This is a genomic window from Streptococcus sp. IsoGale022 (genome assembly GCF_031142805.1).
Taxonomy (GTDB): domain Bacteria; phylum Bacillota; class Bacilli; order Lactobacillales; family Streptococcaceae; genus Streptococcus; species Streptococcus sanguinis_A.
This window is the reverse complement of the sequence record NZ_JAKZJI010000020.1, coordinates 1-56,467: the sequence shown is the minus strand read 5'-3', so window position 1 is coordinate 56,467 and position 56,467 is coordinate 1. Positions and strand designations below refer to the sequence as shown.

Annotated in this window: 51 protein-coding genes, 1 pseudogene and 1 riboswitch; of the genes and pseudogenes, 3 read left to right on the top strand and 49 right to left on the bottom strand. The window is 44.9% G+C overall.

Features of this window, described 5'->3' with window-relative positions:
• Positions 1-85: 85 nt before the first annotated feature.
• The 8 genes from gatB to RG608_RS10000 form a co-directional block, all read right to left on the bottom strand.
• Complete coding sequence (gene gatB / locus RG608_RS10035; RefSeq protein ID WP_308946936.1) at positions 86-1,519, bottom strand: Asp-tRNA(Asn)/Glu-tRNA(Gln) amidotransferase subunit GatB; 1,434 nt, start codon at positions 1,517-1,519, stop codon at positions 86-88.
• Complete coding sequence (gene gatA, locus RG608_RS10030; RefSeq protein WP_308946935.1) at positions 1,519-2,985, bottom strand: Asp-tRNA(Asn)/Glu-tRNA(Gln) amidotransferase subunit GatA; 1,467 nt, start codon at positions 2,983-2,985, stop codon at positions 1,519-1,521. The genes gatB and gatA overlap by 1 nt, the downstream gene beginning before the upstream one ends.
• Positions 2,985-3,287, bottom strand: coding sequence for an Asp-tRNA(Asn)/Glu-tRNA(Gln) amidotransferase subunit GatC (gene gatC, locus RG608_RS10025; protein ID WP_308946934.1), 303 nt, complete (start codon positions 3,285-3,287; stop codon positions 2,985-2,987). Before gatC ends, gatA begins: the two co-directional genes overlap by 1 nt.
• 203 nt (positions 3,288-3,490) lie before the next feature.
• A complete protein-coding gene (gene aspS / locus RG608_RS10020; protein ID WP_308946933.1) occupies positions 3,491-5,227 on the bottom strand; it encodes an aspartate--tRNA ligase in 1,737 nt (578 codons plus the stop codon).
• Positions 5,228-5,538: 311 nt separating this feature from the next.
• Positions 5,539-6,096, bottom strand: a complete 558-nt coding sequence (locus RG608_RS10015) for a cysteine hydrolase family protein (RefSeq protein ID WP_268687285.1) — start codon at positions 6,094-6,096, stop codon at positions 5,539-5,541.
• Positions 6,096-6,884, bottom strand: coding sequence for a GTP-sensing pleiotropic transcriptional regulator CodY (gene codY, locus RG608_RS10010; protein WP_002903941.1), 789 nt, complete (start codon positions 6,882-6,884; stop codon positions 6,096-6,098). The genes RG608_RS10015 and codY overlap by 1 nt, the downstream gene beginning before the upstream one ends.
• A gap of 201 nt (positions 6,885-7,085) precedes the next feature.
• Positions 7,086-9,671, bottom strand: a complete 2,586-nt coding sequence (locus tag RG608_RS10005; protein WP_374989837.1) for an SEC10/PgrA surface exclusion domain-containing protein — start codon at positions 9,669-9,671, stop codon at positions 7,086-7,088.
• 321 nt (positions 9,672-9,992) lie between these two features.
• Positions 9,993-11,207 carry a pyridoxal phosphate-dependent aminotransferase gene (locus RG608_RS10000; RefSeq protein ID WP_032908228.1) on the bottom strand — a complete coding sequence of 405 codons (1,215 nt, stop codon included), beginning with the start codon at positions 11,205-11,207 and terminating at the stop codon, positions 9,993-9,995.
• A gap of 343 nt (positions 11,208-11,550) precedes the next feature.
• On the opposite strand from RG608_RS10000, the gene RG608_RS09995 reads away from it, so the two are divergent.
• The gene (locus RG608_RS09995; protein WP_268687283.1) at positions 11,551-12,003 is read left to right on the top strand and encodes a universal stress protein; all 453 of its coding nucleotides are present in this window, start codon (positions 11,551-11,553) and stop codon (positions 12,001-12,003) included.
• A gap of 21 nt (positions 12,004-12,024) precedes the next feature.
• Here RG608_RS09995 and RG608_RS09990 read toward each other — a convergent pair whose 3' ends face one another.
• Positions 12,025-13,416 (bottom strand): Cof-type HAD-IIB family hydrolase, encoded by a 1,392-nt coding sequence (locus tag RG608_RS09990; RefSeq protein ID WP_308946938.1) that lies wholly within the window; start codon positions 13,414-13,416, stop codon positions 12,025-12,027.
• A 180-nt stretch (positions 13,417-13,596) separates the two neighbouring features.
• Between RG608_RS09990 and RG608_RS09985 the strand changes: the two genes are divergently transcribed.
• The gene (locus RG608_RS09985; protein ID WP_268687281.1) at positions 13,597-14,559 is read left to right on the top strand and encodes an asparaginase; all 963 of its coding nucleotides are present in this window, start codon (positions 13,597-13,599) and stop codon (positions 14,557-14,559) included.
• 708 nt (positions 14,560-15,267) lie between these two features.
• Here the strand turns inward: RG608_RS09985 and recG are convergent.
• The 40 genes and pseudogenes from recG to RG608_RS09785 all read right to left on the bottom strand — a co-directional run bounded on the left by recG (position 15,268) and on the right by RG608_RS09785 (position 55,117).
• Positions 15,268-17,283 carry an ATP-dependent DNA helicase RecG gene (gene recG, locus RG608_RS09980; protein WP_268687280.1) on the bottom strand — a complete coding sequence of 672 codons (2,016 nt, stop codon included), beginning with the start codon at positions 17,281-17,283 and terminating at the stop codon, positions 15,268-15,270.
• Between the two features lie 104 nt (positions 17,284-17,387).
• Entirely contained in the window at positions 17,388-18,494 is a 1,107-nt protein-coding gene (gene alr, locus RG608_RS09975) for an alanine racemase (protein WP_308946937.1), read from the bottom strand.
• Positions 18,484-18,846 carry a holo-ACP synthase gene (gene acpS / locus RG608_RS09970; RefSeq protein ID WP_268687278.1) on the bottom strand — a complete coding sequence of 121 codons (363 nt, stop codon included), beginning with the start codon at positions 18,844-18,846 and terminating at the stop codon, positions 18,484-18,486. Before acpS ends, alr begins: the two co-directional genes overlap by 11 nt.
• A 107-nt stretch (positions 18,847-18,953) precedes the next feature.
• Positions 18,954-19,985, bottom strand: coding sequence for a 3-deoxy-7-phosphoheptulonate synthase (locus RG608_RS09965; RefSeq protein WP_268687277.1), 1,032 nt, complete (start codon positions 19,983-19,985; stop codon positions 18,954-18,956).
• A 1-nt stretch (position 19,986) separates the two neighbouring features.
• A complete protein-coding gene (locus tag RG608_RS09960) occupies positions 19,987-21,018 on the bottom strand; it encodes a 3-deoxy-7-phosphoheptulonate synthase (RefSeq protein ID WP_268687276.1) in 1,032 nt (343 codons plus the stop codon).
• A 20-nt stretch (positions 21,019-21,038) separates the two neighbouring features.
• A complete protein-coding gene (gene secA / locus RG608_RS09955) occupies positions 21,039-23,558 on the bottom strand; it encodes a preprotein translocase subunit SecA (RefSeq protein ID WP_268687275.1) in 2,520 nt (839 codons plus the stop codon).
• 275 nt (positions 23,559-23,833) lie between these two features.
• A complete protein-coding gene (locus tag RG608_RS09950; RefSeq protein ID WP_268687274.1) occupies positions 23,834-25,033 on the bottom strand; it encodes an acetate/propionate family kinase in 1,200 nt (399 codons plus the stop codon).
• Between the two features lie 134 nt (positions 25,034-25,167).
• On the bottom strand, positions 25,168-25,881 hold the full coding sequence (locus RG608_RS09945) for an MIP/aquaporin family protein (protein ID WP_002907132.1): 714 nt from the start codon (positions 25,879-25,881) through the stop codon (positions 25,168-25,170).
• 167 nt (positions 25,882-26,048) lie between these two features.
• A complete protein-coding gene (locus RG608_RS09940) occupies positions 26,049-26,603 on the bottom strand; it encodes a heme-binding protein (protein ID WP_011836577.1) in 555 nt (184 codons plus the stop codon).
• Between the two features lie 58 nt (positions 26,604-26,661).
• Positions 26,662-27,042 (bottom strand): glycerol dehydratase reactivase beta/small subunit family protein, encoded by a 381-nt coding sequence (locus RG608_RS09935; protein ID WP_308946931.1) that lies wholly within the window; start codon positions 27,040-27,042, stop codon positions 26,662-26,664.
• Entirely contained in the window at positions 27,023-28,879 is a 1,857-nt protein-coding gene (locus tag RG608_RS09930; RefSeq protein ID WP_308946929.1) for a diol dehydratase reactivase subunit alpha, read from the bottom strand. The genes RG608_RS09935 and RG608_RS09930 overlap by 20 nt, the downstream gene beginning before the upstream one ends.
• A 98-nt stretch (positions 28,880-28,977) precedes the next feature.
• Complete coding sequence (locus RG608_RS09925) at positions 28,978-29,493, bottom strand: diol dehydratase small subunit (RefSeq protein ID WP_002903911.1); 516 nt, start codon at positions 29,491-29,493, stop codon at positions 28,978-28,980.
• A 30-nt stretch (positions 29,494-29,523) separates the two neighbouring features.
• Positions 29,524-30,192 carry a propanediol/glycerol family dehydratase medium subunit gene (locus RG608_RS09920; protein ID WP_268687271.1) on the bottom strand — a complete coding sequence of 223 codons (669 nt, stop codon included), beginning with the start codon at positions 30,190-30,192 and terminating at the stop codon, positions 29,524-29,526.
• Positions 30,193-30,203: 11 nt separating this feature from the next.
• Positions 30,204-31,865, bottom strand: coding sequence for a propanediol/glycerol family dehydratase large subunit (locus RG608_RS09915; RefSeq protein WP_125352178.1), 1,662 nt, complete (start codon positions 31,863-31,865; stop codon positions 30,204-30,206).
• 21 nt (positions 31,866-31,886) lie between these two features.
• Positions 31,887-32,618, bottom strand: a complete 732-nt coding sequence (gene pduB / locus RG608_RS09910) for a propanediol utilization microcompartment protein PduB (protein ID WP_260425614.1) — start codon at positions 32,616-32,618, stop codon at positions 31,887-31,889.
• A gap of 413 nt (positions 32,619-33,031) precedes the next feature.
• Positions 33,032-33,481: a cupin domain-containing protein gene (locus RG608_RS09905; protein WP_268687270.1), complete on the bottom strand. Its 450-nt coding sequence runs from the start codon at positions 33,479-33,481 to the stop codon at positions 33,032-33,034.
• 17 nt (positions 33,482-33,498) lie between these two features.
• On the bottom strand, positions 33,499-34,593 hold the full coding sequence (locus tag RG608_RS09900; RefSeq protein ID WP_268687269.1) for an ethanolamine utilization protein EutH: 1,095 nt from the start codon (positions 34,591-34,593) through the stop codon (positions 33,499-33,501).
• A 16-nt stretch (positions 34,594-34,609) separates the two neighbouring features.
• Positions 34,610-34,891 carry a EutN/CcmL family microcompartment protein gene (locus RG608_RS09895; protein ID WP_002896356.1) on the bottom strand — a complete coding sequence of 94 codons (282 nt, stop codon included), beginning with the start codon at positions 34,889-34,891 and terminating at the stop codon, positions 34,610-34,612.
• Between the two features lie 14 nt (positions 34,892-34,905).
• Positions 34,906-35,553: an ethanolamine utilization protein gene (locus RG608_RS09890; protein WP_308946928.1), complete on the bottom strand. Its 648-nt coding sequence runs from the start codon at positions 35,551-35,553 to the stop codon at positions 34,906-34,908.
• Between the two features lie 31 nt (positions 35,554-35,584).
• Positions 35,585-36,211 carry an ethanolamine utilization phosphate acetyltransferase EutD gene (eutD, locus tag RG608_RS09885; protein WP_268687268.1) on the bottom strand — a complete coding sequence of 209 codons (627 nt, stop codon included), beginning with the start codon at positions 36,209-36,211 and terminating at the stop codon, positions 35,585-35,587.
• A 23-nt stretch (positions 36,212-36,234) separates the two neighbouring features.
• Positions 36,235-36,876 carry a hypothetical protein gene (locus RG608_RS09880; RefSeq protein WP_002896366.1) on the bottom strand — a complete coding sequence of 214 codons (642 nt, stop codon included), beginning with the start codon at positions 36,874-36,876 and terminating at the stop codon, positions 36,235-36,237.
• 196 nt (positions 36,877-37,072) lie between these two features.
• Entirely contained in the window at positions 37,073-37,348 is a 276-nt protein-coding gene (pduA, locus tag RG608_RS09875) for a propanediol utilization microcompartment protein PduA (RefSeq protein WP_002896373.1), read from the bottom strand.
• 55 nt (positions 37,349-37,403) lie between these two features.
• The gene (gene pduA, locus RG608_RS09870; RefSeq protein WP_002898203.1) at positions 37,404-37,685 is read right to left on the bottom strand and encodes a propanediol utilization microcompartment protein PduA; all 282 of its coding nucleotides are present in this window, start codon (positions 37,683-37,685) and stop codon (positions 37,404-37,406) included.
• A 34-nt stretch (positions 37,686-37,719) separates the two neighbouring features.
• A complete protein-coding gene (locus RG608_RS09865; protein ID WP_308946926.1) occupies positions 37,720-39,198 on the bottom strand; it encodes an acetaldehyde dehydrogenase (acetylating) in 1,479 nt (492 codons plus the stop codon).
• A 6-nt stretch (positions 39,199-39,204) separates the two neighbouring features.
• Positions 39,205-39,768 carry a BMC domain-containing protein gene (locus RG608_RS09860; RefSeq protein WP_002903904.1) on the bottom strand — a complete coding sequence of 188 codons (564 nt, stop codon included), beginning with the start codon at positions 39,766-39,768 and terminating at the stop codon, positions 39,205-39,207.
• Between the two features lie 15 nt (positions 39,769-39,783).
• A complete protein-coding gene (gene eutL, locus RG608_RS09855) occupies positions 39,784-40,437 on the bottom strand; it encodes an ethanolamine utilization microcompartment protein EutL (RefSeq protein WP_032913438.1) in 654 nt (217 codons plus the stop codon).
• A 15-nt stretch (positions 40,438-40,452) separates the two neighbouring features.
• The gene (eutC, locus tag RG608_RS09850; protein ID WP_268687267.1) at positions 40,453-41,373 is read right to left on the bottom strand and encodes an ethanolamine ammonia-lyase subunit EutC; all 921 of its coding nucleotides are present in this window, start codon (positions 41,371-41,373) and stop codon (positions 40,453-40,455) included.
• A gap of 16 nt (positions 41,374-41,389) precedes the next feature.
• Positions 41,390-42,760, bottom strand: a complete 1,371-nt coding sequence (locus tag RG608_RS09845; protein WP_002929454.1) for an ethanolamine ammonia-lyase subunit EutB — start codon at positions 42,758-42,760, stop codon at positions 41,390-41,392.
• Between the two features lie 31 nt (positions 42,761-42,791).
• The gene (gene eutA, locus RG608_RS09840; RefSeq protein ID WP_004188103.1) at positions 42,792-44,225 is read right to left on the bottom strand and encodes an ethanolamine ammonia-lyase reactivating factor EutA; all 1,434 of its coding nucleotides are present in this window, start codon (positions 44,223-44,225) and stop codon (positions 42,792-42,794) included.
• Positions 44,226-44,339: 114 nt separating this feature from the next.
• Positions 44,340-45,777 (bottom strand): annotated as a pseudogene (locus RG608_RS09835) (histidine kinase N-terminal domain-containing protein).
• The gene (locus tag RG608_RS09830; RefSeq protein WP_268687265.1) at positions 45,777-46,352 is read right to left on the bottom strand and encodes an ANTAR domain-containing response regulator; all 576 of its coding nucleotides are present in this window, start codon (positions 46,350-46,352) and stop codon (positions 45,777-45,779) included. The pseudogene RG608_RS09835 and the gene RG608_RS09830 overlap by 1 nt, the downstream one beginning before the upstream one ends.
• A gap of 24 nt (positions 46,353-46,376) precedes the next feature.
• Positions 46,377-46,721, bottom strand: a complete 345-nt coding sequence (locus tag RG608_RS09825) for a BMC domain-containing protein (protein ID WP_002898216.1) — start codon at positions 46,719-46,721, stop codon at positions 46,377-46,379.
• Between the two features lie 96 nt (positions 46,722-46,817).
• Positions 46,818-47,960 (bottom strand): 1-propanol dehydrogenase PduQ, encoded by a 1,143-nt coding sequence (locus RG608_RS09820; RefSeq protein ID WP_268687264.1) that lies wholly within the window; start codon positions 47,958-47,960, stop codon positions 46,818-46,820.
• A gap of 309 nt (positions 47,961-48,269) precedes the next feature.
• A riboswitch (adenosylcobalamin (AdoCbl) riboswitch) is annotated at positions 48,270-48,418 on the top strand.
• Between the two features lie 260 nt (positions 48,419-48,678).
• Positions 48,679-49,278 (bottom strand): cob(I)yrinic acid a,c-diamide adenosyltransferase, encoded by a 600-nt coding sequence (locus tag RG608_RS09815; protein WP_268687263.1) that lies wholly within the window; start codon positions 49,276-49,278, stop codon positions 48,679-48,681.
• A gap of 12 nt (positions 49,279-49,290) precedes the next feature.
• Positions 49,291-50,358, bottom strand: a complete 1,068-nt coding sequence (cobT, locus tag RG608_RS09810) for a nicotinate-nucleotide--dimethylbenzimidazole phosphoribosyltransferase (RefSeq protein ID WP_268687262.1) — start codon at positions 50,356-50,358, stop codon at positions 49,291-49,293.
• 1 nt (position 50,359) lies between these two features.
• Complete coding sequence (locus tag RG608_RS09805; protein ID WP_308946925.1) at positions 50,360-51,226, bottom strand: kinase; 867 nt, start codon at positions 51,224-51,226, stop codon at positions 50,360-50,362.
• A complete protein-coding gene (gene cobD, locus RG608_RS09800; RefSeq protein WP_308946924.1) occupies positions 51,219-52,313 on the bottom strand; it encodes a threonine-phosphate decarboxylase CobD in 1,095 nt (364 codons plus the stop codon). The genes RG608_RS09805 and cobD overlap by 8 nt, the downstream gene beginning before the upstream one ends.
• A 64-nt stretch (positions 52,314-52,377) precedes the next feature.
• The gene (locus RG608_RS09795; protein ID WP_080555538.1) at positions 52,378-52,812 is read right to left on the bottom strand and encodes a EutP/PduV family microcompartment system protein; all 435 of its coding nucleotides are present in this window, start codon (positions 52,810-52,812) and stop codon (positions 52,378-52,380) included.
• Between the two features lie 39 nt (positions 52,813-52,851).
• Positions 52,852-54,168 carry a haloacid dehalogenase-like hydrolase gene (locus RG608_RS09790; RefSeq protein WP_308946923.1) on the bottom strand — a complete coding sequence of 439 codons (1,317 nt, stop codon included), beginning with the start codon at positions 54,166-54,168 and terminating at the stop codon, positions 52,852-52,854.
• A 307-nt stretch (positions 54,169-54,475) separates the two neighbouring features.
• Positions 54,476-55,117 (bottom strand): lantibiotic ABC transporter permease, encoded by a 642-nt coding sequence (locus tag RG608_RS09785; RefSeq protein ID WP_268687258.1) that lies wholly within the window; start codon positions 55,115-55,117, stop codon positions 54,476-54,478.
• A 189-nt stretch (positions 55,118-55,306) separates the two neighbouring features.
• On the opposite strand from RG608_RS09785, the gene queG reads away from it, so the two are divergent.
• Positions 55,307-56,458, top strand: coding sequence for a tRNA epoxyqueuosine(34) reductase QueG (queG, locus tag RG608_RS09780; RefSeq protein ID WP_268687257.1), 1,152 nt, complete (start codon positions 55,307-55,309; stop codon positions 56,456-56,458).
• The last annotated feature ends 9 nt before the right edge of the window (positions 56,459-56,467 follow it).

Genomic DNA, 56,467 nt, shown 5'->3' with positions numbered 1-56,467 from the left:
GTGCAGTACAGAACTAAATCCTTTCACTAATATTTTTTGTCTAACTTTTTGGGGTCAGTACACTTGACTGGTTTTCTACTTATTTCTACAATTTCTCCAACTCTTCATTGAGCAGTTTTTGTGCTACTTGTGGGTTGGCTTGCCCCTTAGTGGCCTTCATCAATTGACCGATCAGGGATTTAGCTGCATTCTTATTGCCGCCCTTATAGTCATTGATCGCTTTTTCATTGTTTGCAAATACTTCTTGGATGATTGGAAGAAGCTTGGCAGGGTCTGAGATTTGAATCAGACCTGCTTTCTGCACATACTCTTTAGCAGAGCCGCCATTTTTGGCCAAATGGACAAAGACCTTCTTAGCAATCTTAGAGGAAATCGTTCCGTCTGCAATCAGAGCAATCATCTCAGTCAGGTTCTCAGGTGTCAGCTCAATTTCAGAGATGGTCTTTACTTCGGCATTGAGATATTGCGCCACTTCTCCTTGGAGCCAGTTAGAGACAGCCTTAGCATCACCACCTGCGGCAACAGCTGCTTCAAAGAAGTCTGACACAGCCTTCGTCGCTGTCAGTTGTTTGGCATCGTAGTCAGACAGACCGTAGTCGCCCACATACTTGGCACGGCGTTCTTTTGGAAAGGCTGGCAGGCTACTGCGCACTTGCTCAATCCAATCATCTTCAATCTCAAAGATAGGCAGATCAGGCTCTGGGAAATAACGGTAGTCAGCCGATCCTTCCTTAACCCGCATGAGCAGGGTTTCGCCAGTCGCTTCATCATAACGACGGGTTTCCTGACGGATTTGACCGCCGCTGCGTAGGATTTCAGCCTGGCGTTTTTCCTCAAATGCTAGACCCTTGCGGACAAAGTTGAAGGAGTTGAGGTTTTTCAGCTCAGTCTTGGTACCAAATTCTTCCTGACCGTAAGGACGGATGGAAATATTAGCGTCAACCCGCATGGAGCCCTCTTCCATCTTGACATCAGAAATGCCCGTGTACTGGATGATTTCCTTGAGGGCAGTCAGATAGGCATAAGCTTCTTCTGGACTGCGCATATCTGCTTCCGATACAATCTCAATCAGCGGCACCCCTTGGCGGTTGAGGTCCACATAAGAGTAGCCATCGCTGCCATGGGTATTCTTTCCGGCATCTTCTTCCAAGTGAGCCCGCTCGATACGGATTTTTTTGGTCGTGCCATCTTCTAGCTCAATCTCAATCCAGCCATTGTAGCCAATCGGCTCATCAAACTGAGAAATCTGATAGGCTTTGGGATTGTCCGGATAGAAGTAATTCTTGCGGTCAAAGTGCATCTTCTGGTGAATATCCATGTTCAAGGCCAGAGCAGCCTTGATACCATAGTCAATAACACCTTTATTCATAACAGGCAGGACACCTGGGAAGGACCAGTCAATGATATTGGTGTTGGCATTTGGATCTTCACCAAAGTGAGCTGGAGCCGGTGAGAAAATTTTTGAATTGGTCTTCAATTCAACATGGACTTCCAGTCCGATAACTGTTTCAAAGTTCATTATTTTTCACCTCCAAAGATAACTGGCTGCTGTTTGTGATAGTCAGTCGTCGCTTCAAATGCTGCGGCTGCCTGATAGATGGTCGCTTCATCGAAGTGGTTACCAATCAGCTGCAGGCCGACAGGAAGACCGTCTGCAAAGCCAGCTGGGATTGAAATGCCCGGCAGGCCAGCCAGATTGACTGGAATGGTCAAAAGGTCAGCCAGATACATAGCCACTGGATCTTGGTTTTGACTGCCCAAGTCATAAGCAACAGTTGGTGCAGTTGGACCTAAAATCAAGTCATATTTCTCAAAAACCTTAGCAAAATCCTGCATAATCAAGGTCCGAACCTGACCAGCTTTCTTGAAGTAGGCATCGTAGTAGCCAGATGACAAACTGAAAGTTCCCAGCATGATCCGACGTTTCACCTCGTCACCAAAGCCTTCGCTACGAGATTTGACATAGACATCTTCTAGATTTTCAATGCCTTCTGCGCGATAGCCATAGCGAATACCGTCAAAACGCTGCAGGTTAGAGCTGGCTTCAGAAGAAGCAATAATATAGTAGACTGCCACGCCGTACTTGCTGTGAGGCAGGCTAACTTCTTCAACGATGGCTCCTAGACTTTCCAAGTGCTTCGCCGCTGCTAAAATAGTTTCCTTGACCTTGCTGTCAATTCCCTCACCCATGTATTCCTTAGGCAGGGCAATCTTCATCCCCTTAATGTCTTTGCCAATCTTGCTGGTAAAGTCTGGCACTGCCTCTTGTGATGATGTAGAGTCCTTAGGATCATTACCAGAAATAACATTCAGAAGCTGAGCATTTTCTTTAACAGTCTGTGAGAAAGGTCCTATCTGGTCTAAAGAAGAACCAAAGGCAATAAGACCAAAACGAGAAACCCGTCCGTAGGTTGGCTTGAGGCCGACTACACCGTTAAAGGAAGCCGGCTGACGAATGGAACCACCCGTATCTGAACCCAGTGACAGACGGACCTGACCAGAGGCAACAGCTGTTGCTGAACCACCAGATGATCCACCAGGAACCTTGCTGCTGTCCCAAGCATTCTTAGTCGTCTTAAAGTAGGAGTTTTCGCTGGATCCACCCATGGCAAACTCGTCCATGTTGGTCTTCCCGACGATAATCATGTCCTTACCGTAGAGCCTCTCCACGCTGGTCGCATCGAAAATCGGCTTGTAGTTGTAGAGGATCTTGGAAGCAGCCGTTGTCAAAATTCCCTTGGTTGAGATATTGTCCTTAACCGCCAGCGGAATTCCGCTCATAAAATTGTCAGCATCAATACCCTTAGCATCCAGAGCCGCAGCCTGAGCTAAAGCTTCCTCTTCGCTGACAGTAATGAAGCTGTCTACAGCTGCTTCACGTTCTTTGATGTCTGCCAAAGTTGCCTGAGTTAACTCTACCGCAGAAATTTCTTTCTTGACCAGCAAGTCGTGCAGTTCTTCAATGGTCTTGTGATTAAAAGTCATTAGGCATCTCCTCCGTCATCTAGGATGGCAGGCACTTTGATGTAGCCCCGCTCTTTTTCAGGTACATTTTGGAAAAGCTCTTCCCGGTTCCAGCCTGGCTGAGCCACATCTTCTCGCATATAGTTGATATTGGCAGCTACATTAGAAGTGAAAGGCACACCCTCCGTGTCCACTTCATTGAGCAATTCGATCATGTCAACAATCTTGGTTAATGTCGTCGCAAACTCAGCAGTTTCTTCTGGCGAAAAAGCCAGTTTTGACAGCTTAGCAACGTGACTTACTTCTTCTTGAGTAATCTTCATCTCTGATTCCTTTCATAAGATATGTGAGCTTTAGCGACTGAAAATAACAATTTCTAGATGACATCTTTATTTCCAAGCTTCAGCTCACCTTTACTTTGACAAGCTTGGGACGCTGATTTATTTGACATCCGCTAGCTCTTTTCTTCAGCTTCTTCCTGCTATTCTTCAGGAATTCGCATCATTTCATTTTACCATATTTCAGGCTAATTCTTCAATTCCAAATGCAGTTCTTTAAGCTGTCTTTGATCCACCAAACTTGGGCTTTCCAGCATAGGATCAAAGCCAGTACCATTTTTTGGAAAAGCGATGACTTGGCGGATATTTTCTTCCCCAGCCAAAATCATAACCAAGCGATCTAAGCCCAGAGCCAAGCCGCCGTGCGGTGGGAAGCCGTACTCTAAGGCTTCTAGGAAGAAACCAAAGTCCCGCTCATAGTCTTCCCGGCTCATGCCCAACAGCTCAAACATCGCTTCCTGAGCCTTCCGATTATGAATCCGCAGACTCCCTCCGCCAATCTCATAGCCGTTTAAGACGATGTCGTAAGCGTGGCTGCGAAATTGGTCTGGCTCTTGTCCATCTTCAAAGATTCCCTGTGTGAAAGGATGGTGCATGGCTTGATAGCGGTTTTGGTCTTCATTCCACTCCAGCAGCGGCCAATCCACAACCCAAAGAAAATGAAGCAGACTCGGGTCAATCAAATCTAAAGCTTTTGCGACTTCTATGCGTAGATGTCCCAAAGCTTCCTGAGCCTGACGCTTCTTAGCCATGACTAGCAGGATGAGATCTCCCTCCTTGGCCTCAAAACGCGCCAGCAACTCCTGACTCTCAGCCTCAAAGGTACTAGCCAAATCACCAACTAACTGGCCATTTTCAACCTTTAGACTGGCAAAACGACTGCAGCCAAATTCCTTCATTTCCTGATAGTAGTGACTCAGCTGTTTCTTGCTAAAAGCACTAGCCGCATCTGGAATACAGATTCCCATCACTTCCTCTTGATTATCCAAGGCTTTCTTGATGAGAAGAGAGTCATTGGACTGGCACAAATCCGTCAGATTCTTCAACTCTAAACCAAAGCGTGTATCTGGCTTATCAGAACCAAAGCGGCTCATAGCCTCTTCATAGCTGATAGTTGGAAAATCTTCTGTCAACTCTAAACCATGAGTTTTCTTGACGACAGCCTTGAGCATAGCTTCAACCAGAGCTCGGATTTCTTCTTCGCTGGCAAAACTCAGCTCTAAGTCCACCTGGGTAAACTCTGGCTGGCGATCGCCCCGCAGATCTTCGTCACGGAAGCAACGAACAATCTGATAATAGCGCTCGAGACCAGCTCCCATCAGTAACTGCTTGAGCATCTGCGGGCTCTGAGGCAGCGCATAGAATTGATTTTTAAAGACCCGACTAGGCACCAAGAAGTCTCTAGCCCCTTCAGGAGTTGACTTGGTCAGATAAGGCGTCTCCACTTCCAAAAAGTCCAAACTGTTCAAATATTCCCGAATGGTTGAGGTGACCTGGTGACGTAGTTTGAGGTTATGTGTCATCTTCTCACGGCGCAAGTCCAGGTAGCGGTATTTCTGACGCATGTCTTCCCCTGTATGGGCATGCTGATCTAGCTCAAAAGGCAATGCCTTGCTGCTAGCAATGACTTCAATTTTCTCAGCTCTAAGCTCAACCTGACCAGACTTGATAGCCTTGTTAACAAAGCGCTCTTCCCGCTGAACCACTTGCCCTGTCACTTCAATGACATCCTCTTTGCCAATGTCTTCCAGTTTAGCAAAATCTTCAATCTCACCGCCGACGAAGACCTGAAGCAAGCCCTCGCGGTCCCGCAATTCAATAAAGGCTAGTTTGCCGTGATTGCGGATATTGGCCACCCAGCCAGTTGCGGTCATGGTCTGTCCGACCTGCTCTAAACCATAGTTTCCGATAAAAATTTCTTTCATGTTCTTTCCCTCTCAAATCAATTTGTAGCTCCGCCCTGTTGTTCAGGATATTAGCAACATTTCCTCATCGTCTTCACCTGACCTACTGCAAAATAAAAAGCTTTCGTCTCTAAAACAGACGAAAGCCGTGGTACCACTGTTATTCGCTGCCCTAAAAGGCAGCCTCCGAGCTCGTAACGTGAGCGACGTTTGTGCTTGATCACACAAAAGATTACGAAACATGTTCTTCGGTTTTTGCTTTCTTGGTGCTGCTCTCAGCTATCAGCACTCTCTGTGCAAGTCAGCAAGCCTACTCTGCTTCTCTTTTACTCTTAAATTGTATCTATTATAGTCGAACCCAGAACATTTTGCAAGTGGTTTAAGGCAAATTTGTGATTTTCCTCTGACAGAGAAGCTACAGCTGGCTCTACCACCTGAATCTGATAACCAAGATTATAGGCATCAATCGCTGTATGCAAGACGCAAATATCCGTCAAGACTCCTGTCAAAATGACCGTATCTACCTTTCTTTCTCGCAGGCGGATATCTAAATCCGTACCAGAAAAGGCAGAATAATGGCGCTTATCCATCCAAAAGACCCGCGAGTCTGCTTGATGCTTGTCATAAAAATCAGCCAAAGGGCCATAAAGATTGCGACCGCTGGTCCCTTTGATATTGTGAGGCGGAAACAGCTTGCTTTCTGGGTGAAAGGCATCATTCTCATCATGGGCATCAATAGCAAAGAAGATATAATCTCCTCGGTCAAAAGCTGCCTCCGTCACTTGAGCAATGGCTTCAGAAATTACCTGAGCTGGCGCTCCTGCTGTCAGCTTGCCCTCATCTGCGACAAAATCAATTGTATAATCAATGGAAATCAGTGCTTTTGGCATTAGTAGTCCCTCTTTTTAATTTCATCAAAGACATCGGGAATCAGTACTTTCAGATAAGTTCCTTTCATCCCCAGCGAACGGCTTTCAATAATCCCAGCACTTTCCAGCTTACGCAAGGCATTGACAATCACTGAGCGGGTAATCCCAATGCGATCAGCAATGACAGACGCTGTCAGCTGGCCTTCATTGCCATTGAGCTCGCCCAGAATAGCTGAAACAGCCCTCAGTTCTGAATAAGACAGGGTATTGACTGCCATGGTCACTGCCGTCCGGCGGCGGATATTTTTCTCATCCTCTTCCCGCTGGAAGTTAAGCAGCTGGATACCAACCACTGTGCTGGCAATCTCAATCAAAATCAGATCATCGTCCGCAAATTCCTTGTCATTGCGCCAGATAATCAGTGAGCCTAGACGAATCCCTGAAACATGGATAGGGGCAATGGTTGTCAACCCATCCGGAAACTCATCCTTGGTCTCCACTGGGAAAATCGTCAAATCATGTGCAACTGGCAGATTAGCCTCTGTTTCATAGACCAGATTGGCTTCGTGAACGTATTCCTCTGGGAAATTCTTATCCTGGAAAAAAGCTTCCACTCGGTCATTATTGGTCTTATAGCGCATGAAATAACCTAAAAGACGGCCCTTGCTATTGATAATGCAGGCATTGCAGTGGATAATATCAGCCAACTGGCGCGTAATAGCATTGTAGGGTAGCTCTTCCTGCATCTGCTCCTCCGAGCGCTTCAAAATTGACGTAATTTTTCGTGTTTTTTCTAGTAAATTGGCCATGTTTTTACCTCGTATTTATTGGTTTCATTGTATCATAAATGTAGTGAATTTTCAATAATTATCTGAAAATTTTTTATTGAAAAACAATTACATACAATTCGATAAAATAAAGAATTTTTCAAGTATATGACTTGATATATCAAGCCATATTAAACAAAAAACAGTCAAATATTTGACTGTTTTTGATTGATTTTGTTCTTTCTAATCAAGAGAACGTTTCTTGTAGAACAATTTCATAGCCATGAGGAGAAGCATTTGGCCTGCTAGAAGAAGCCAAGAAGAGTTTTCTCCTGTCTTAGGTAAGACAGGACCTGAAGCAACTGCCTGTTTATGGTTTACAGGGCTAGCACTTCCAGCAGTTCCAGTCGTTCCAAGAGCTGTATGCTGAGGAGCTCTTGCTTGTCCAGTAAGCGATGAGCGAGCGAAGCGCTCCTCTGTATGAGCCAAAACAGACTGGTAATAGCGAATATCTTCTTCCTTATTTTGTTCAGCATAAGTTTGAGCTAGCAAGTCGTATGTAGCCTTAGCTTGTGCTTGAACTGCAGTTAAAACTGCTACTTTTGCTTCTTGATCTGTTTGAGCTGTAAGAGCCGCTTGGTAAGCTGCCTGAGCTGCGGCTAGCTTGCTTTTAGCTTGTTCCAAGTTTTCTTCTGCATTTTCAAGATTTGACAATGACTCTTTAGCTGTTTGCAAGGCTGCTTCAGCATCTGTAACAGCTTTTTCAAGGTTAGTCTTTCTTTCTTTGACTGCATTCAAAGCTGCTTCTAGCTGAGCCAACTTATCTGATTCAGTTTTTAGAGCTTCTTGAGCTGCGGCAACTTTTGCTTGAACAGCAGTCAGAGCTGCTTGAGCCTGAGTTAATTTGTCCGCTTTAGTCTTGTCATCCAAGTTTGAGTTTTGCAGGGCCGCTTGTGCTGCTGCCAAAGCTGCTTGATCAGCTACCAACTTCTCTTGAGCTGCGGCAAGAGCTGCTTGAGCCTGAGCAGTTGCTGACTCACCTGCTTGAGCTTGCGCCTGAGCCAGTTGCTGGTTGGCTTGCTCTAAAGCTGCAGCTCTCCGATTATAAGTAGACTGGGCAACTCCCTTAGATGCCAGAGCCAGTTGATTGGCCTTGAAGGCAGCATCATAGGCTGTTTGAGCCTTGGCTACTTCCTGCGGATCTACTTTTGCTGTTGGAGCTTTTCCTGTAATAGGGCTGGCATTGAAGTTCTTTTTGCTAGCATATTTGACTTGATCTTCTGACACCATGGTGAAATGAGCCATAGTGATGTCGCCTTCCATTGAGAAATCAACTCCTAGATAATTTTTCTGGCGACCAGTATTGAGACCAGAGATTGATGTAGCATGCAGCCATTCGTAGCCATTGAACATGAATTCAACAACAGAATCATAGACCCGTCGCTTCATTTCAGCCACACTCATCTGATTAGCATTTTCTCTCCAGATGTAGGCGTTTTCATAGTACTGGAGACCTTTACTCTCCTGCTCAGCACTTGTGGTCATCAAACCATATTCACGCGCTACTCGGTTAATTCCTCGAGCGTCGTGATGGTATTTCTCCATCAAGTCCCAGTTCCAGTTGTCTTTGCGGTATTCTGTTGCTACTTTATCAGCGAAATCAATTGAAGATGGTGTCACAACTACTTCACCTGTTCCCATCTGAGCACGCAGCTGGTTGATGAGTTCTGAAGCAAACTGTGAAAGTTCCTGACGAACATTCTGTGGAATATTGTTGGTATCAATCAAAGCTTTGCTATCTGTAGGATCTGCTACGTAACGATTGAGAGCCTTAGCACTAGCATTCAGTGCAGCTAGTCTCTTTTGAATCTCATTAGTTTTTTGCTCTGATAAATTCGGTGCAATTAGCTCTCTCAAGGCTGCAATGTATTCCAGAGTCATTGACACACGGTTTTTATTGCTAGAAGCTTCAGTAGTAATCGTTCCAGCTTGAGCCTTTTTCAAAGCCTGTTGAGCTTGGTTCAAGTCTGACTGGGTCTTCTCAGCTGCAGCAGTTTTATCCTGCAAGTTCTTCTGAGCAGCATCACGAGCCGTCTTAGCCTGAGTCTGGTTAGTCTGAGATTTTGTTACCTCAGCCTGCTTCTGACTGTCAGTCTGGCGAGCTGTAGCTACTTTTGATTGAGCTGTTTCAACAGCAGACTGGTCAGCTGCCACCTTATCTTGGGCTGCTTTCACATTCTTTTCTGCCTTAGCTGTAGCTTCACCGCTTAGGTTAGCCTGAGCTTCCTTCACATCATTTTGAGCTTTAGCAAGGCGTCCTTCTTGAGTTTTCGCTTGCTCTTGAGCTTCTTTAGTCTTAGCTGCCTGAGCATCGCGCTCAGCTTGAGCCGTCTTGGTTGCTTGGTCAGCTTTAGCCAGTTCTGACTTGTTGCTGTCCACTTGAGCTTTTTGATTGCTCTCTTCTTGCTTAGCTGTTTCAATAGCTTCCGGACCAGCTTTATCAGCTGCCTCCTGTGCCCGGTTAGCTTCAGCTTGTGCTTGCTCGACCTGACTTTGAGCCGCAGCAGTATTTGCCTGAGCTTGAGCCAAATCAGCTTTCCCTTGTGCAACATTGCTGTCGGCTTCTTGTACAAGAGCCTGAGCAGCGTCTACCTGTTCTTTCGAAACAGATTCATCCTTCTGTGTGTTTTCTGCCTGTGGTTGGCTTTGACTAACGGGCGCATCAGAATAAGACTGATTATCAACTAATTGATCAGCCTGAACTCCTTCTGCGAGCACCAAAGACAATGCCGCTGCACTGACAGAAAAAGCACTAAGTGTCTTTTTCATTGTCAATATAATCTCCTCCACTTTTTCATCATTGTTTAAAACATTGACAAACACATTCTATCACGTTTGTCTTCAAGAAGGAAGACGCTAACACATTTTTTTAAGCATTTTTGGACAGATGCATAAAAAATGTTGGACAAAATCCTAAAAAATGTCGGTAAAACCGCCTATAATTTTTACCAATCGATCTCAAATTCGGTTTTCAGAGCATCTTAATTTTTTTATTTTTGCAATTCAAAGATAGCCATCAAACTAAAAAATATGTAGGATAGATAAGAAAAAGACCGGAATATTTTCCAGCCTTTTTATAACATCCGCTTATTAACGGCGATATTGGCGCAAGAAGCGCGTCATTTTTTCTTGGATTTGAGCTAGCTCATCTACTCGAGGCAGATAAACGATGCGGAAATGATCTGGGTCCTTCCAGTTAAAGCCTCGTCCATGGACGAGAAGGACTTTTTCTTGCTTGAGGAAATTGAGCACAAACTGCTCATCATCGTCGATGCGATACATGTTCCGGTCAATTTTCGGGAAAATATAGAGACCAGCTTTAGGCTTAACAGCTGACAGCCCCGGGATGTCCTGAATAGCCTGATAGATGAAATTACGCTGTTCATAGATACGACCACCTGGCAAGAGCAGTTCATCCACAGATTGATGACCGCCAAGTGAGGTTTGGACGACTTGTTGAGCCAAGACATTGGAGCACAGGCGCATGTTGGAGAGCATATTCAGCCCTTCAATATAGCCCTTAACATGATGCTTAGGCCCAGATAGTACCATCCAGCCAACACGGAAGCCTGCAATGCGGTGCGACTTAGAAAGACCATTCATACTGACACAGAAGATATCAGGAGCCAGACTAGCCACAGACGTATGGACATTGCCATCCATCACCATGCGGTCATAGATTTCATCTGCAAAAATAATGAGATTATTTTGGCGAGCAATTTCTACAATTTCCAGAAGAAGTTCCTTAGGATAAAGTGCCCCCGTTGGATTGTTAGGGTTGATGATAATGATAGCCTTGGTATTAGATGTGATTTTTGACTTGATATCGTCAATATCTGGATACCATTCTGCCTGCTCATCACAGACATAGTGAACAGCATTCCCACCAGCCAGACTGACTGCAGCCGTCCAGAGCGGGTAATCTGGCATCGGTACCAGCACCTCGTCACCGTCATCAAGCAGTCCTTGCATGGACATGACAATCAGCTCGCTGACGCCATTTCCCAGATAAATGTCATCAATATCTACATTAGGAAAATTCTTAAGCTGGCAATACTGCATAATGGCTTTACGGGCTGAAAAAATTCCCTTGGAGTCAGAGTAGCCCTCACTGTCACGCGCATTCATAATCAAGTCATGAATGACCTCATCTGGAGCGGTAAAACCAAATTCAGCCGGATTCCCTGTATTGAGGCGGAGAATCTTTTCACCATTGGCCCGCATGCGCATAGCTTCATCCAAAACTGGACCGCGAATATCATAGGCAACATGTTCCAGCTTGCTGGACTTGTCAAATTCTTTCATTCTTATTTTTCCTCTATTCATCAGAATGTTATCATTATACCACCAGAAAAAGCGATTGACAACAAAAAATAAACTCACTTTTCATGTAATTAAAAAGAGAATCATAGGATACAAAGCGCCATTCTCCTTCTAATTCCTCAAAGTAACGGACTCTTTCTCAGCTTGCAATTTTCTGACAGCATTTCCATTTTATCTTTACTTTTTTTCTGAAAAGGGTTACAATAGAAACAAGAAAATAGTTGCAAATCACTCGGACGTTATGGACTGATTGATTTTTGGTCAGCCCAATCATTCTGTGAATGATGCGACGTCCTTTGCCGACCATTTTAGAGGAGGTAGCTCTATGACTCAGAAATATGAAAACATTATGGTTGCTGTGGACGGTTCTTACGAATCCGAACTAGCCTTTGAAAAGGGCGTTAACGTAGCTCTCCGAAACGGCTCTCGTCTCACCATCGCCCATGTCATTGATACCCGAGCTTTGCAAAGTGTCTCAACCTTTGATGCAGATGTCTATGAGGACTTGCAGGAAGATGCCAAAAAGCTGACAGCAGAGCTAAAAGAAAAGGCTCAAAAATCCGGTATCAAGTATGTTGACATTGTCATTGAGATGGGCAATCCCAAGACTCTCTTGGCTACAGATATCCCAGAAGAGCACAAGGTAGATCTGATCATGGTTGGTGCTACCGGCCTCAATGCCTTTGAACGGCTTCTAGTCGGATCGTCCTCCGAATACATCCTGCGCCACGCCAAGGTTGACTTGCTGGTGGTCAGAGACCCAGAAAAAACTTTATAAAAACTAGAGCAGACATCTGCTCTAGTTTTCTTCTTTCTGCTCTATGGTACGCTGGTAGGCCTGAATCTGTCGTTCTAGTTCTTCTTTGATAGCTCCTTCGGGAGCGTATTTTTCTTCCCAATCATCTGGTTTAAGAATTTTATGGGTGACGGGGTCAAAGTGAGCCTTCCCGTCTGGGAAAATTTTGCCCATATTAGCCCGATGGACAATATCGAACAGCTGCTCTGGATCCACTCCCATCAGGACAAAACTGCCATAAGTAAAGTAAAGAGTATCAATCAAGGCATCTACCTGACCAACCAGAGAAACCTCAGCCTGACTCTTGGAGCAAACCTTGTCGGCAGCCTTGTCAAGCGCCTGATGAAGGTAAGCTACAGAGCTATCAAAATCTTCCTCTGAGTTACTAGCTGCCCGCAGAAACTCGACCAGCTCTTCCAGCTTGAAGCCTGCCCGATAGCGAGCGTCCTGAGGCGACCAAGCAATCGGCTCTTCTTGAGTACTTTCATCCATGACACTATGGAACTCTTTAACCTTATTAAAGTGATGGTCACTGCTGGTAAAGACCTTTTCCCTCGCTAGGATACCAAAATGCTCCAGAGCCTTGTGAATCCCATCCTGACTATTGCTGGTGGTTGTGTGCTTGGCCACTTCCTTGACCGAGCTGGTTCCATTTCCCATAGCAATAGAGAGACCAACTCCTGATAGCATTTCCAAGTCATTGTCAGAGTCACCGAAGGCCATGACCTGATGAATGTCAAAGCCATATTCCTTTCCAACTCGGCGAATCCCCTCTAGCTTAGACGTGTCTTTATTGATAATATCCACCGCATAGGGGCTGCTGCGGGTAAATTTCAAATCAGGGAAGTCTGCTTCAATCTTACGGCTTTCTTCTGGACTGGCCAAAATCAAAGCTTGGTAAATCGGCTCCTGAATCAGCTGCAGGAGATCCTTTTCATGCTGGGGCAGCGCCTTGCTGATGACCTTATTAAATCCATGACTGACTGTTCGCGCCATTCTCTTAGGGATGAAGCGGCTAGTCCACTGGGAGAAAGGGCTCATGCCGAAGGACATAATCTTGGAGCCCAGCATAGCCTCAGCCGTCCCCAAAGAAATTTCTTTCCGATGCTTCTTAGCATAGGCGATTAAATCCCGTAAACTCTGCTTGTCAATGGGACTGGCAGAAATTACCCTGTCTCTTGAAAAAATATACTGGCCATTGTAGGTCACAGCAAAGTCTAAGTCCAATTGCTCCATAAAAGGTTTGACAAAGAACGGACCGCGGCCGGTTGCCAAACCGACCAATATTCCTTGCTCCTTTAAACTATGAATAGCCTTTTCTGTAGATTTCAAAACCGTTCGACTGTCATTGACCAGTGTCCCATCAATATCAAAAAAGACGGCCTTTACTTCCATTGATTTTCTCATTCTTTCCTTTTATGATACAATAAATTATAACACAAAAATGACATACAATCACATGAATTGCAGAAAAGAAAAGCTGGAGTAATATCTATGCAACAGGATTGAAAACTCTATGAAAACAGAATGTAAGTTTTTAGATCTGCATCATAACTACAAGGAGAAAAAGGATTTATGACAAAGAAAATCTTGGTCCTGCACACAGGAGGAACCATTTCCATGCAGGCTGACGGCTCTGGGGCTGTTGTCACCAACGCTGATAACCCTATGAACCATGTGACAGTTCCGCTTGAAGGGATTGAGACAGAAGTCATTGACTTTTTTAATATTCCCAGTCCTCATATCACACCCCAGCACATGCTCAAACTTTACCAAAAAATCAAAGCCAGTGCTGACCAATTTGACGGGGTGGTCATTACTCATGGGACAGACACTTTAGAAGAGACGGCTTACTTTCTGGATACTATGCAGCTGCCGAAGATTCCGGTCGTTCTGACCGGGGCTATGCGCAGTTCCAATGAGCTGGGGAGCGATGGAGTCTATAACTACCTGACAGCCCTGCGGGTGGCTAGTGATGAAAAAGCCAGTGATAAAGGCGTGCTTGTCGTTATGAATGACGAGGCACATGCTGCCAAGTATGTGACCAAGACCCACACGACCAATGTCAGCACCTTCCAGACGCCGACTCACGGACCGCTTGGCTTGATTATGAAACAAGAGATTCTCTATTTTAAGACAGCAGAGCCTCGGGTCCGCTTTGACTTGAACAGCATTTCTGGTCTAGTGCCCATCATTCCAGCTTATGCGGGCATGAAGACTGAACTGCTGGACATGCTGGATTTAGACAAGATAGACGGCCTCATCATAGAGGCATTCGGTGCTGGCAATCTTCCTAAAGAAGTGGCGGACAAACTGGCTGATATGATAGCAGTCGGACTGCCAATCGCTCTGGTCTCTCGCTGCTTTAACGGGATTGCTGAGCCAGTCTATGCTTATGAAGGAGGCGGCGTTCAGCTGCACCAGGCTGGTATCTTCTTCGTCAAAGAACTCAATGCCCAAAAAGCCAGAATCAAACTGCTCATCGCCCTGAATGCTGGACTAAAAGGCCAAGAACTTCGGGATTATATGGAAGGCTGAAAAAATCCCTATTTATTTTCTTTAAATCAAAAAGTGCTAAGTTTGCTTAGCACTTTTTTGACTCTTTCATATTCTAACACTGGGAAAACTTCATTGAATCGCTGGACTTAGAAGATTACCTCAAACAGAGACTCTAGAATTTCAAAAATATAATCACTTACCATAGGTCACCACCATTTTCTGAGCTGGCTTAAATGTCTTCGGATAGTGGACTTTGATTGTAACTTTCATAGCTTTTACCTCGTTTATCATTAATTCTTTAAGAGCAAAAACGAAACTCTTGGCGCGTTTGACCTCAAGTCTGGTCCCTAATCTTTTTGTTCTTACTTGGATATAAGGATACAGCCCTCAACTTAAGAATCTCTTATAGATTTCTTAGGGAAAGCTTATAGTCAAAGAAGTCCAGCAATTTCTATCTACTAATTGAAACGAACAAGTCTTTTCTGCCACATACAAAAAAACTTCACCGATTGGGTGAAGATTGTGATTTGTTAGGAGATTGTTGATGAAAAAATTCTAATTTATTCTTATTTTTTGAGTGGCTCATACCTCGCAAGTCTTCTAGTCTTCAAGCTTTGGTTACAGAATTTTAAGTAATGTTTACATTGTCATTGGTCCTACCTCTTTCTTTGATTTGACAATAGTATAATCCCTCAAACTTAAAGCCTACTTATAAATAACTTGCAGGAAACTTAATCAAAAGAACTCTTAATCTAGGTAATCTCGCTTGCCTAAATGAAGAGCAATCAAGTGCCAACTAGGTTCTGTCCGCCAGTTCGGATCAGCAGTAATCTGGCTGGCAACCTTTCTGGCTTCTTCTAAAATCGGATAATCTTCCACGATGTCTGCCACTTGAAACTCAGGAATACCAGACTGCCGAGTGCCAAAGATTTCTCCGGAACCTCGCATTTTCAAATCCTCCTCAGCCAGCAGGAAACCATCGGTCGTCTCAGTCATGATTTTCATGCGGCGCTTGCCCGACTCCGTCTTAGGATTGGCAACAAGGACGGCATAAGACTGCTTGTTCCCTCGGCCGACACGGCCTCTCAGCTGATGAAGCTGGCTGAGTCCGAAGCGGTCCGCATCCATGATGACCATCACCGTAGCATTGGGGACGTTGACTCCGACCTCAATGACCGTGGTAGAGACCAGAATATCAGTCCGTCCTTCCTTGAAGTCCTGCATAATAACCTCTTTTTCCTCGCTCTTCATCTTGCCATGAAGCAGAGCCACTTGGGCCTGCTGACCAAAATAGGCTGTCAGTTCTTCTTCTAGGGCAATGGCATTCTTAAGATCCAGCGCCTCAGATTCCTCAATCAAGGGAGAAATAAAGTAGACCTGAGCACCCTTGTGGAGCTCTTTTTTTAGCCAGTCTAGGACGACTTCCAGCTGCTCATGCTTGACCCAGCGGGTGACGATAGGCTTGCGTCCCGCCGGCATCTGGTCAATAATGGACACATCCATATCACCAAAAGCTGTAATAGCAAGGGTTCTGGGAATAGGCGTCGCCGTCATCATGAGGACATCAGGATTGTCTCCCTTTTCCCGTAAAATCCGGCGTTGCTCCACCCCAAAGCGATGCTGCTCGTCAATAATGACCAAGCCCAACGCATGGTAACGGACTCCTTCCTGAATCAGGGCATGGGTTCCGACAATCATGTCCACCTGACCTTTTTCAATCGCTACCAAGGTTTCCCGGCGTTCAGCCGCTTTCATTCCCCCAGTAAGTAGGGCTAATTTCAGTTCTGGAAATAGCTGGGTTAGGCTGTCAAAATGCTGCTCAGCCAAAATTTCTGTTGGAACCATCAGAGCGGACTGAAAGCCAGCTGTATAAACAGCATACATAGCCAGACCAGCGACTACTGTCTTTCCGCTTCCCACATCCCCCTGCAGCAGGCGATTCATGTGTCCAGGCGACCGCAAATCCTGCAAAATCTGTGTCAGACTGCGCTCCTGAGCCGAAGTCAGCTCAAAAGGCAAGCTCTGCTTTTTCTCGGCCACAGCATCCGACTGCCAATCAATCTTCAATCCATTGCTGACAGCCTTGGTTTCTCTCTTTAAGACCTGCAGCTGCATCTGGAAATAAAAGAGTTCTTCAAATTTAACCCGCCGAAGAGCCTGCTTGTAGTCCGCAAAGTCCTTAGGAAAATGCATAGCCCTTACAGACTCAACTCTGCTCACTAGCTGGTAGCGTTCCAGCAGGGGCTGGGGCAGATTTTCCTCTAAGAGCAAGTCCAATCCTTGGTCAAAGGCAGTCTTAATCAGCCTGACCAGACTGGCCTGACTAATTCCCTGAGCCAGCCGATAGACAGGCTGCAAGTCGTCCTCTACCTGAGCCAGCAGTTTCATGCCAGTCAGACTGGCCTTGGCTTTGTCCCACTTTCCAAAGACAGCTATATTAGCTCCAACTTCAATCTTATCTACCAGATAAGGCTGGTTAAAGAAATTAACTGCCAGAGCGACTTCTCCCTGCTTGATGGTAAAGCGCAGCCGGTTGCGTTTGTAGCCGTAATACTGGACATTGGCCGGGGTTACGACCTGACCAGAAACAACCGCCTTTTCTCCATCCTCCAAGTCTAGGACATTCTTACTTTTAAAATCCTCATAACGAAAAGGAAAATAAAGCAGCAAATCCTGCAAAGTCTCTAGACCCAGCTTGGTAAATTTTTCTGCTGATTTCGGTCCCACACCAGGCAGAACCGTCAAAGGTTGGTGTAAATTCATAATTCCTCTTTCAGTTCTGATACTGCTACGGTGCTAATATCAAAGACAGGGGGCCAAGCTAGAAAATTATCAAGTACTTCAAGCGGTTCCCTTCATTAATCTTCTTAGTCTTTATAGACCCTCGGTACACGGTCGCTAATCAAACAAACTACCTCATAGTTAATGGTGCCACGCTTTTCTGCCACATCTGTCGCCGTAATGGTCTCCGCTCCGCTATTTCCAATCAACACAACCGGAGTGCCAAGGGGATAAACCTGAGGCAGGCGCACTGTAATTTGGTCCATGGAAACGCGGCCGACAAGCGGGCAGCGCTGACCCTCAATCAAGACATCAAAGCCCTGCATATCCCGTGTCCAGCCATCTGCATAACCCAAAGGAATGGTGCCAATCCACTCTTGAGACTTGCTAGTGTAGGTGGCTCCATAGCCAACATCTGCTCCAGCCTCAACTTCCTTGACATGCACCAATTCTGAAACCAGCGAAAAAGCTGGCTTGAATTCATAAGGAAGTTCCAAGACTCTTCCGCTAGGGTTGAGACCATAGATGATATCACCCAGCCGGACAGCATTTAGAACGGTCTCGCTGTGCCAGAGAGAGGTGGCGGAATTACTAGCGTGAACGAGAGGAGGGACACTGTCCAGCTCAGATAAGATCTGATGAAAACGAGCCAGCTGGGCTTCAAACTTATGGTGCTCCGCTTCATCTGCCGTTGCAAAGTGGGTAAAAATTCCCTCAGCGACAGCCCTAGCAGCCTGCAAGCGATGGATTGCCTCCTGAGCTTCCTGACTATCTCGAAAACCAATTCGCCCCATACCAGAGTCAATCTTGATATGAAAATACAATCCAGTCAAGTCTTCTTCAGCATCTAAGGCTAGATCCAACCACTCCAAACTGGCTACAGTCAGAGACACTTTCCCCTTTCTAGCCAGCGGAAGCGCAGCCAGATCTGACACCCCTAGCACCAGAATTTTTTTTCCAATACCAGCTGAGCGCAGCTCCAAGGCTTCATCGATATTAGACACACAAAATCCATCTACGAGGGGCTCAATGTGCTTAGAAACCTCAATAGATCCGTGACCATAAGCATTGGCTTTAACGACAGCCCACTTCTCTGTCGTCTGAGGCAGATAGACACTCAGTTGTCTAATATTAAAAGCAATGGCAGCTAAATCAATCACTGCCTTGCTGGGTCTATGCAGACTAGCTTTCATCATTTTCCTCCAAAATTACGCTGGCTGTAACTAGGCCAGCAGCGTGGCTGAGCGAAATCCAAACCTTGCCAGTAAAAGGTGAACGACTGAAATAAGGCGCTCCCTGGCTATTATTTAAAATCTCCAAGTCCTGAAACCTGAGTTTACCGATACCGGTTCCCCAAGCTTTAGAAAAAGCCTCTTTAGCAGCCCAACGGCCAGCCAGAAATTCTATTTTCCGCTTGCCGGATAACTCCTCAAAACGAGAAAGCTCCGCTACGGTCAGCACTTTCTTTGCAAAGTGGGCATTTTTCAGATAGGCTCGCTCAATGGCAGCTATCTCTTCTATGTCAATTCCGTGTCCTTTAATCATATCATTCTCTATAAAGGCGACAAAACTCAGCTGGGCCGCCAGCTGAGTTCGTCTTCACCCGACAGTTAGTCCTCTTTACAGGTCAAGACTGTCCCTTTCAATTTTCCTTATTTATCTAAAGTGTTGTAAATTTCTTCAATGAGCTGAACAGTATTGTCCCAGCCCAGGCAAGGATCGGTGATGGATTTCCCAAAGACTTCCGGCTCATTTTGCCGGCCATCTTCAAGATAAGACTCAATCATAAAACCACGAACCGCTCTCTTGATCTTTTCGTTCCAATCCCGATTAAGCAAGGTCTGACGCACAATCCTAATCTGATCCAGATATTGCTTGCCAGAGTTATCGTGATTGGTATCAATGACGATGAAAGGATTCTCCAAGCCCATCTTTTCGTAGTAGGAAATGGCATCCAGCATATTCTCATAGTAGAAATTTGGGATATTTTTACCATATTCATTGGTAGCCCCACGCAGAATAACGTGAGCCAAAGGATTCCCAGAGGTTTCTACTTCCTGACCATGAAAAAGGAAAGTTTGCTTATTTTGTGCCGCATAGACAGCGTTAAACATAACACCCAGATTGCCAGAAGTTGGATTCTTCATGCCGACCGGAGCGTCAATACCTGACGCCACAAAACGATGCTCCTGGTCTTCAACTGAGCGGGCACCCACAGCATGATAGCTAACCAAGTCATCTACCAGCACAAGATTGGACGGATAGAGCATCTCATCAGCCGTCGTCAGACCAGTCTCTGTAATGACGCGGTAGTGGAGCTGACGAACTGCCTGCAAACCATTGATAAGGCTAGGTGCTTTAGAAGTATCCGGCTGATGAACCAAGCCCTTATAGCCATCCCCATTGGTCCGCGGCTTAGCAGTATAGACGCGCATGACAATAAAAATCTTATCTGCAACCTTCTTCTGCAGCTCTGACAAACGGCGGGCATACTCTAGCACAGCCTCTTCATTGTCCGATGAACAAGGGCCAATCACCAAGAGAATACGCTCGTCTTCCCCACTGAGAATCTCAGCTAGTTCTTGGTCTCGCTTGTTTTTATAAACCAAGGCCTGACCAGTTAGTCTGGTTCTGGACTTAATTTGCTCAATGTCAATCTTCTGACCTTTTTCGATAAATGCCATACTATTTTCCTAATGTATCATAAATTTCACGAACCAGCTGTTCTGTATTGGCCCAGCCCAGACAAGGATCAGTAATGGACTTGCCAAAGACTTCTGGTTCGTCCTGACGACCGTCTTCCAGATAAGACTCAATCATAAAGCCACGTACTGTAGCCTTAATCTTTTCATTCCAGTCCCGGTTAATCAGAGTCTGGCGAACGATACGAACCTGCTCCAGATACTGCTTACCAGAGTTATCATGATTGGTATCAATGATGATAAAGGGATTTTCTAAGCCCATTTTTTCATACTGGGCAATAGTGTCCAACAAATTATCATAATAGTAGTTAGGAATATTCTTACCGTATTCATTGAGGGCACCACGCAAGATGGCATGCGCCAAAGGATTGCCAGATGTTTCGACTTCCTTACCTGAAAAGAGGAAACTCTGCTTGTTCTGAGCTGCATAGATGCCGTTAAACATGACATTGAGATTGCCAGAAGTCGGATTTTTCAAGCCAGTCGGTAGGTCTGCTCCACTAGCTACAAAGCGGTGCTGCTGGTCTTCGACCGAGCGAGCTCCTACAGCCATGTAAGAAATCAAATCATCTACCAGAGGCAGATTTTCTGGATAGAGCATCTCATCAGCTGTGGTCATGCCTGTCTCGGAAATGACCCGATAGTGCAGATTGCGGACTGCCTTGATGCCGTTAATCAGACTTGGAGCGGCCGTCGCATTAGGTTGATGAATAAGCCCTTTGTAGCCATCTCCATTCGTCCGAGGCTTGGCAGTATAAACACGCATAACCATGAAAATACGGTCTTTTACTTCTTCTTGGAGAGCAGATAAACGCTTGGCATACTCCAGCACCGCTTCTTCATTATCTGAAGAGCAGGGACCAATGACCAAGAGAATGCGGTCATCCTGACCACGCAGAATTGCTTCTAACTCTCGGTCACGCTTTTCCTTGCGAGCGAGCATGTCGCCTTCTAGCTTAGCAAGTTGGCGAACTTCTTCCACATCAATGGGTTGACTGGTTGCTTTAAAGGTCATCTATTCTCCTTCTTTTATGCTTACTTTCTACGGCCGTGACAGTTCTTGAACTTCTTGCCAGAGCCACATGGACAAGGGTCGTTTCTCTTTACGTTAGACAGGTCTATATTATCAGGTATATTTGGCGCCTTAGCAGAGATATTGCGGGTAGCTGTCGTACTAATAGCACGCTCTGTCCGCGGACGCTCTTGCTCATGAATCTGCGCTTTCATCATCAGACGAGTCACATCAAATTCAATGGAGCCAATCATGTCGTTGAACATACGGAAACTCTCTGCTTGGTATTCAACAACTGGGTTATTTTGTGCATAACCACGTAGTCCAACAGCATTGCGCAGCTGGTCAAGGGCATCAATATGATCAGTCCACTTGCTGTCCACTACGCGCAGAATCAAGACCTTCTGGAATTCACGCACTGCTTCTTCGTCTCGCAACTTAGCAATCTGACTGTCGTAGACTTCCAATGCACGTTCAAACAGATAATCTTTGATTTCTTGGTCAGACTTGCCTTCCAAATCGCTATCTGAAATAGAATCTTCTGAAACCAAGTTATACTTAGCAAAGTTTAAAATCGCTTCAATCTTATCATCCTGATCAGAGTGGCTGCTGCCATCAACGATACGGTTGATAGTCCGCTTAATCATAGCATGGATTTCAGGACTGAGGTCACGGTCAGCAGTAATGACATCGTGGCGTTCGGCATAGATAATTTCCCGTTGCTCACGCATCACGTCATCATACTGCAAGACTTGTTTCCGCGTATCGTAGTTATTTCCTTCGACACGCTTCTGAGCTGCCTCTACCTGACGGGTCAGCATGCCAGACTTGATAACAGAATCTTCGTCACTAAGGTTCATTCGATCCAAGAGGGCTTTAATGCGCTCTGAGCCAAAGCGGCGCATAAGCTCATCTTCCAGTGACAGGTAGAACTGTGACTCACCTGGGTCACCCTGACGACCTGAACGTCCGCGCAGCTGATTGTCAATCCGGCGGCTTTCATGGCGCTCTGTACCGATAACACAGAGACCGCCCAGTTCGCGAACACCTTCACCCAACTTGATGTCGGTTCCCCGTCCAGCCATATTGGTCGCAATGGTAACCGCCCCACGTTGGCCGGCGTTCATGATAATTTGTGCCTCTTTATAGTGGTTTTTTGCATTAAGAACTTCGTGAGGAACCCCAGCTTCTACCAATTTCTTAGAAATATAATCACTGGTTTCAACCGCAACTGTACCGACCAGAACTGGCTGGCCTTTTTCATGACGCTCTTTAACATCCTGAACAACTGCCTTAAACTTAGAATCAATACTTGGATAGAGCAGGTCAGAATGGTCAATACGTGCTACCGGACGGTTTGTTGGAATTGGAATAACACGAATGTTGTATGTTTCGCGGAATTCTTCTTCCTCTGTCTTGGCTGTACCTGTCATACCGGACAGCTTCTTATACATACGGAAGAGGTTCTGATAAGTGATAGAAGCAGAAGTCTTTGTTTCTTCCTGAATCGGCACACCTTCTTTGGCTTCAATCGCTTGGTGGAGACCGTCAGAGTAACGGCGTCCTTCCATTGTCCGACCAGTAAACTGATCGACAATCAGAATTTCCTGATCTTCACTGACCACATAGTCAATGTCAAGGAGCATGATGTAGTTAGCTCGCAGAGCATTGTCGATAAAGTGAGTCAGGGCAACATTTTCAATATCGTAGAGATTATCCAGCTTGAAGTAACTTTCTGCCTTGTCAATACCTGAGTCAGACAGACCAATCGTCTTAGACTGAACATCGATGATGTAGTCATCCTTATCCAGAGATTTGACATAGTGGTCAGCCATATGATAAAGCTGGTTGGTATCTGAAGAAACCGGTCCAGATACAATCAATGGTGTCCGAGCTTCGTCAATCAGGATTGAGTCCACCTCATCGACCAAGGCATAGTTGAGCGGACGCTGTACCATGTTTTCAGCGCGGACTACCATGTTATCACGCAGATAGTCAAAGCCAATCTCAGCATTGGTTGAATAGGTAATGTCGCAAGCGTATGCTTCTTTCTTCTCAGATGGAGACTTAGCAGCCAGATTGATACCGACAGAAAGGCCCAGCCAAGAGTAGAGTTCACCCATTTCGGTCGCGTCACGCTCAGTCAGGTATTCATTGACTGTGACAACGTGTACTCCTTTGCCTGCAAGGGCATTTAAGTAAACTGGCATCGTCGCAGTCAAGGTTTTTCCTTCACCGGTACGCATCTCTGGAACGTCACCATGATGGAGAACGATTCCTCCCATAACCTGAACCTTATAAGGGAAAAGGCCCAACACTCGCTTAGCTCCTTCACGGACAACCGCAAAAGCTTCAAATAAGAGCTGATCTAAAGTTTCGCCATCAGCATAGCGTTTCTTGAATTCTTCTGTTTTTGCCTGAAGTTCTTCATCAGACAAAGCTGCCATTTCGTCTTCATAAGCCAAGACTTTGTCAGCCATTTTTTCTAATTTTCTTAATTCACCTTTATCATTTTCAATGATAGTCTTTAAAATATTCGCCATTTTTTTCCTTACTATATAATAATCTTTCTGATTTTTAGAATGTTCTTTTCATTATAGCATGTTTTCCTATATCTTTCAAGAATGAAAAAAGCAAAAAAGCTCCATCAGACTGTGCTTACAGAACTGGAAGATGGCAAGATATCTAAGCTAAAAAAGAAAAGGCAGAGGTCTTGCTCTGTCTTTTCGAGTCTAAACAACACAAGGATAAACTGGTTTTTTCTTATTAATATAGAAAGTTATTCCTGCACTCCTTGAACATTCTATCACTCTTTCGGCTACTTAAAATCCAACAAGCGCATGGTGTCTTGGGCAATCATCAGTTCTTCGTTGGTTGGAAGAATGAGAATTTTAGCTTGCGACTGAGAATTTTGGATAAAGAGCTGTCCTTGCTCGTTAGCTGCCTGATTTAAAGAAAGTCCTAAACAATTGAGCTTTTGAACGACCAAGCTGCGGATCACTGCTGAATTCTCGCCGATTCCAGCAGTAAAAACCAAGGCATCCAGACCATCTAAATCTGTGATGTAGCTTGCAATTGTCTGAGCGATGCGGTTGACAAACATATTCAGGGCCAGATGCGCTTTTTCGTCTCCTCTGTCACAAGCTTCCAGAACATCTCTTAAATCATTGCTGAGCTGGGAGATTGCCAGCAGACCGGATTCTTTATTGAGGACATCACTTAATTGCTGAGCTGATAGATTTTCCTGTTCTAGCAGAAAAGGAAGAATCATGGGATCTATGTCACCTGAGCGGGAGCCCATCATCAGGCCAGCCAAGGGGGTAAAGCCCATCGAAGTATTGACAGTCTGACCGTTTTTAATGGCGCAGATACTAGCACCATTGCCCAAATGGCAGTTGATAATCTTCAAATGCTCCGCAGCTTCTCCCTGCCCTTCCCAAATCTCCTTTACCTTTTGAGCAATATACTTGTGACTCGTTCCATGGAAACCATACTTTCTCAAACCGTATTTATGATAGTAATCCCAGGAAAGAGGATAGAGATAATAGGCTTCTGAAAGGCTTTGATGGAAGGCTGTATCAAAGACAGCCACTTGTCCTGTCTCCGGCAGTGCCTTTTGGAAAGCTCGAATCCCTACCAAGTTGACAGGGTTATGGCTAGGAGCCAGGAAGGACAGTTTCTCAATGATGGATAGCACTTGCTCGTCTATCAAAGCAGAATCATCAAAGGATTCTCCGCCATGGGCTACGCGATGACCGACTCCATCTATCTCGTCCAGAGATGCAATCAGCTTCCGCTCCAAAAGAAAGTTCAGCAGGTAATCCACAGCAAATTGATGCGAAGGAATAGCCAACAGCTCCTTCTCTTTTTGACCTTCAAATTCAATCTTAAAAATGCCTTCCTTTAAGCCAATCTTTTCAAAAATTCCTTTCACCAAAAGGCTTTCATCGGGCATACTGAGCAGTTGAAATTTTAATGACGAACTGCCCGCATTAATCGCAAAAATTTTTTTAGACATATTTTTCTCCTGAGCAATGAAAACAGTGATTTTTCTAAATAACGTTTTTTTGAAAACTGAAACTTTTCATTACTACTTGTTAGATAAATAAGCTAGCTTCAAATGGTCGGCTAGCTTATCTACTATTTTGTATATTACATAGCATTGACTGCCAAGACAGCCAAGACAGCGCCGATAGTCGGTCCTACAATTGGCACCCAAGCATAAGCCCAGTTTGCATCTCCTTTATTCGGAACTGGCAAGAGAGCATAAGCAAGGCGCGGACCGAAGTCCCGGGCTGGGTTGAGGGCAAAACCTGTCGTCGAACCCAAAGACAAGCCGACCGCCATAATGAGGAAGCCAACTAAGAGTGGAGTGAGTCCGGGCGTGATTTCACCGTGCGTTATCATCAAAAGTGCAAAGATGAAGAAGAAAGTCGCAACGATTTCGCTGAGCAGATTAAATGCCGGATTCTGGATGGCTGGTCCAGTAGCAAATACGCCAACTGAGTTGCCTTCTTCTGCCTTGGTTTCTTTGAAATGGGGATAATAGAAGAGCACCACAATAGCGGCTCCGACAAAGGCCCCTAGAATCTGAGCGATGATATAGCCCACCACTTGCTCCCAAGGGAAGATGCCACCCACCGCAAAGGCAATAGTGACAGCTGGGTTAAGGTGACCGCCAGTATTATAAAATCCTGCCGTATAGACACCCAAGGTTACTGCCAAGCCCCAGCCAAATACAACGGTAAACCAGTTGGGAGAGAAACCTTTTGCGAGACTCTTATTAAGACTGATAGACGCTCCGATTCCATTCCCAAAAACCATCAGAACCATGGTGCCTAAAAATTCACCTAGATATTTTTCCATACTCCATACTCCTTCATTTCGAAATAGTTTACACTCTCTCATCTAAGTTGCTTATTCCGCACTCCATAGATTTCAAGAGAGTATCAGAGAAATAGGCTCGTAAAATAGGAGAAAATCCCTAGCTCCAAAGCATGGATTGCAAGCGGTATTCTCTCCTCTGATATTATTTAATTAGCTAGCTTGCTGCTCTGCAGTCCTACAGCATACTCAGCAATGGACTGGTCTTCTTCAGAACTTCCTCCGCTGACGCCAATACCGCCAATCATTTCTGACTGGCAATAAATAGGAATGCCACCTGCTAAACTAACGACCTTATTGTCAGTCATCGTTTCCAGCTGGTAGAGCCACTGGCCAGGCTGAGTTAAAGGTGCTAAATCCTTGGACTGCATCCTCATGCCGACAGCTGTATAAGCTTTCTTATAAGCCATATCGTTACTCACTAACAAGGCATTTTCCATACGATAGGTCATCACGACTTGTGCTGCTGGATCAACCACCGTTATCACGACAGCTAGTCCTAGCTCTTCAGCCTTGCGTCTGGCCCTTGTTACCAATTCCCAGGCATCCTGATAGATATTTGTGAAAAGAAGAGGCTCTTTATCCAGTAAGGTTTGGCATCTGGCAAGGACTTTTTGGATAATGCTGTCCTGCAATTCTGAGTTTCCTCCCCAGCTTGATAGTTCTGGACTGCTGAGCTCGTCTTTCTCTCTATCTCTAGCCATCCATTTCACCTCTTTTCAGTAGTTAGGTCGGCCATCTTTTTGAATCGAACGGAACAAGTCAAAAAGATGCTTCTAACAGGTCAGATTTTTTAAACGGGACTCCCTTGACCAGCCGCGCTGCATTTGAGCCAAACAGGCGCAAGACGTGGTCCGGTATAGCGGAATAATCTTTGATGCAATAGATAAATTTTTCTAGCGGCAAGTTACGATAATGGAGGACTGCATCTCGCCCGTCACAGGCAATCCCTACTAAAAGCTGGGATTGAGTTGCAGCCACATGCGCTAGTGATACAGGATCGCTAACTTCATCTGGGCTGACCAGACTAAAAGGAATACCTTCCTCTTCGATACCGTAGCCGATTTGTGCCACCTTATCCGCAGGAGCATTGTTCGTAGCTATCAGCCTAATGGTAGGCTTTCTAGTATAAGCTAATTCCATAGCCGGCCCCCCATTTCTCTCTGACATAGGTCAAAATCAGTCCGGTCGCTACTGCATTTCGAGGTCCCACCAAGCCACGCACATTGCCTCGACCAGCCACAATGGCATGCTGAGAGAGGGCTTCAGTCACTAGCTGAGGTATTTCAAAGTCCAAAGCTGAGCCACCTACGATGACAACGAAAGGAATGTCTCGAATATTCTGAGTAGGACTGACACGCTTGAGAGCCCGAACTGCATTGGTAACAAAGACCCTTTCCTTGGCTGACTGCCGAACGAGTTTGATTTTCTCGATAGAGTAGTCTCCATCATCAATAGGAACAAACTCATCATTTTCCTTTACGATGACAACTCTGGCAAACAAATCTCCAGACAGCGGCTTGTCAAAAAATTGAACAGTCCCGTCTTCATGCCGGATATGGAAAAGACTCTCCACCTTAGCCAGAGGATACCGTTTGATGTCCTCTGCCAGATGATGATTTTCCAGTCCCAACTCCGAATTGATCAGCATGGTTACCATATCACCGGCACCGGCTAGATGGACAGCCAAGATTTGACCCCTGCTATCAATAATGGAAGCATCTGTCGAGCCTGCTCCTAAGTCCAAAATAGCCAAGGGGCGATCCGTCCCTGGTGTAGTCAGAGCTCCGAGGATAGCTGATTCAGCTTCTGCTCCACCGATTTCTACGGTAATACCCAGCTCTCGTTCGACTTCTTGGGCAATGATGGACATTTGCAGCTTGTCAGAATTTACCATAGAGGCAATGCCGACAGCCTGCTCCATAGAAAATTCTCCAGCCACACCACCGCGCACAGAAATCGGAGCAAAAGTATTGACGGCCAGTAAGTCACGGATATAAATGTCGGAAGGCTCTTTCTCGGTCAAGTCAGCCATGGTTTGGCGCACCTTCTCCAGCATGCCACCAACATTGGTGCCCGCTTCTCCAACAACATTGCTAATATCGCCGGCGTAGACGATTTTTTCCATAATCTCATCGGCACCCTTGGAAATATCTACCTTTAAGGTATGCTCCTTGCCGATAATTTGGATACTGCCTGCTGGAATCGTCCGAGCCTGAACATCACCTGCTGGTGTCTCAATTACGACAGCCGAGCGGTTGCCAATGAGGGCACGGGCAATGGGAACGATACTTTTCGTCTCTTCTGCACTCAAGCCGAAGACCGTCGCAATGCCATAGGGATTGGATAATTGGGAAATCACCTTCCCCTGCTCTACTACTTCAACAGCAGCTTGCATGCCCAAAGGAACCTTGTCGATAAAGAGAATCTCATCCACGATTGGAATCTTCTGGCTAATGCGGTTGTTGACCAGGACCCCATCATCCGCCTGCAGAATGGCAGCGGTAATCTGATAGCCCTTAGCTAGATAGGCATTGATCAGCTGGGCAACCAAGTCAAAATCAATAATCTTCGGCACTACTACGATGTATTTCCCATCAATCGGATGATGAACCAAGTCAAGAATATCCACTGTCAGTCCAATCCCCAGACCCAGACCGCCTGGAGTACGGGGATTATGACCAATCATGGTAGACTCTGTAATGACTGTCTCTGTGACGGTTTCCATGGCAACATCACCGATAACAGGTGTCGCTTCATTGATCCGAATCAAATCAATTTGTCCCAACTCAAGCGGTGTTTGCTCCATCAATTTTCTCAGAGATTGATAAATCCCGTGGACATTTTCCTTGGTCCCCTTGATACCTGTTGTATCCGCAATGGCTGAGGCAAGAAAGTGAATGCTTCCATCATCTTGCACTTCAGCTAAGGCAGACTCGGTCGAAGAATTTCCTATGTCTACTCCAATGATTCGTTTCACATTTTCACCTCCACCAAGATTAGGCTATTTTGAGCAGCATTTATAAAAGAAGTGGCTATAATCTTTTTTCAACCCAAAATAGCCTTGGTAAAACTGGATTAGTTGTCACCTTTCAACTTCTTGCGGCGCTCATAATTTTCAGCGGCTTCTCTGACAAAGCCTGCACAGATAACAGCTCCATATTGGTTTTCCAATTCATTGGCAATGTCCAATAATTCCTGTTTGGAAGACCGGTAAGGGCGCAGGGCATTGTAGATTTCCAGCACACGCGCATCCGGAACCTTGGTCAGTTCCGCAGCCCGAGAAAAGTTATACTGGATTGCTTCGCGGCCGGCATTCTTAGCAATTTCACCTTGCTTGATCAAAATCTCCGGCTTAATCCGCAAATCCTCTGCAGTTACATAGCCAGACAAGATATTTTCCAGTGTAATATCTTCGAATTTCTTATCCTGACCAACCTTTATCCAGTCTGGGTGTTTTTTAGAAATAGGATAATCAGCCGCTGTCGCTTCATCAGAACTGACAGGACGATTGGCTGCTCCTTGATTAGTTGAGCCGCTGTCGCTTAGCTCGGCTAATATTTGTTTTACTAATGTTTCTACTGATTCACTCATTCTGATTTCTCCTTGTAGACATCATATGCATCAAATCACCTGACATTCATCAGCTGGTTTTCCTCTTTTAACCAGTTTCGTTTCCTTGATATGCAGCAAGGCTGAGTAGGCCTGGTACTTAGGACGAGCCATTTGGTCGTTAAGGGTTGGCACCGGATTTGGTGTTTCACCCTTGGCATACTTAGCAGCATTTTTACCAATCAAACGATAGGTTTCAGGAGTTAACAAAGGTGCCTGCGGGAAGAGTTCCAGATTACTGAGCGGTGGCAAATCACGTTGGTGAATAACCGTTGTTCCCTTAGACTGAACACCGATAGAAATGCCAGAACCAGACAGGTGGTCTCCTTCTACCGCTACAAAGGCAACGTCAGAAGAACGATAGACCTTGACAATGCGAGCCTTAAGCCCTTCTTCTTCGATACCAGCCACCAGCTGACGCAGTACTTCCGTATGAGGAATGTCCACCATCGTCTTCACCTGCTGTTCTCCAAAGGCAGGTCCAACTGCAATAACGACTTCATCCGTTGACTGGCTAGGTTTAGCCACACCAACTGTACGGATGACAGCTTTTTCATTGGACACAGGCTTTGTGACTGGCTTTTCGCTTGTTTCAGCAGCTGTTTCGTTTTTATTGGCGCTCATCTCTTTCATCACTTCTGCAATAATGGAGCGCAGTAAAGTTTCATTTATCTCTGTCATCTTAGCTCCTCCTATACATCACGCGGGTCAATCGCTTTAGGAATGTCTTTGACTTTTTCCCATTCTTCGCCGACCAGACGATGGCCTGTACCGACACCAACATAATCATTCGGTGAATTCACCGCTGAAATAACATTCCAATCCCGATCAAAGATAGCAGATGTTTGCAGGAAATCCCCTGCTACACGTTGCTTGAACAAATTGAGCAGCTCATTGGCAACTTCAGGGAAGCCATTATTAGCCAAGGCTTTGATCAAATCAGCCCCTTGAACTCCGCGTTCCAGAATACCCTGAGCAGCCTTGATGTCTTCAACCTTATCCCGCTCTGGCATATCTTTAGAGCCATGAGCATAGGTCGCTGCTTCGACTTCTTCGTCGGTAATCGGCGGCAGGCCCAAGCCTTTGAAAAGAGCTTGCATAACGCGTGCTGCCTTGTTCCGAACCTTCACAACTTCCTCTTCACGTACAGGACGAAGACCACCGTCTACCCGCAGGTCACGTTGCAAGACATTGTAGTCGTCAAAGTCTTCCGCATCCCAGTTAGAGCCGGCAAACATATTGTCATAGTTTGGCGTAGCAGAGTAGCCAGAGTTGATAAAGTCTGTACCTGGCGCAAACTGCATCAAAGTCCGAACAGAGCGACGTAAGTCCGAGTGAGTAAAGGTTTGGTCATTTGATGAAGCACATTCCAAGTCCAGCATGCTGGCAATCAAGTTTTCAGCAACGACCGCCCGAATACCACTCGGAACAGCTGCTGGAATACCGATACAGCTAACTGATCCATTCTGAGTTCCTTGAACCCCAGCTGCTTTTGTTACATAGAGACAGCGAGCTTCCAGATAGAGCATGGACTTGCCTTCGGCTTGTCCCATCTGCACTTCAGACCCCGTACCGGAAGTGAAGCGCATCTTGAGTCCACGAGAGGCATAGGCTGAAGCCAGAAAGGCCTTGGACCAAGGTGTATCATCTCCATCAGTGAAGACATCTTCTGTACCATAAACAGAAATGGTCTCAGCATAGGCCGTAAAGCCACGCATACCAAATTCTAGCTCTGTCGCTTCTTCCAAGGAGCACTGAGTCAGTACCCCAGGACGGCCCACTTGGGAGCCAATCATCAGAGACAGGGCATTGAAAGGAGCGTAACGCACTACGGCAACCGTTGTTTCCTGCTCTGCAAAACCACGCAGAGCTCCTTCAGCCGCATCTGCTGCAATCTGCACTGGATTATCATTGACATTAGTCACGTGGGCTTGAGTAGCTGTTTGCTTACGAGTCCGCATCTTTTGCAGACACATCATGATTTCCACGACATTCATCTGATTGACTACTTCAATGATTTTAGCCGGAGTCATGGCCTTGGTCAGCTTGATGATTTCTGTCCTAGGTACACTCGGTGTCAATATTTTATTGGCAATCTCTCGTGAGTCCATCTGAATGACTTCTTCAGCCCGGCTCAAGTCAATCCCGTAGTTGGCAATGAACTGGTCAATCAGGTCAAATTCTTCTTTTGGTTTGCCGTCTAACTCAACCACTTTCCCATTTTGAATCTTGATACTGGGCTTAGGATCATTGGGGCTTTCCATAGCTACCAAACCTTCTTCAACCCATTCTTTTACAAATCCATCTTGGTTGATAGGGCGTTCGCTTAATACTTCAAAACGTTTGGATCTCATACCGTTTCCTCCCTCTCACTCTTAAATGTAAGATGGCTGTGAGTTGGTTGGCTCGTCACCCATACTGCCTAAAAGTGCCAGTCCAACTTCACGCGCTGAGATAACTGATTGTCTAACTGCTCCAGAATCCCCACTGATAAAGAGGATAGCTTCGTTTGAGTGGCTGGTACCACCATTTCCTGGAGAAGCATAGCCGACAACAGTAACGTTGGCGGCCTTGACAGCTGTATCCGCCATAACAACACCAATAGCTGCAGGTGCTCCAACAATCAATCCAAAAGCACGGCCATATTCAGCACCAAAGGCAGTCTGACAAGCATAACTAGCACGCGCAGTATATTGGAGTTCAATATGCCCTGCATCATTAGCATAAACATCACCAAAGGTTCGATCCACTTCCTTCAGGGTTACTTCCACAGCTCGTCTGACATCTGATACATCTTCACCACCGAAGATAATCAAACTTCCGTGTCCAGCACCACCCTTAGTATCACGAGGCAGTTCGATTTTAACAATTTCTGTATTGGTCGCTTTTACTGCTTCATCTGCAGCCATGATATGAGGACCTGCACCGGTACGAGCACCGACTACACCAATTGAGCGATAGCTCTTTTCTAGCTTCATAGCATCCAGCACCTGCTGGTCCACATTGGCAATGACAAGTCCAATTGTATCGCCTATCGGATTAACACCGACAAATTCTGTAATATTGCATTTGTTTTCCATAAGACAGCTCCTTTCGCTGACATATATTTTGAAGCGCTTACAATTTTAAAGAATAGGAAAATCAGATAAGAGGAACACCATAGCTATACGCCTCTTTCTGATTCCTTTTTTTTAACTTTTTTTGGGTCAAAAGAATAGATTATTCTAAGGTTTTCTGTTAAAATGAGTATGGTTGTTTTTTATAAAGGAAAAAATTCTGCATTCTCAAAAAGGGCCTAACCAACTTTTTTAGGAATGCCAAGCTAAGCCTACAAGAAATATACTTGACAGGCCTTTCCCTTCAGAAATAACAATCGCAGAGACAGATAACAGATGATAAACTTTTCGCAGGGTTGCTCATCTTCTATCTGTTTTTTTATTTTCCATCATTATAGAATGGCAGGACAGCAGGCCGCTGTCCTGCCATTCTAGTAAATTTGATAGTTCAATTCTCCAACAAACTAGCCTTGCCAGTCAGCCGGATAAGTCACATAGATAAAGCGGGCCTTATCTCTGACAGAGAACTGAATGTCGCTGCCTTTAGGGATAAAGAGTACTTCGCCAGGGCCAGCTGTCATGACTTCGTCACCAACGATAATATCAAGACGCCCTTCAATGACATAATCCACTTCATCATAGTCCAGATGCCAAGGGAAAGTTGTCTTTTCCATGGTCATCAGACCCAAGCCCAATCGTGGGCTTTCGTCTAAAGTCAGCAAGTCTCGTGTATAAACTTGATGACTCGCATCACCTGTATCCAAGCGATCTTCTGGACGAACATCTAGACCTGGCAGGGCGATAGAAGCCACTCCTGCCTTACTGGCTTTCTTCCCGCCATCTTTAGTGGCTAATTCTTCCAATAAAATCTTACGAACCAATGTTTCTAGGTCAGAACGATTAATATCTGCCATACTTCATACCTCCAAGTCTAAGCTTCCTTCTTCGTTAAGAAGAAAGCCAGTAATACCGCTGTGATACCGCCGACAAATTTACCAATCATCATCGGCACAATCATTTCCGGTTTTTGACCAGCTGTGAAGCCTAGGTGATCTCCGATAACGAAGGAAGCAGATACGGCAAAGGCTACGTTGATAATCTTACCGCGTTTGTCCATATCCTTCATCATCTGGAACATGGCAATGTTATTAGCCAGAGAAGCTACCAAACCAGCTGCACCAACTTCGTTCATTCCTAGGGATTTTCCGATAGCAGAAAGCGGTTTGTTGGCTACCTTGGTAAAGACAGCTACCAGACCAAAGGCTCCAGCCAAGGTTACGGCAATCGTTCCGACAACTTCAAAGGCTTCCTTCAGTGTCTCAGCACCTTTTGGATAGAGGCTGATGAGCCATTCATTTCCAGTCAGAAGCTGCGCTGCACCAAAGGCCAAACCAAGCGTTGCCAAGATAACAATAATCTGACCAAACACTTCAAAACCTTTAATCATGGCATTAGGTGCCAAAAGCAATCCTATGAAAATCAGAGCAGATACAATGATAATCGGGATAAGATTGACAATCAAGGTTCCAAAAGGCAGACCTGGTACGAAAAATCCTCCGAGGAGACAGCCAATCGGAACAGTTACCAAACCGTATAAGATTCCGCGAGCCAAAAACGGACGATCATCTTTTTCGATAATACCCAAGGCAACTGGAATCGTAAAGACGATGGTTGGCCCCATCATAGAGCCCAGTACAAAGGCAGCGAAATTTCCTACTGCTGGATCCTGAGCCAGACTGAGAGCCAGAGGAGCTCCTCCCATATCATTGGCAATGAAGGTTGTCGCAAAGATTGACGGGTCAGCGCCCACCAAGCCATACAAAGGCACGACAATCGGTTTCAAGACATCCGCCAAGAGGGGCGCGATTACCATAATCCCAGCCATAGACAGAGCCAAAGCTCCCATAGCCATGATACCTTCTTCAAATTTTTCACTTAGTCCTAGTTTGCCACCGATACATTTATCCACTGCACCGATCAGCATGAATAGAACCATGATATAAATGATAATTTCATTGATACTCATAACATTACCTTAGTTTCTAATATTCTTCATCACTGTGATAGTCAACCTTGTCAATGATAGCCACAACGACCATATCCACAGGGATATTCGTCTTATTTAGGCTCATCCGGGCAGAACTGCCAGTGGTTACCATAACTTGGTCTCCTTCGCCTGCACCGATGCAGTCGGCCACAATAAGCAGAGCTGGGTCACTTTGATGTTCATTTAGCTGCCGTTCGACCACTAAAAATTTCAAACCATTTAAATTTTCGTCTTTTCTAGTCGCCCAAAGGCTTCCTTTTACTTTACCAACAAACATCTCTACCCACTCCTTTATTCTATGATTTCTATTTTTTGACGTTTTAGATAATCTCTCGCCAAGGCTGTCACAATCATTCCTTTTTCTATTTTAAAGCTTCCGCTTTCAGGCAAGCCCATTTCTCTCAGCCTCTTCTCTGTAAGCAAAACCGGCTTGCTCGGAGCCTTAGTCTTCTGGCTGACTTCTTCTGCCACCGCCCGTTTCACTTCCGGGCGAGGCTCTTCAGCCTGATCGTTTTCTAGGAGTGCTAAGAGTTGGCCTTCTTTATAAAATTGCAGACCGTAGCGAATCAGCTTTTCTCGCTGTCCCTGCAGTTCCTGATACAAGTACACTTTAGAAGATTGCTTGTACTGTTGAATAGCAAAGGCGCTGTCTGATACGAGGACTTTTTTGCCTTTCAAAAGACTCTTTAAAATGACTGCTTCCTCCACCGCTAAAGGGCAAAGGGATGAGAGTCTTAGAAAAGCATCAAAACCAAGCGACTCAACAACAACAATCTCTGCTGTGCAAGAATCTTTTACGACTTGAAAGCCTTCCCCTTCTAATAAGTCAGGAATCTTATCGCCTCCAATGACGTATACTGAGGGTTTCTGAGGCTTTTTCTTCAACTTTTCCATCAGGCGGTCTGTAATCAAATCTACTAAATGATCTAGATTTTCCATTCTTTACCTACCTTTTATTTGCTCATAGGACTTATTTTTTAATAATCCGTCCGCGTGTTCCTTTTTTGAAACCACAAGCATTGGCTTCATCGTAGTCGATATGCATATAGGTCGCAAACTTAGGACTAACACGGATAACCACATCATCAAAAATCAGCGGACGAGCTCCTTCTACTCTGACTTGTACAATCTCGTGATTTTTTACATTCAGACGTTCAGCATCTTCCGGTGTCATATGAACATGACGCTTAGCTACAATCAGGCCCTTATCCAGACAAACTGCCTTGTCCCCATGAGCCAAGATAACACCCGGTGTTCCTTCGATATCACCACTTTCACGAATAGGAGCCCTGGTACCCAGCTGCAAACAGTCTGTCAAGGAAACTTCTACCTGAGAATGTTTGCGTACAGGTCCCAGAATAACCACATTGTGAAAAGCGCCTTTTGGACCGACAACTGTCAGCCTTTCTTGACTAGCGAACTGGCCTGGCTGTGATAGGTCTTTTGCTTTTGTTAATTGATAGTTGGGACCAAACAAGGCTTCCAAATCTTCCTGACTCAAATGGACATGACGTCCGCTCGCTTCTACCTCAAATGACCCCTGCAATTCTTCCTGAACTTTATCAATTACTTTATTTACCAAATTTTCTAAAGTCATTGCTGTTCTTCTTTCTCTTGTTATTAGCTTGCTATCAACCAGAGCAAGACTTCAATTGATTTTAATAATTGAGAAACCTTACAAGCAAATTGATCTCTGTCACCATCAGCAGCCTGCTCCAATTCTTTGCGCAGGAGGGTCGTTTCGATATATGTTTCATAGCAATTCAGCTGCCAAGTCGGCTCTTGATAACTCATCATAACCGTTTCTTGATCGAGCTGTCGACTGACCCGAATGGCCTGCAATTCTGCATTGCTAGGCAGGTCTGTCTGGTAATCAGAAATATCATCCAGAATATGATGGCCGACGATTTGTTCTACTATGTTCAATAGTTGGCCAACTTGCTCACACTTTTCATCCTGAAAAGCCTGATGCAATTCTCTCTGGTTCTTCAAAAAGCAAGTATAAAGTTTAGTCAGTCTAAATAGTCGTGGATACACAGCAGAGTCCTCAAGGTTTGTAATCGGCACCCTGATAGCATCAGCAGCTGAGGCTGTTTTCCCTTTGGTCTGACCTGAAGAAATGATTCGAATATGGTGATCATTGAGAAAACCTCTGGCTGCTGGCGTCAGTTTTTCATCTTTGTTTAATTCAAAGACACCGTTATCAGCGAGAACGGATTCTCTATAAAGCTTTCTAATCTTAGCTTCTGTAAAAACTGACATGTATTCACATCCTTCTACTCCGTTGATACTCTGTGAAAATCAATCTGATACTCTCCGAAAATCAACATTTCTGTCTAGTATCGAGCTGCTGCCCATAAGCTTCATTTTCACTGAGTATTCTATTTGCATGAGAGGCCTGTATCAAGCCTGAACACTACAATACAGGCCCTTTCAGCAAATATTTATCTGTCCCAAATTATTTGGGAAGAATGACTTCCACTTCAGCATGTGGACGTGGAATTACGTGAACTGAAATCAATTCACCAACATTTTCAGCTGCAGCTGCTCCAGCATCTGTCGCTGCTTTGACTGCGCCGACATCACCACGAACCATTACAGTTACCAAACCAGCACCGACTTGTTCTTTACCAATCAAAGTTACGTTAGCGGCTTTGACCATTGCATCAGCTGCTTCAATTGCGCCGACGAGTCCTTTTGTTTCTACCATTCCTAATGCATTTGCGTTTGCCATGTTTATTTCCTCCAATTATTTTCTTGTTTTTAATTTTATCCGAAAGTCTGTAATCTTATTCTTGATGAGGCAAGATTACTTCTACTTCAGCATGTGGACGTGGGATTACGTGAACTGAAATCAATTCACCAACATTTTCAGCTGCAGCTGCTCCAGCATCTGTCGCTGCTTTGACTGCGCCGACATCACCACGAACCAAGACTGTTACCAATCCAGCGCCGACTTGTTCTTTACCAACCAAAGTTACGTTAGCTGCTTTGACCATTGCATCAGCTGCTTCGATTGCGCCGACAAGTCCTCTTGTTTCTACCATTCCTAATGCATTTGCGTTTGCCATGATTGTATCCTCCAATTATAATGTTTAATATTGACTATTTTAGTTTTTCCAATACGCGTTGAACCAACAAGGTTACCAGTTCTTCTTCGTTTGATCCGTCAACTGCTACTGCTTTTGGTTCTTCCACTGCCATATTTTCTGCTTGTCGCAGGTCTGACAGTTCTGATGTACCGTAAGCTACACGACGGATATTGAAGAGATTGAGCGGGCTGACATTATCAGATGTCGCGCTGCCACCCACAGCTCCACAACCCAAAGTAAAGGCTGGGAAGAGACCAGTCGTTGCACCGACACCACCTAGAGCTGCTGGCGTATTGATCAGCAGACGAGATACTGGTTTTTTTAGTGCAAATTCACGAATAATTTCTTCGTTTTGACTATGAATAGCAAGAGTGTGGCCTGCACCTTCGTGATGCAAGATCTTAATGCTCAGCTCACAAGCTTCCAACCAGTCCTTGACAGTGTAGAAACCTAAGACTGGAGCCAGTTTTTCCATAGAATATGGATACTGCTTACCGACGCCAGTTTCTTCTGCAATCAAGACCCGAGCATCAGCTGGAACTGAAATACCAGCTAACTCAGCAATCACTTGCGGTGTTTTACCAACCATCTTCGGATTCATCGCACCACTCGGCTGGATAATAAAGGAGCCTAATTTCTTAGCATCTTCTGCTGGAACAAAGTAAGCACCTTGTTTCTTGAACTCTGCTACAACCTTTTCCTTCATATCTTCTTCGACGATGATAGACTGCTCAGATGCACAAATTACACCATTGTCAAAAGTTTTAGAATCCAAAATCTGACGAACTGCTTTTGGCACATCTGCTGTTCTTTCGATGAAGGCTGGACCATTACCAGGACCTACACCAATTGCTGGTGTACCAGATGAGTAAGCCGCTTTGACCATAGCATTTCCGCCAGTCGCCAAAATCAGATTTGTATCCTTGTGTCGCATCAACTCATTGGTAGCTGCGATGGATACCCGATGAATCGCACTGATAGCTCCATCTGGACAGCCAGCTGACTTAGCAGCTTTCTTGATGATTTCCACCGTTTCCTCAATACACTTAAGAGCATTTGGGTGAGGAGAGAAGACGATACTGTTTCCTGACTTCAAAGCAATCAAAGCCTTATACATAACCGTTGATGTCGGGTTGGTTGATGGAATCAAGCCAGCAATGACACCGACTGGAACCCCAACTTCCAAGACTTTCTTTTCCTTGTCTTCGCTGAGAACCCCAACCGTTTTCATATCCTTGATTTCTTCAAGAATACCTTTGGAAGCAAGAGCATTTTTCAATACCTTGTCTTCCCAGCGGCCAAAGCCAGTTTCCTGAGCCGCCATTTTAGCTAGGCGTTCACGCTCATCATAACAAGCTTTCGCTACTACTTTTACAATGGTATCAATTTGCTCTTGGCTCATTTTAGCAAGTTCTGCTTGGGCTTTCTTTGCATCCCGAATCAAATTCCTTACTTCCTGAATCGATACCAAATCTTTATCTTCTAAAAACATCCGCAATTACTCCTCTCCTATTGTTTCCATCAAAGTCTCAACGAGAAGTTTCTTGTTGGCAAATTTGATTTCTTTCTTGCTGAGACGGATACCTTCTTGATGATAGGCAAGGCTGCGTAGTTCGACGACTTTTAGTTTTTCCAGTCCTTCTCTGGTGTAGGTCCTTGTCTCTCCTTCAAGCTTCTCTGCTGGTTCAGCCTTAGTTTCCTTTACAGGCTGAGGCTTTTCTTCGATTTTTTCTGAAGGGATTGTTTCCGCCGTAGAAGCAATCTCTTTTTTAGCTGTTTTACTGTTTCTCTTTGGTACAAAGAGAAGGTCTGTCTGGTTGTCCAACCTAGAAATTACATGGCTGGCCAGATAGTAAGGTTTATCCTGTACCAACTCAACTGCTGCATCAACCGCTGAGCGGACTGCACTGACATCGCCTATTAATTGAACCGTATTCAAACCAGCTTTGACTGTTTCAATATTAAGCAATGATACATTGGCAGCCTTCAAAGCCGCATCTGCCGCAACTACAGCACCTAGATAACCTTTTACTTCAATTAAACCTAGTGCTCTATCTGCCATTTAATCAACTCCTAATCAATAACTTTTAGGATCATTTGCTACTGCGATAACTGCATTCGCAAATGCGTCGCAGGCAGCTCGGCATGCTGACTGTGATCCGACCAGAAGTCCGCCGGCAAAGTTGGTTTCACTTGGTGGTCCGTAGAAGGCCCCAACTTGCACATCTGCCGCTTTCAAAGCCGCATCCAGTGCCACCATAGCTTCACCCGGTGGAGCAATCAAGTAAGCAATTGCTGTTCCTTCTTCTGCATTAGCTCCCTCTGACAAGTAAGAACCCGCACGAGAGATACAATGAGCAAAATAAGGAATGCTGTCATCGTCATTGGCACTGTAGAAGCTAGCCCCATTTTCGATTTCATAGACTGCTACATCCAGACCGCTGCGAACTTCTTCTGGGTTTGGACCAGCCAAGATACCGATGACTTCACCAGCCAGCTTAGTTGAAGCGTTGCCTGCACCAGCGTACATACTGCGAGCATAGACTACTTCAACATCTGCTGCCTTGGTTGCTTCATCCAAGGCCACATAAGTGACATCATCACAGTCAGAAGTGATAATGCCCAGGCTTCTGTGATGTGGTTTAAGCTCCAAAGAAGCTGCCAAACCAGCATCCACGTTTGAAATCAGAAGGGCACTTAATACACTTGCACCTAATCGATCATTTTTCAAAGCCACTACCTCCTATTATTTCAAATCAATTCCTGATTTCTTATTATCAAGAATCTTCTTAATGATTTCTGCTACATAGGCTCCAGCTTCAACGGCTGGTGTTCCGCCTTTATGAATATTGGAAACAACGGTCCGTTTCGCTTCCGGCATACCAACTGTTGGCTTGTAAGCCAGATAAGCACTCATGGACTCAGCTGTTACCAGACCTGGACGCTCACCAACCAGCATACAGATAACTTCTGCACCAGTCAGCTCTGCGATTTGGTCCATAGCCGCAACCCGAGCATGCTTGATAAAGAGCACTTCGCCAAAGTCCAGTCCGAACATTTTCAGACCTTGCTTCAGAGCTGGCAGGAAGTCTTTGACGTTAGCCTCGATAGCTGATGAGCTAAGACCATCACCAACGACAATCTGAACTTTGGCATTAGGTTTGCATTTTTCTTTGATAATCGCCTGCTGATCTTCAGGGAAGACCCGGCCAAAATCTGGACGTGTCAAGTATTCATCTTTAGTAGTCGCCTTAGTTTGTACAGGAATGAAGCCCATTTCCTTGACAAAGTCATCTGATACATAGGAGAAGACCGCATCCTGAGCTGCCGCATGGTCTGCACGGAAACGCAAAACACTTTGTGTCTTGTAGCGATCACCTGCCCGCCATAAGCCCAGACGTGCCGGAGTAAATTTCTTAATCTTCCGGTAGGCTTCTTCATTGATGGCATTTGGCACCAAGAACTGTTCCTGAATATCTACTTCTGTTATATCCGGAATAATGCCATCTTCAATCACTGAAGTGTCTTGTTTGACTTCTTCCTGCAGAGAAACCGCAGGTTTTTCAGCTTTGTTCTGGTCAGTCGCTGCTGTTTCTTTAACAGCTGAGTCGCCGCCCATCTCATTTAACAATGAGCGAATCATTTCTTTTAATTGCAATTCATCCACAATGATTTCCTCCTTGCTAATTTGATTTCATAAAGATGGAGCCGTCTCCGCCGATTTCTGTCAGGTGACCATCTTCCATCAAGCCCATCTTTTCCATCCACTCTTCAAATTCCTTGATTGGACGTTTGTTGAGAAGTGAACGCATGGTTGCTGTTTCATGGTAACCAGTTGTTTGATAGTTAAGCATGATATCGTCACCATGAGGAATCGCCATGATGTAGTTAACATTAGCTGCTCCGAGAAGAACCAAGAGATTTTCAGCGTCGTTTTGGTCAGCCTTCATGTGGTTAGTGTAACAGATATCACAACCCATTGAGATACCGGTCAGTTTGCCCATGAAGTGGTCTTCCAAACCAGCCCGGATAACCTGCTTAGAATCATAGAGATATTCAGGTCCGATGAATCCAACAACGGTATTTACCAAGAATGGATCGAAGCGTTTAGCAAAACCATAACAACGAGCTTCCATAGTCACTTGGTCTGCTCCATGGTGAGCGTCAGACGAAAGTTCAGAACCTTGACCTGTTTCAAAGTACATGACATTCGGTCCAGCAGCTGTTCCCACTTTCAGAGCTGTATCCCAAGCTTCTTGAATGATTTTAGCATCAAAACCAAAGGCTTCATTTCCTTTTTCAGATCCAGCGATAGACTGGAAGACCAATCCTGTCGGAGCACCTTGATTCATGGCTTCAATCTGAGTAGTAACGTGAGCTAGCACACAGTGCTGAGTTGGAATCTTGTACTCTTCGATGAAGTCGTTAAACTTATGCAAGATGCGTTTGGTACTTTCCACAGAGTCGTCTACTGGGTTCAATCCCAAAAGAGCATCCCCACATCCATAAGCAAAACCTTCCATAGTAGAAGCCATGATACCGTCTGGATCGTCTGTGGTATGGTTTGGTTGAAGACGAGAAGAGAATGTTCCCGGCATACCAATCGTTGTATTGGCATGTTTGGTAATGACAATCTTATTGGCAGCTACAATCAAGTCCAAGTTGGTCATCAACTTAGCAACCGCTGCTACCATTTCAGAAGTCAACCCACGAGACAGCCACTGAATGTCTACGTTCTTAGTCTTGTTATCCAAGATCCATTCACGCAGCTCTTCTACTGTCCAGTTCTTAATCTTTTCGTAAGTACGAAGATTGACGTCGTCAATGATAATCCGTGTTACCTCATCTTCTTCATAAGGGACTACCGGATTATTGAACAAATCAGACAGTTTCAGCTGAGCTAGTACAACCTTAGCAGCGACACGCTCTTCAGCAGATTCTGCTGCTACTCCGGCCAGCTGATCTCCGGATTTGTACTCATTGGCTTTGGCCAGCACTTCTTTTACGGATTTAAATTCGTAAAGCCGACCAAACAATTTTGTTTTCAAAATCATGGATTACTTCCTCCTTTGTGTAAATAAAAGTTTAATTAAACACCAATGTTTTCACGACAATCGGTAGGACCGAGCCTTCGATAACTGGATTACCAATATCGATATAGTCACCATTCTGGACATCCACTGAGTCAATGCAGACAAATGGATAATCCTTAGGCAACTGAGCAAAGAGACATTGACCTAGAACCTTGGCCATATCTTCTCTGACCACCACTAGCAGCGGAATTTTCTTTTCAATGCTTTCGCTCATTCCGCTGACAATAGCCTCTGCGTATTCCAAAACCCGGGCGAAGCTTGGGCTTTTTTCTCCATTGATTGCCAAAGCCACCTGCTGGACTTCATTTTCCAGTGTGAACCAGGCCACCTTGTCCTTGATAATCTGCTGCAGCCCCTCCTTGTCCTCATGCTCATCAGAAGCGGCCAGTTTGAGAACTGGAATGTTCTTAATAGGGAGGATATCAGAGATGTAGGTAATGGTACTACCGCTGACATCGGTCGTATGGCTGCCCGCTCCAACAACGGTTGCCCGGATGGTCTCAGCTGACTGGATGACTTTCTTTTGATCAAAAATCTTGGATTTGCTCAGTGCCCTGCCAAGCAGGATACCGATATCCCCATAGCGGAAATCATCCGCCGAGGTCGTTTCCAAGTATATTCCATCAGCCACACCACCAGAGAAAGATACGCAGTGGAGATCATAGTTCAACTTGAGACCGTGGTTGGTCTGTAGGAGCTCATAGTAAGGACTGTGATTGTCAATTCCTACAGACTGTTCTAATACGGAGACCATTTCTTGAATCAGTCGATCCAAATCAGCCCGATGGACTGTTTCACCAACTGCCAGCTGAAGCCCCTGCTCTGCAATGATAGTCTGCAGTTTTGGAGCAATATAGCTAATCCGCTGGGTCTGTGGATCCATCTTTATCAGCCGACCTCCGATATCAAAACACCCTGTATCAATCACATCTCCTTCTCGGAAGACTGCCAGATTGGAAGTCCCCCCACCAATATCAATATTGACTACTGATGTATGATGCTCTTGAGAATACTGATGGCTGCAGGCCCCTTTACCAGCGATGATACTCTCAAGGTCTGGCCCAGCCGTCGCAACGACAAAGTCACCAGCATAGCCGCTCAGTGCTTGGAGCACCTGACTGGCATTTTCCTTGCGAGCCGTCTCACCAGTAATGATGACTGCCCCCATCTGAATGTCTTTTTTCTGAATGCCTGCTTTCGCATACTCATTCAGAACAAAGTTTTTGATCTTATCCACCTCGATCAAAAGTTGATCCGAAATTGGTGTGAAGATGATTTCACTTTTATAAAGAACTTTTTTATCTGTAATATAGACACGAGGAATAGTAAACACAGAAGCAATATTCTCGATGGTAAGCTCTGACAAGATCAGCTGTGTAGTGGCTGTCCCAATATCGAGCCCCACACTCAAAATTTTATCTGACATACTAAAAACCTCCAAAAAAAAGACGCTCAAAGCAATGCAAACAAACAGAGTTCATTTACATTCTTCAAGCGTCATTGCTTTTTTCGACTGACATCATTGTTAGTCTGGTAGTATTTATTTTTTAAAACGAATGGTCGTTGTCGTCCCCTCATGGTCTGAGTGGATAGACAAGGTTCCAAACAATTTTCCTTGGACAAAGCGCTCCACCAAGAGTAGACCCAGATGATTCTCAAAGGAATGCTCTTGATTGTAACCGCTACCATTATCCAGTACTTTTAAAGTTATTATATCATTTTTAAGTCCAACCTGCAAATGGATTTGCGGCTTTTCTGGATATTTTTTGTCCTTAAAAGCATGTTCATAGCTGTTCTGCAGTAATTCATTGACGATTAGCGCCAGTGAAGTAGCCCGGCTGCTGTCAAGACAGAGTTCCGGTTCCAAGCTGTAGGTCAGGGCTATTTCCCTATGCCCAGAAAAACAGTGCTGGACATTTTCGATAACTTCCTTCAGCAGATGCTCAATCTGAATGCTGTCATCCTGCTGAGAAGACAGGAGCTCGTGAGTCGCCGCTATGGAGAGCACACGATTCATACTGTCATTAAGAGCTTTTTTGGTGTCTGCTCCTGGACTTTGCTGAGCTTGTAGTCGCAGTAAGGAAACAACGGTTTTGCAAGTGATTCTTTACCCGATGATTCATTTCACGAATGGTAGTTGTATGGGTTAAAAGCTGCGCTTCCTTTTCCTTGATGTCTGTAATATCCTTACAAATCATGACCACATTTTCACTCTCAGCCAGCAGGTAGCGCTTGACCAAAAAGCAATAAGTGCCATAATGTACCTCAACTTGGTGAGGTTTTTCTTGAGGGGCTTGCGGCCCCAGTTGCTGGATTTCTTCAAAAGTCATACTGTCTAAGACCAGATTGCTATAGTGCATTCCCTCAATCGAGTCCATATAGCCTAGCTTATGGCGATAAGAGTCGGCAGCTGCTTGATTGAAATACTTGAGATAACCCTGCCGGTCAAAGACCAGACATGCTTCATCTATATGATCAAATAAAACAAACTGCTCTTGGGCTGAAATCTCAGGATTGCTCCGTAACTCAAAACCGCCGTCCTCTTTATCTAAAGAAAAGTGGTCTGGTAAAGTCTGGGGAGCATTTCTTTCGATAATCAGCGTTCCAATGACGCGCTCTTCTCTCACTATCGGAAAGACTGTCTGATGGATGGCTAAGCCCTCCTGCGATCTGGCCGAAAGCCCAATCGAGGGAGCGCCCGTCTCCAAGGTTCGAATAACACCTGGCTCATTTTCCAGATAAGCCATAGCACCTACGACCGAGTTTTCGTACAAGCTGAGCTTGCTTTCCGGTTTTTTGTGAAAGATGACAATGGCATGTTCCGAAAAGATATTCTTTACGTCAATGAAGACATCTTCATTGGCATAAGCTGAATTTTTCAATAATTCCTCAGCCTGTTGGACAAGATGCTCGATATCAGCCTCATCCAAATTTGTCTGTTCCTGACAAAGCTGCTTTATCTTATCTTTATACATCATTACACATCATCTTGGAGCACCAGCAATTTGGCAATCTCAATCATTGGCACTCTCTTTTGCATACTAATTGTTCGAATGCGTTTGAAAGCTTCTGGCTCTGACAAATGATCACGAGCCATCAGTAAGCCTTTGGCCTTTTCAATCACAATCCGATCGTCTATCTTTTTCGACAGCTTGACCATTTCATTGGACATCTGCTGAAGCTGGCGGCCCTTCTCAATGCAGACCTCTACCATTGGAATCAAGGACTTGGCATCCAAAGGTTTAACCAAGTAAGCACTAATCCCATTGGTTTTAGCTTTTTGAACATAGTTTTCATCACTGTAGGCTGACAGTAGAATCACACTGTAAGCTAAAGCATCTTCGAGTATCTTCTTACCTGCAGTCAGGCCATCCAGAAGCGGAAGTTTGATGTCCATTATGACCAAGTCACAACGATATTTCTGACACAAATCAATAGCCTCAAAGCCATCGGATGCCTCAGCCACCACTTCATAATCAGCTGTTTCTAATATATTTCGGATATCTAATCTTACAATTGGATCATCATCAACAATTAGTATTCTGCCCTTCATACTTCCCCTCGACAGTTTGATTTTTTATGTCCGTGTTACGACAGTACTGGAGAAGCCCAAAATCTCTTCCAGACCTTGTAAAACGGCAATGAGAGCTGCCTCAACAGAAGAAACGTCACCTGTCATCACGACAGAGCCGCTGAAACGATCCACAAAACCAACTTGAACATCCGCAGCCTTGGTCGCAATATCAACTGCAATGATAGCCGCTTCACTCGGAGTGATCGTCAAGATTCCAATCGCATCCTTGATTTCTGCCTGCAACCCTAATTTTTCAAAAATGACTTCATCAGGATTGGCGATAAGGTGCGCCAAGGTCACTTGTTTCCCAGGAACGTATTCCTGTATCATTCTTTGTTTTTCTTCCAATTTAGTAAACCTTCTTCATGATTTTAAACGTTCAGAAGTGTACTGCATGCTCTTAATCATTATACAATAATTTTGGCATAACAGCAATTCAGAGGATTAAAACGCTTTCTCTAATACTTTAAGCAGTTCTTCTGCTGTAGGGACGCGAGGGTTAGTCGGAGTACAGCCATCATGCAGAGCAGCTTCTGAAATTTCTACCTTGTACTGAGCAAAAGCATCTGCTTTCACACCATATTCTCTTAGAGAAGTTGGCATCTCCAGCTTTCTTTGTAGTTTCTTGATGGCTTCAACCAGCTGTCTTACTCCTGACACAGGACTTGAAGCACTGCATCCCAGTAGTTTGGCAATATCTTGATAGCGGCTGGCTACAGTCTTGTCTGTCGCCTGCCGGTTCCGATTGTTGAATTCGATACCAGCATTATACTGAATGACATGGGGCATTAAAATACTGTTTAAACGACCATGAGGTACATGGAACTTAGCTCCTGCCGCATGTGCCAGACTGTGATTGATACCCAAAGAAGCTGTGTTAAAGGCCATACCAGCCAGAGTGGATGCTGCATGCATCTTTTCACGCGCTTCTACATCCTGACCATTTTTGTAGGCTTTAGGCAGGTATTCAAAGACCAGCTTGATTGCCTTTTCAGCCAAGGCATCAGAGAAGTCCGTAGCCTTGGTCGATACATAAGCTTCAATGGCATGGGTCAATACATCCATTCCAGTGTCAGCCGTTATGTTACCAGGAAGTGACAGAACCAAATCCGCATCTAAGATTGCAACATCCGGAAGGATTTCTTTGGTCACTAAAGGATATTTGGTCCCTCTCTCTGCATCCGTGATTACAGAAAAGGACGTTACTTCAGATCCAGTTCCGCTTGTTGTAGGAATGGCAATGAGAATGGCCTCTGAGAAGGCACCCTGCTTCTTGGCAAAATAATACATAGCCTTGGAAGCATCAATGGCAGAGCCTCCGCCAATAGAAAGCACAATGCTGATTGGCTTGTCTCCAGCACTCTTGATGCCAGCCACAACCGTTTCGATTGGCGGATCAGGCACAATATCTGTGAAAACAACAATATCATTGCTGTCATCAAAGTTGGCTAAAATAGCATCCAGCGTGCCAGATGTCTTCAAAAAAGGATCGGCAACGACTAAAATATGCTCGTTTTTATAATGGCTTAATTGCTGCAGAGCGCCCTTGCCCACATGCAATTCAGTCTTATAGTAAATCTTATACATCTTTTCTCCTTTCTGTTGTATCTGTTTTTAAACAAAAAGAAGCTATATGAAAATAAGACTGCTCCCCTACACACGTCACAGCATTTTCATATAGCTTCATTGCTTATTTATCTTCAGTACCCCTTTGTACTATATGAATTATAACACAAAAGCGCTTTCATGGCAATAAAAAAGTCATTAATATAAGAAGTTTTTAGTGCTGCTTCTCCTTGCAAAGCCAAGCTTATTTGAAGGATTAAATTTTTATTAAAATTTAGTTCATTTTCCTTGTAATTCCCTGTGAAAGGTGTTACAATCTAGTTACTAGGAAATTGATTTTAGTACTTTTAAGGATATGGAAGTCTGGTGCAAATCCAGCGCGGTCCCGCCACTGTGATAAGCTTTTCAGCTTTAAGTCAGGTCTTTATTCTTAAATTTTAGTAGATTTCATGCCTCGATGTAAGGTAGTGATGTCAGTTTGGAACAAACATTTTAGCTTAGTTTCCATTATTGACTCTACGTTTAAGTACGTTAATTTTCTAAAGATGAGGTTTCACTTGTCTTTCTGCAAAGGAGCAGAGTCAATAATTGGAAAGCTAGTGCTAATCAACGAAGCTTAGCATGAAGATACAATGATGTATAGGCGGCTTTCTTTTTTAGAATATCAAAATAAGTTCTGTCCTTCCAAGACTTGGTAAAAGTCAATTTGGAAAGACAGAACTTTTTCTGTTTCTTTTTGTCACTGGCGTTTGCTTGCCCAACGCTCAACATCCGCCTTGGTGATATTGTGGAAGACCTTGGCACCTCTTTCATAGGCAATGTCTTCTTGATGCTTGGTAAAGTTGATTACTCGAGCCAAGGCAAAGAAGTAATCTGATAGACGGTTGACAAAAATCAGGACATTATTGTTAATTTCCGTAGTCCACATAGCCCCTACGATATGACGCTCTGCCCGTCTTGCAATGGTCCGAGCCACATGAATCATGGAAGCAATCTCGTCACCGCCTGGCAGGATAAACCTTTCCAGAGCCGGTGGAATTTCTGCGTAGGTATCAATCCTCTCCTCAATCCAGTCAATCAGCTGCTGATCGACTTTGTAAGGGTAAACTCCCTGAGGAGTAGAGAGGTCTGAACCACAGTCAAAGAGATAATGCTGCAGCTGGAGCAGCTCATCTCTCAGCTTATCATCCTTGTCCAGCTTGGTAATAGTATAACCAATCCAAGAGTTCAGCTCATCAATAGTTCCGTAAGCATTCACTCGTTCCGCATCCTTGGCGACACTTTGGCCACCAACTAGCTTGGTCAAGCCCTTATCACCTGTTTTTGTATAGAGTTGCATATTTTTCCTCCTTTAAGTCACATTTTTGCGAATATCAACATAATCTTCTTCTTTCAAGCTGCCTTCAGCAAAGGTTGGCATATGCTCCATGGTATAAACAGCATTTTCCAGCAGAAAGAAAGCCAAAGGACAACCCGAGCCTTCACCCAGTCGCATGTCCAACAAAAGCATGGGCTCCAGTCCTAGAAAGTCACAGACCAGTCTGTAAGCAGGCTCCGTCGAAGCATGGGAAGCAAAGGTATAGTCCAAGACATGAGGAGTCAGCTGATGGGCAATCAGAAGCCCCGTCAGAGAGATAAGACCGTCCACTACACATGGCAGCTGATAGCGGGCACAGGCGAGATGAGTGCCTGCCATAGCCAGCATATCTAGCCCACCAAGCTTAGCGGTCAGATTCAGAATATCTCCATAAGGAGCATGACGTTCCAGACACCGCTGGATAACGGCTGTTTTATGAGCCTTCATATCCTGAGTCAGACCAGCTCCATAGCCTGTGACGTCTTCTGCTTTGAGACCGAGAACTGCAGCAATGACAGCAGCCGAGGTGGTGGTGTTACCAATCCCCATTTCTCCTGTTCCAAAGAGACGATAGCCGTCTTTGATCAAGGCCTCTGTCTTCTTGTAGCCGACTAGAATTGCCGCTATAGCCTGCTCGCGAGTCATGGCCTGCTCCTCGAGCATATTGCGTGTCCCATGACAGACCTTGTCCTCATTCTTCTCAAAGATATCCTTCTTGCAGCCAATATCTATTAGGCAGATGTCCGAACCAGCATGTTTGGAAATAGCACACAAGCCTGATTTCCCTGCTAGAATATTGCGAGCAACAGTGTAGGTTGTTTCTTGAGGGTTGGCAGAAACGCCTTCAGCCACAATGCCATTATCTGCCACGTAGACGAGGACAATCTTCTTTTTCAAATCAATGGGACCAGAAAACATGGCATGCAAGCGAGCATAGATAGTCTCGAGCTTTCCCAAGGAACCCGGGGGTTTCCCTAATTGATCACAATAGCGCTGGCCTTCTTGAATCTTGTCTTTATCTATCGGAAGAATCTGCTCAATAATTTTTTCTAAGTCTTTCAAACTAGTCTGTCTCCTCCCTGACCGGCTGCACCCCTTCAAAAATAATCCTGCTCAAGGTCCGAGTCTGATAATAAGCCCCACTGGCTGAGCGAGCTAGCTCAGACTCTAGCTTAGGCAAGACTTCTAGCTGTTCCCTGCTCAGTAACAGACCAACCAATGTACCACTATGGGCAACATTGAGACCTAAGCACTGGTATTTTTTTACCAAAGCCAGCAATTCTTTCAAATAGGGCTTGGGCAGCCGTTTGTTATTCAACAAAGCACTATAGCTCGCTAAATGGCCAAGTTTTTCCAAACTCTTCTCCTGACAAGCCTCCTGAAAGAGAGGAAGCAAACGTTTAGACTCCTCAGCTGGATAGCTAGGACTGTCCTTCATCCGAACCAAGTCAAGAGTTGTCACCATCTCCACAGGCTCCAAGATATAAACATAGAGCTCCGGTCGCCAGTCTGTCTGCCAGACCACTTGACCAGTCAGGGGATTAATGACCGTCCAGTCTGCAAAAGCCACCGAGTCAGTAGGCTCAATCTTGGCACAGAGACACGTCAAATCTGCCGCCTTTAGAGGCTGCTTTCGTCCCAGAGCAGCTGCCTGCAGCCAGCTAATCATATCAGCTGTGCTGCTAGAATAGCCCTTGCTGATAGGCAGGTCTGACTCCTGAACAAAAGAGAAATCATTGGACTCAGGCAGGAGCTCCAAAGCTCGCCTTACCTTTTCACCTTGGGCCTGCCTTGCGAGAGACGAAGCCCCATCCAATCTCACTCGACTGCGCTTCTCAATCCCATAGGAGAGCAGGACCTCCTGCTCTCCTACTAAACCTTGAAATAATTCACCGCAGGAACCTGGACAGGAAACCATTACCTTAGTCATAAGGAACCTCTTTCGCCAAGACCTCTGTCAGACAAGCCAGAAACTGTTCATTCTCCTGATGGCTACGGATGGCTATGCGGTAATGACGTTCTGTCAGATCATGATAATTTTGACAGGAACGGATAAAAATCTTTCTCTGCCGAAGCTCCTGACGCAGGTTCAGCCGACCTAAATATTCAAAGAAGATATAGTTGACACTAGGCTTGACCGGTCGAATCTGTGAAAATGCAGTCAGCCCTTGAAAAAGGAAATCTCTTTCTACTCGAAGCCACTGCTTGGTAGCTTCCTGATAGGCCTGATCTTCCAAAAGGACAGGCAGGGCGCGATCAGCCATAGCATTGACCGACCAAGGAGCGCGGCTCCCCTCTATCTCATCAAGGCAAGTCGGATGACAGCTGAGAGCATAGCCCAATCTCAGACCAGGAATAGCATAAAACTTGGTCAGAGACCGCACCACTACTGCATTTGGATAGGCAGCTAGACATGAGACGAAGCTATAGTCCTCCTCATTGTCCAGAAAGTCCATAAAAGCCTCATCCAGTATCAGGAATATCTGCTGCTCCTGTAAATGGGCCGCCAACTTTTCCAGCTCAGAGCGCCGAATCAAGCTACCCGTCGGATTATTAGGATTGCAGATGAGTACAGCGTCTCCTGCAGTCAGTGAATCCAAGGCTGGCAACATGTCAGCTAGATTCCACTCATAGGATGGAGAAGGAAGGCTAAAGCGCTCCACCTTGGCCTGCACTTGCGAAAAGGCTTTTTCATATTCCATGAAAGTAGGGCTCAGAGTCAGGACTGTCTTTGGACGCAGGAAGCGGGCCAGCTCATAAAAGACTTCTACTGCACCATTTGCCAGCAGGACATTGTCCTTTTCTAGGCCATGATGATGTGCCAAAAGCTCTCTGGAGTGGCTGTAGCTGATGTCTGGATAATGAACCAGCCAATCAATGGATTCGGTCAGACAAGCCCTCAGCTTTGGAGAAATCCCCAAAGGGTTGATATTGGCACTGAAATCCAGACAATCTTCTAGAGAAAAACCAAATTCCTCAGCTAAAGCTGCTGCATTTCCCCCGTGCTCTACTTTCATAAATAGACATTCCTTCCTCGTTTCCTTGTTAGAATATAGTATACCATATTCGGCTTTTTCGTCCTTAGTCTGCCTCCAGATAAGCCTGGAGACGGTCAATTCCTTCGTTTTCCGTCGCTGATATTTCAAAAATTTCCTTGGCTCCAGCCGCTTTCAGCTGCCGCCGTGCTTTTTCGATTTGTTCTTCCTTATCAGCCATATCAATCTTGGTGACAATGCCAATCACTTCTTTATTAAAGAGGGAAGAAAATCCTTGAGGAAAGGTCTGCATCTGATTAGAAGCCGCCACCAAGAGACCAATCACATCAGCTTCTGTTGCTGTCACGTTCAGAGCATTATAATACTTACGATGCTGGAGAAATTCTCCGGGCGTATCAATGATGGCATCATAGAACTCAATAGCCTGAGTCTTAAAGTAGGTCAGCTCCAATCCTTTCAGTCGCTGGGTCAGAGTGGTCTTACCCACTCCGACTGGACCGACAAACATGATTTTTTTCATATCTTGCATCCATTCCTCTCTATGACAGGGAACTGCCTGCTATCTGCTGAGCTGGGCTTTCTTACTATCTAGTTTGATAGTTTCCCTGCCATTGAGCAATACACCTTTATTTTCATCGCGGCCTTGCAGGTAGTAAAGGGCATCTTCCTGGCCGTAAGTTTCAATTGCCTTTGTTTGCAAAAGACCGATTCCCTTGCTAGGATCTCTCAGAAGATTGAAGATGATACCCATTTGCAGTTTAGGGAAGTCCTTAAGCATAGCATAGTCATCATTACTGTCACCGGCAATCAGGATTGGTTCTTGATTGTCATGATTGACAGCAATCAGCTTCTTGATGGTTTCTGTCTTGCCCTCACCCTGAGTCTGAGCATAATTGGTATCGTATTCTGGCTGAATCACTCCCTGATCATCCTTTTTCAGACGCATAGCAGTGACATTTTCCTTAGGAATATTGTAGCCATACTTAGAATTGCTAGCATAAGGGATAATCACATCAATATAAGACGCTGAACAGATATAGACATCAATGCCGTTAGCCATCAGAGTCTTGTAGAGATTTTGCATTTCCTTGACTGAGCGAACACCCCGCTTGAAGGTTACACTGATTTGGCCTGATTCACCTTTCAAGCCTTCAGGACTTTCCCAGGTTTCAGAAGTCAGCTTGTCTTGAAGAGCCTGGTCAATAGACTTTTCAGATAGGGCTTGAACTTCTTCAGAAGTCATACCTGAATAGAGGTAGGTCACCCATGGATAGCTGATGTCTGAGCTGAAGGTGTCACCAATCGCTTCGTAAAGATAGCGGAGTTTAGCAGCAAAGTCTTGATATTCATCAGTCTTTTTGACTTCTTCCAGAGACTTGTCCCCTTGCATTCCCTTATAGCTATTGTAAATAGCTGTATAGTCAGAAAGCAAATCAGCCGCAATCTTGTCAATGTTTACTGGCTCACCATCTTTGTTATGGTAATCCTCAACAAAATCGTCGCTCGGTATATTGGTCCGCACTGCTTGGTCAAATTCTTCCGGCGTCATCTTAAAGGCCAGATTTTCAATTTGATAGGTAAAGGTTGCTTCGCCGATGTCATTAATGACTGTCGTATTGTCCCAGTCAAAGACGGCATAAGGTTTTTTATTTTTATCGTAGCTAGAGCTGGTGTTCCCATTCTCCTTGATGAGCTTGGTCAGACGGGCATAAAGCTTGTCTTCCCAGACACCTTTATCCAAAGTCTTAGCCTTGTCCTTATCTGTTGTCTCCGTCTTAGCCGAGGATGACTCAGTCGTCGTCTTATTATTCCCCGCTTGACATGCTCCCAGAAGCAAAGCCAAACCACAAAGCAGCACAATTCCTTTTGTCCGCATAGAAACAATCCTCCATAAAAAAATAATAGTGCGCAAAAAAATGGCATAGAAAAACCCTTTGATTCTGAAACACTCGCTTCATTGCGATCAAATCAGGCTTCCTTGCCATTTTCTATACTGTTATTATATTATAAACTATCTGATTGACTTTGTCAATGAAGCGCTTTCAGATTTATAAAAAAATAAAGGTAGAGAAAATTATTTCTCTACCTTATTGATTAAAATATATTTTCTACAGTCTTTTAAATCTATATTTTAGAGGAAAACAGACATTTTCAGCACTAAAAAGATAGTTCTTCCTTCAATTCTACCATTTATCAGGCACTTGATTTCTCCAGCCTGTGAAAACTTGTGCATAGCCCAATAGATACAAGGGCGTCAATGCGATGCTCAAGCCGACTAAGGCAATAATCATATAGATTCCTGACAGCATGAATAAGCGAGTGATGACTGCTACTCCTGCTGACAGGCAGCACAGAACGATGGCATGAATCTGTAAAATATTAATCTTTTGCTTCTGTTCAAAATATCTCACTTTTGAAACGATCACCATCTGATAGAGCAAATTGACCAGCTGATAAGACAAGCTGAGTATGATAAAAATCATAAAAAATGCTAAGTAGTTCTCACCAAAAAAGATGGAGCCCCAAAAAAGCAATTCAAAATGAAGAAATAGGTAAGAGCTGGTCGGAATGAGCTGCAAGGCTTTGGTATCAAAAAACTTTTGGAAAAGTAAAAAGGCCAGGAACAAAATAAGCGCGTGAACGATAGTAAAATTCATGACCATCATGCTCAGGTGATGCATCTCACCGCGTAAGAAAATTGAAACGATAGATACCAGTGAGATAAAAAATAACTCAATTAAACCAGCCTTATAAAAATCTAAGTTTCTGATTGGATTACAATCCGTAACAAGAACATTCAAAAATTCATAATATCTCTTTTTCATATTATAACTCCCATTTATTTAAAAAAATCCCTAAACTTTGCGGAACTTTCTATAAAAAAATTCCACATTTCATTATATCATACAGGCTATAGAATTAGGAAGTCGTATAAAATATTGGTATATCTATAAAGTATAGATGTCTTTCTCAATCATTCGCCAAGTTGGCATTTTTCCGTTATAATAGTAAGGATGAACATCAAAGAAGAAATTATTAACTTAGCAAAAGAAATTGGGATTTCTAAGATTGGCTTTACGACAGCGGATGATTTTGACTATCTGGAAAAATCGCTACGTTTGGCTGTAGACGAAGGACGAAATTCGGGATTTGAGCATAAAAACATTGAGGAGCGAATCAAACCTAAGCTCAGTCTAGCCTCGGCTAAGACCATTATCTCTATCGCAGTCGCCTACCCCCACAAGCTCAAGCAGCAACCTCAGAAAACGGCCTACAAGCGGGGCAAATTCACCCCCAACAGCTGGGGACTGGACTACCATTATGTACTGCAGGACAAGCTGGACCGGCTTGCCAAGGGAATCGAAGAGCTGACCGCTGACTTTGAATACAAGGGCATGGTGGACACGGGCGCCTTGGTCGATACTGCTGTAGCCCAGAGAGCAGGAATCGGCTTTATCGGCAAGAACGGCTTGGTCATCTCCAAGGAATTTGGCTCCTATATGTTTCTGGGCGAACTCATCACCAATCTGGACATCGAGCCTGATCAGCCCGTCGACTACGGCTGCGGAGACTGCAACCGCTGCGTGACAGCCTGCCCTACTTCCTGCCTGATTGGTGACGGCAGCATGAATGCCAAGCGTTGTCTATCCTTTCAGACTCAGGACAAGGGCGTCATGGATCTGGAATTTCGCAAAAAGATTAAAACGGTCATATATGGCTGTGATATCTGTCAAATCTGCTGTCCTTATAATAAAGGCTTGGACAATCCTCTGGCGACAGAGATTGACCCCGACCTGTCTCATCCAGAGCTCCTGCCTTTCTTAGAGCTTTCCAATGGTCAGTTTAAGGAGAAATTCGGCCATGTGGCCGGCAGCTGGCGGGGGAAAAATATCCTGCAGCGCAATGCTATTATCGCTCTGGCAAATGCCAATGATCGCTCTGCTATTCCCAAAATGCTGGAAATTATCGACAAGGGGCAAAATCCCATTCATGTCGCTACAGCTATCTGGGCTCTGAGCCAGCTGGTGCGTGAGGCCCATCCAGAGATGGTGGAGTTAGTCATGAGTGTTTCAAATCCAACCCCGCAAATCCAAGAAGAGCAAGGCCGTTTCCTAGAAAAATTTGGCCTAGAAGAGAAGCTTGTGATAAAAAAACTAAACCGCTGAGACCTAAAT

Excerpts from the sequence above, each read along its gene's own strand:
- cobD (WP_308946924.1), bottom strand. The coding sequence starts at position 52,313 with ATGAAAGTAGAGCACGGGGGAAATGCAGCAGCTTTAGCTGAGGAATTT.
- pduA (WP_002898203.1), bottom strand. The coding sequence starts at position 37,685 with ATGGCAAACGCAAATGCATTAGGAATGGTAGAAACAAGAGGACTTGTC.
- RG608_RS09920 (WP_268687271.1), bottom strand. The coding sequence starts at position 30,192 with ATGACAGAGATAAATGAAACTTTACTGCGCTCCATTATTGCAGAAGTG.
- RG608_RS09965 (WP_268687277.1), bottom strand. The coding sequence starts at position 19,985 with ATGGCATTTATCGAAAAAGGTCAGAAGATTGACATTGAGCAAATTAAG.
- RG608_RS09785 (WP_268687258.1), bottom strand. The coding sequence starts at position 55,117 with ATGAAAAAGAGATATTATGAATTTTTGAATGTTCTTGTTACGGATTGT.
- queG (WP_268687257.1), top strand. The coding sequence starts at position 55,307 with ATGAACATCAAAGAAGAAATTATTAACTTAGCAAAAGAAATTGGGATT.
- eutD (WP_268687268.1), bottom strand. The coding sequence starts at position 36,211 with ATGACTTTAGAAAATTTGGTAAATAAAGTAATTGATAAAGTTCAGGAA.
- eutA (WP_004188103.1), bottom strand. The coding sequence starts at position 44,225 with ATGTCAGATAAAATTTTGAGTGTGGGGCTCGATATTGGGACAGCCACT.
- RG608_RS09950 (WP_268687274.1), bottom strand. The coding sequence starts at position 25,033 with ATGTCTAAAAAAATTTTTGCGATTAATGCGGGCAGTTCGTCATTAAAA.
- RG608_RS09995 (WP_268687283.1), top strand. The coding sequence starts at position 11,551 with ATGACTCAGAAATATGAAAACATTATGGTTGCTGTGGACGGTTCTTAC.
- RG608_RS10015 (WP_268687285.1), bottom strand. The coding sequence starts at position 6,096 with ATGCCAAAAGCACTGATTTCCATTGATTATACAATTGATTTTGTCGCA.
- acpS (WP_268687278.1), bottom strand. The coding sequence starts at position 18,846 with ATGATTAAAGGACACGGAATTGACATAGAAGAGATAGCTGCCATTGAG.
- RG608_RS10000 (WP_032908228.1), bottom strand. The coding sequence starts at position 11,207 with ATGAAAGAATTTGACAAGTCCAGCAAGCTGGAACATGTTGCCTATGAT.
- RG608_RS09790 (WP_308946923.1), bottom strand. The coding sequence starts at position 54,168 with ATGCGGACAAAAGGAATTGTGCTGCTTTGTGGTTTGGCTTTGCTTCTG.
- secA (WP_268687275.1), bottom strand. The coding sequence starts at position 23,558 with ATGGCGAATATTTTAAAGACTATCATTGAAAATGATAAAGGTGAATTA.
- RG608_RS09985 (WP_268687281.1), top strand. The coding sequence starts at position 13,597 with ATGACAAAGAAAATCTTGGTCCTGCACACAGGAGGAACCATTTCCATG.
- RG608_RS09865 (WP_308946926.1), bottom strand. The coding sequence starts at position 39,198 with ATGTTTTTAGAAGATAAAGATTTGGTATCGATTCAGGAAGTAAGGAAT.
- alr (WP_308946937.1), bottom strand. The coding sequence starts at position 18,494 with ATGAAAGCTAGTCTGCATAGACCCAGCAAGGCAGTGATTGATTTAGCT.
- aspS (WP_308946933.1), bottom strand. The coding sequence starts at position 5,227 with ATGAAAGAAATTTTTATCGGAAACTATGGTTTAGAGCAGGTCGGACAG.
- RG608_RS09915 (WP_125352178.1), bottom strand. The coding sequence starts at position 31,865 with ATGAGATCCAAACGTTTTGAAGTATTAAGCGAACGCCCTATCAACCAA.
- RG608_RS10005 (WP_374989837.1), bottom strand. The coding sequence starts at position 9,671 with ATGAAAAAGACACTTAGTGCTTTTTCTGTCAGTGCAGCGGCATTGTCT.
- RG608_RS09895 (WP_002896356.1), bottom strand. The coding sequence starts at position 34,891 with ATGTTTGTTGGTAAAGTAAAAGGAAGCCTTTGGGCGACTAGAAAAGAC.
- RG608_RS09935 (WP_308946931.1), bottom strand. The coding sequence starts at position 27,042 with ATGGAATTAGCTTATACTAGAAAGCCTACCATTAGGCTGATAGCTACG.
- RG608_RS09805 (WP_308946925.1), bottom strand. The coding sequence starts at position 51,226 with ATGACTAAGGTAATGGTTTCCTGTCCAGGTTCCTGCGGTGAATTATTT.
- pduA (WP_002896373.1), bottom strand. The coding sequence starts at position 37,348 with ATGGCAAACGCAAATGCATTAGGAATGGTAGAAACAAAAGGACTCGTC.
- RG608_RS09925 (WP_002903911.1), bottom strand. The coding sequence starts at position 29,493 with ATGAGTGAATCAGTAGAAACATTAGTAAAACAAATATTAGCCGAGCTA.
- RG608_RS09905 (WP_268687270.1), bottom strand. The coding sequence starts at position 33,481 with ATGGCAGATATTAATCGTTCTGACCTAGAAACATTGGTTCGTAAGATT.
- gatA (WP_308946935.1), bottom strand. The coding sequence starts at position 2,985 with ATGACTTTTAATCACAAGACCATTGAAGAACTGCACGACTTGCTGGTC.
- recG (WP_268687280.1), bottom strand. The coding sequence starts at position 17,283 with ATGAATTTACACCAACCTTTGACGGTTCTGCCTGGTGTGGGACCGAAA.
- RG608_RS09860 (WP_002903904.1), bottom strand. The coding sequence starts at position 39,768 with ATGGCAGATAGAGCACTAGGTTTAATTGAAGTAAAAGGTTATCTAGGT.
- RG608_RS09960 (WP_268687276.1), bottom strand. The coding sequence starts at position 21,018 with ATGACCTTTAAAGCAACCAGTCAACCCATTGATGTGGAAGAAGTTCGC.
- RG608_RS09990 (WP_308946938.1), bottom strand. The coding sequence starts at position 13,416 with ATGGAAGTAAAGGCCGTCTTTTTTGATATTGATGGGACACTGGTCAAT.
- RG608_RS09945 (WP_002907132.1), bottom strand. The coding sequence starts at position 25,881 with ATGGAAAAATATCTAGGTGAATTTTTAGGCACCATGGTTCTGATGGTT.
- RG608_RS09845 (WP_002929454.1), bottom strand. The coding sequence starts at position 42,760 with ATGATTTTGAAAACAAAATTGTTTGGTCGGCTTTACGAATTTAAATCC.
- gatB (WP_308946936.1), bottom strand. The coding sequence starts at position 1,519 with ATGAACTTTGAAACAGTTATCGGACTGGAAGTCCATGTTGAATTGAAG.
- codY (WP_002903941.1), bottom strand. The coding sequence starts at position 6,884 with ATGGCCAATTTACTAGAAAAAACACGAAAAATTACGTCAATTTTGAAG.
- RG608_RS09880 (WP_002896366.1), bottom strand. The coding sequence starts at position 36,876 with ATGTCAGTTTTTACAGAAGCTAAGATTAGAAAGCTTTATAGAGAATCC.
- RG608_RS09815 (WP_268687263.1), bottom strand. The coding sequence starts at position 49,278 with ATGCAACTCTATACAAAAACAGGTGATAAGGGCTTGACCAAGCTAGTT.
- RG608_RS09940 (WP_011836577.1), bottom strand. The coding sequence starts at position 26,603 with ATGGCTAGAGATAGAGAGAAAGACGAGCTCAGCAGTCCAGAACTATCA.
- RG608_RS09890 (WP_308946928.1), bottom strand. The coding sequence starts at position 35,553 with ATGGAAAATCTAGATCATTTAGTAGATTTGATTACAGACCGCCTGATG.
- gatC (WP_308946934.1), bottom strand. The coding sequence starts at position 3,287 with ATGAAGATTACTCAAGAAGAAGTAAGTCACGTTGCTAAGCTGTCAAAA.
- RG608_RS09830 (WP_268687265.1), bottom strand. The coding sequence starts at position 46,352 with ATGAAGGGCAGAATACTAATTGTTGATGATGATCCAATTGTAAGATTA.
- RG608_RS09900 (WP_268687269.1), bottom strand. The coding sequence starts at position 34,593 with ATGAGTATCAATGAAATTATCATTTATATCATGGTTCTATTCATGCTG.
- RG608_RS09795 (WP_080555538.1), bottom strand. The coding sequence starts at position 52,812 with ATGAAAAAAATCATGTTTGTCGGTCCAGTCGGAGTGGGTAAGACCACT.
- RG608_RS09820 (WP_268687264.1), bottom strand. The coding sequence starts at position 47,960 with ATGTATAAGATTTACTATAAGACTGAATTGCATGTGGGCAAGGGCGCT.